This is a genomic window from Desulforhopalus sp. (assembly GCA_030247675.1).
Lineage (GTDB): Bacteria > Desulfobacterota > Desulfobulbia > Desulfobulbales > Desulfocapsaceae > Desulforhopalus_A.
Window position 1 is genome coordinate 1 of the sequence record JAOTRX010000006.1, and the last position, 57671, is coordinate 57671.

The window sequence follows — 57671 nt, forward strand, 5'->3', positions numbered from 1 at the left end:
GTTGTAAGCATAATTTCTCTTCATATATATATTTCAAGAAAAGGTGTTGCTGTCATTGTAACTGTGCACTAGGATAGTATTTTTTTGCAATGGTTGAGCCTTGCTAACATTGAGAAGGTCTATAATATTCAAATTAAGGATTATGCTCTTAGAGAGTGAAAAAACATGCCGAGTAATTTCTTTACTTTCAACAGAAAATTAGAATATTCAAGTGACAAATTAATCTCACAAAAAAAATGGAACATCCCAAAAATAAAGGTAAAGTTTATGCATCGTGGGCTGCGTCGCGGCCACTCTTTTGATGGATTTTTGCGTCAATTTCCAAATTGTTATCCTCAATGGGGCGATTGTCTTTTTGACTTTGATGTTGATGGCCAGGATTACGATTGGCTGGTGGTTTATCAAGATTTGCCACGTAGTGACAAGGTATTTACGGAAGAAAAACTTCTTTGTCCTAGGGAAAGAACAATGCTCATAACGGGTGAACCATCAACAATTACCGTTTTTGGGATCGATTATTTGCGTCAATTCGGCTGTATATTAAGCTTTCAAGAAAAGTGGGCAATGAGGCATCCAAATGTCATTTTTACTCATCCTGGTTTAATGTGGCACTATGGATTGCCTTTTAAAAGTGGGGAGTTTGTAAATTGGGATACATTAGCATCAACCCCACCAATAGAGAAAACAAAAATGATTTCTACCGTATGTTCACAAAGGACAGGTAATATAACTCTTCACTCAACACGAGTGGATTTCACCTGGCGTCTTAAAACGAATTTGCCTGAACTGGATATCTATGGACATGGGGTAAATCCGATGAATGATAAGGCGGAAGCGCTAGATCCATATCGTTTTCATATTGCCGTTGAAAACCATGTCCATGAACATCACCTTACCGAGAAATTACCTGATGCTTTTCTTGGTTATTCATTGCCTTTTTATCATGGCGCTCCAAACGCAGCAGAATATTTTCCGAAAGATAGTTTTATTCCTATTGATATAAATGATTACCAGAGATCTCTGGAAATTATTAAAAGCCATCTCACTATCAATGAGTATAGAGATCGGCTACCTTATATTATTGAAGCAAGGCGGAGAGTACTTGAAGAACAGAACCTTTTTGCCATAATTAGTAGCAATATTGTCGATCAGGAGAAGAAAATTTCAAATTTGACTATGGGCAAGGTAATTCGCAACCGGTCAACAATGCGCTTAAAAAATCCAATTGCCGGTGTTCGCAGTCTTGGAGAAAAAGTGCTAACAAAGGTATATCACCGTCTCACTTTTAAGAGCAGGAACAAGAAGAAAAATATCTGATTAAAAAGTATTTGAGTCAAACATCTATAATGTTTGTTTGCGGACTACGGTAGCATATATATTGGCGTATCTTTTCCGAAAGAAAGAATAAGTGGTGCCTGCTGGAAGCCAAGCTTTTGGGAGAGGGATGTTGTTTTTTGGTTAGCATAATGTCCAAGTTCATGCATGCTTACCATTTTATCGCCGTTCCGGTCTACTTCCTGCTTATTATTAAGGCCGTCAAGCAGGGTCAGGGTGAAAAGGCCATTTCCCTGGAAACCATCGAGTGCCTCTTGCACCGAAGAGGTGGACGTAAAGATATTTACACCCATTTTTTTCGCTAAAACCGACATTCTCGCTTCATAAAGGCTACCGACAATGTCATCGACCCCTCCGGCATGGCAGGTATCAAAAATGAACAACTGGCTGAGCGATTTTATTTTCTTAGAAATATCGACAAGTTCATTAGAGCTTATAGTATTCGCATCACTCAATACTCCGTCAAAATTACTGGTTAAGAGATAATACTGATTCTGGATAAGAATGCCATTCCCACCGACAAAAAGAATAAAACTGTCTTCTGGTTTAATAATTGTAGCTAAATCATTAATCTTTTTCAGAATATTTGTTTTGTTTGCCGTATCGTTAAGGAGGAGCTCATGGTGAATATTATCTGGGGAAAAGAGACTACTCGCTTGACGACGAATCCTTTGCTGAACATCGGTAGCATTTTTAGTGGCGTATTTCAGGTTAATTGCCTTTTCTTTATGTTTATTGATACCAATAGATAAAATGTAGAGGTGAGGTAAGAGGCGAGGCTTAGCTGATTGAAACTTTAAGGTTTCCCAGGTACCTTGAAAGGTGTTGGCTCTATTGAATGCGGTTATGGCTATTTCATTTTCTCCAGTAATGCTTTCTACTTCCATGCAATCGGTAAAATTCGTCCCCTTTTCCTGGCTTGAAGCCGGCACAAGATTGCTTGGGTCTATAAGAGAAAGAGCTCGCATCTGCTCCTGAATGGCCGGACCGTTCATGGCCATGATGTGTATTCTTTCCGATGGCGATTTGACCATTTCCCTATAATACCCATCGGACATTATAAGTTTACCATTTTGTTTCAGTCTGATTTCACCTATGCCATCTTTACCCGTTGCTTGGTAACAGACCTTGTTTCTACTGGAAATATCAGGTGTGTTTGTAAATTGAACAAGAGGAGGTGGGGTGTTCGCCGCTTCTGCCAGGGTTGGCGTCACAACATTTCGACCATTTTCTCCTTGTAAAATAGTCATTATGATATCTGGGCGATAGAAACTATCGTAAAACTGCCCTAAAGGAATGTTTTTCCCCTCAAGGTTTGTTTTCAGGCTATCTGCCCCTTTTCCCGAAGCGTTAAAGTATCCCTCGGAGCTCACGGTGATCCACTCATCGCTGTCAAAACCGACCAGTAAGGCCAGTTGTTTTCCTGACTTTACATCGAGAAAACGGATTGCAGCGTCCCCTGTAAGTAGTAAGAGAGATTTACCATTGGGAAGAAAAACAGCCTTCACCGGTTTTACCGAAGAAGATGGTTGGGCAGGAGCACTGTATAAACTGAGAGGTAAAAAAGCCCTTCCGTTTTCAAGATCCCAGAGGGACAGCGGGTGCGAGGAGACAAATCCTAATTTGTTGTTTGGAGAAATAGCTGTTCCCCAGGCACCGCTACCCAGACCTGAGGAAAACTTTTGTATAACCTGGCCGTTGGCAATGTCCCACTTTCTAACAGCGTTGTCTGATGCCGAGCTGGTGAAGACGAATTGACCGTCAGAAGAAAAAGCCATGCCGGTTATGCCGCCAGCATGACCTCGTTCATGACCAATGAGGACTTGGACCTTTTTGCCCGAATCAATATCCCATAATTTTAAGGTGGCGTCGGTTCCTCCTGTGAGAATGTACTGTCCGTCAGGAGAAAAAGTTGCCAGAAGACGTATCGGCAATGGAAGAAAATAGGATTGGTAGCCCGCATCAAACTGGGTAATGAAGGCGCCGGTATCGGTGTTGAAAAGGGAGGCAAAGGTATTGTGGGTTGCAACCAAGGTCTTCCCGTCGGGAGAGAAGGCCACAGAGGAAACCTCCCATTTCAATTCCGGAAAAGTCCGTAGCTGCACGCCACGGTCGAGGTCCCAGAGACCTAGGCCTGACTGACTACCCACAGGGCGACCAGCGATCAGAGCGTATTTACCATCAGGAGATAGGGCTATGGAGGAAATATCCTGGAGATCATGGATGGCAATTTTTTTTATACGCCGTCCTTGAACTAAATCCCAGATGTGCAAGCTTTTTTGCCCCTGAGACAATCTACCGGAGCCGCTTTCTATCGTCATACCGTTATCAATGGCTATCAGCCGGGAACCGTCTTTGGATATAGCCATGTCCGTAACAGCCTTGACAGGGGAATCAAAACTCATTTTGATTCCGGAAAGCTGTAAAGATGCGGGTGGAGTGGTAGCAGTGCAGGATACAAGCAGAGCAACCCATAAAATAACTACAAGTTTTTGCAAAAAAATCATTCCAGATCCTTAATCAGACAAATGTACCTCGGAGCCTTCCCCGGAAAATGGCCACATCATATTGCCCTCTGCCAGAAGTGTCTATATTCAACCTAGAGGTGGTGGCAAATATACCACCAAGAGACAGGTAAGCAACTGGTTAGTCCACTGAACTTCTGTTGCCGCAAGGTAAGTGTGGCGGTTTACAGGATGATTTGTGAATAGTGGATGTTTTTATGTCTCCGGCGTTTTTAGAATAAAACGACAATCGGCCACGGTAACACCATCACCTTCTGGATGGACGAGCAGTGGATTTATATCTAGCTCACTGATCTCCGGGTGGTTACAGACCATCTCCGACAGGCCCACCAGCATCCGTTCGATGCTGGCGATATCGGTACGAGGCGCCCCACGATACCCGGCAAGGAGCTTGTGGCCTTTGATGCTCCGTACCATATTTCTTGCACCATTACGGGTGAGCGGAGCGAGGCGGAAGGCGACGTCCTGAAAGACCTCGACAAAGACCCCGCCGATGCCGAACATTATCAATGGGCCAAAAATTGGGTAACGGCTCATTCCGAGAATGACCTCAAGACCCCGAGGGGCAAGACGTTGGATCAGCACCCCTTCGATGGTTGCCGCCGGATCGAATTTTTTGGCATTGTCAATAATGGTCGAGAAGGCGTTTTCCACCGCTTCCCGGCTGTCCGGTCCGACCTTTACTCCTCCGGCGTCGGTTTTGTGGATGATCTGCGGCGAGACGATCTTCATGACCACCGGATAACCCATCCGGTCGGCGGCGTCCCCGGCCTCAGCTGCAGTTGTTGCCAGCATTGTCGGCAGGACATTAAAGCCGTAGCATTGAAGCAGTTCGGTGCCACCTATCTCGCCGATATACGACTTGCCGGCGGCAAGCGCATGGGTGATGATTGCGTTCGCCCTTTCTTTGTCATGGGTAACCTGAAACGGTGCCAATTTTTGCCGGTTCAGCCATCTGGAGTAGCGGTACAGGGCACCAAAGCTCTTGGCGGCGCTTTCCGGGAAACGGTACACCGGGACACCGCTTTCCTGCAGGTGTTTTACCCCGGCAGATACATCGATAATCCCCATAAAGCAGCAAAGGATAGGCTTGTACGACCGGCTGGCGATGCGCACGATTGCCTCGGCGGTGCCAATGGCGTTGGTCATGCTCTGCGGGGTGAGGATGACCAGGGCACCATCTACCCCTTCATCTTTGATTACCGTGGACAGGGCGTTTTCGTAGCGATCCTGAGCGGCATCGCCGATGACGTCCACTGGGTTGTTAACGTTAGCCGTCGTCGGCAGGTGGCTTTTCAACACTTCGATGGTGTCGTCGGCAAAGGTTGCCAGCTCGAGGCCTGATGAGACGGTCATGTCGGTTGCGACAATTCCAGGCCCTCCGGCGTTGGTGACGATCGCCACCCGGTTGCCGTGCGGTACCTTGCGGCGTACCTTGCCGGTGGCGCTTTCGTTTTTATAGGCAAAGGCGATACCGAAGTCGAATAACTCATCAATAGAGGCGACCCTGATGATACCGCTTTGGTCAAAGATAGCATCGTACACTGCTTCGCTGCCGGCAAGTGATCCGGTGTGTGAGGCCGCCGCCTTTGCGCCGGCACCGGTTCTTCCCGATTTGATGGCAAGTACCGGAGTTGGACGATCGCCACCGGTAATCTCCTTTACCTCGCGGATAAACTCCGGGCCGCGCTGCAGCTCTTCTATGTACAGCATGATGACCTCGGTCTCCGGGTCGGCATGGAAATAGCGGAGCAGATCCAACTCGTCAACATCGGCCTTGTTGCCTATGGAGACGAACTTTGAGAAACCAAAATCCTTGTCAGCGGCAAAATCAAGGACCGCTGTACAGAGTGCACCGCTTTGCGAGATAAAAGAGATATTGCCTGCCGCCGGCATCCGCGCCGAGAAACTGGCATTAAGCCGCACCTGGGGCTTCGGATTAATGACTCCCAGACAGTTTGGCCCAACCACCCGCACACCGGCTGCCCGGCACATTGCGACGATTCGCTGTTCTATGGCCAGACCTTCGCCACCGACCTCCCGGAAACCGGCCGAGACGATGACTACCGCCTTTACCCCGTGACCAATGGCATTGGCGATGGCGGTTTCCACCTGTCGAGGCGGTAAAATAAGAATGGCGAGATCAACAGGGTCGGGGATGTCGCGAATGTCAGGATAGGCGCGTACACAGGCGATCGATTTGGCCTTGGGGTTGACCGGGTAAAGGGTGCCGGTGAACCCCCCTTTAAGAATATTGACGAAGATATCATGACCGACCTTACCAGGTGTGCTGGAGGCTCCGACCACCGCCACCGAGGACGGATTAAAGAGTGCGTCAAGATCTTGCATATGGAGTTCCTGTCGTGTGGATATTGGTTGTTTTCTAATGGTGCTTTGGTCATTGTCTATCAAAATGACGGATTACTGTATCATGGTTTGCAGGCAAATCCCGGAGATTTTTTCTACTGACCACTACATTCCTTAAGATGGCTGAAAAAATAATAGTATTTCTGAGTTCGCCTGGTATCCTAATGGGTAGTCATCAGGTACCGCAAAAGCACATTCGCTGCTTGCGGAGAAAGTAAGAAGCCTGTCGAGTAGCAATACACTTACTGAATTTCCGGGGAGGTAAGAGATATGGAGAAAACCATGGACTTGCCACATCGCTGGCGATTTTGCCGGCTAGGCGGTTTTGATCAAGTCCGTTTGGAGAGCGCTGAAGACATTAGACACCTGGGGGAATTAGATCAGAAACTTTGGGCGGCACTCAGTTGCCCAGTGGATGGACTGGAGTTTGATTCCCGGACCCTGGCAATGCTTGACAGTGACACTGACGGCCGTGTGCGGGTGCCGGAAATTCTTGCCGCAACCCAATGGGTCAGCACTGTTCTGGCTTCGCTGGATGGTTTTCTTGCCGGCGCCGACCATTTGCCCCTCCAGGCCATAGATGGAAGCCATGCCGAAGGCAGGCAGTTGATCGCCTCGGCCAAACGGCTCCTCTCCTTTTTAGGCAAGGCCGATGCTGACAGCGTCTCCATGGAGGATGTTGCCAACACCGAAGCCCTGCTCCACGATTCCAAATTCAACGGCGATGGGGTTATCACCCCGAATGTCAGTGATGATGAGGCAATCACGACGCTGATTAGCGAGATTATCTCCTGTGTCGGCAGCGACCAGGATCGCAGCGGACAGCAGGGTATTTCCGGGGAGCGGCTAGAGGCTTTTTTTACCGCTGCCACGCAGTATTCCCAGTGGTGGCAAGAGGCCAGGAGTTCATCCGATATTCTGCCCTTCGGTGAGCAAACCGAAGCCGCCGCTGCGGTTTTTGCCCGTCTTCGTACCAAGCTCGATGACTACTTCATGCGCTGCGGTTTGGCAGCCTACGATTCCAGAGCCGAGGCACCCCTCAACCCCTCCCTGGTCACCTATGAGGCCATTGCTATTCACGATCTGACCGTGGCCAGTGCCGAGGTAGAAAGCTTTCCCCTTGCCCATATCATTGCCGGTCAGCCCCTGCCTCTTGCCGGGGGGATTAATCCGGCATGGGTTGCAACGGTCGAAGAATTCACCAAACTGGTGGTTGTGCCCCTTTTCGGCGAAAGCACGCATCTCCAGGCCGCCCAGTGGGAGGAAATTAAAAAAATCTTTCTGCCGTATGCGGCATGGATGGGCAAAAAAGCCGGGGGAGACGTGGAGCAACTGGGTATTGCACGGGTGGAAGCGATCCTTCAGAGCCAGGGGAAAGATCTCCTTCTTGATCTCATCAATGAAGATCTGCAGCTCGCCGAGGAAGTCGAAGCCATCGATAAGGTGGCCCAGCTCGTCCATTTCAACCGCGATCTTTACCGGTTGTTAAACAATTTTGTTTCCTTCCGTGATTTTTATTCCAATGATTGTACAGCGGTTTTTCAATCCGGGACCCTATACATAGACGGTCGGTCCTGTGAGTTGTGCATCAGAGTGCCCAGTGTTGAAACCCACAGTCCTCTCGCCAGCCTCAGCCGTACCTATCTTGCCTATTGCGAATGCCGGCGCCGGGGCAGCGACCAGCGGATATTCATCGCCGCGGCCTTTACTGGCGGCGACTCCGACAATCTGATGCTGGGCCGCAATGGTGTTTTTTATGACCGGGACGGGAAGGACTGGGATGCGACAATCGTTAAAATTATTGACCATCCGATCAGCGTTTCCCAGGCCTTCTGGGCCCCCTATAAACGAATAGGCAGGATGATCAATGAACAGATCGAAAAATTTGCCGCAGCCAAGGATAAGGCAGTAGACAGCAAGGCCGCAACAGGCATAGCCGGGGCGGTAGCAAAACCACTGGCACCTCCCCCACCGCCCAAACCACCGGCATCACCACCCCTGCCCTTTGACGTCGGAAAATTTGCCGGCATCTTTGCCGCCTTTGGTTTAGCCTTAGGGGCCATGGGAACCGCCGTTGCCTCGATTGTTGGGGTTTTTCTCGCCCTGCCGGTCTGGCAAATGCCCCTCGCCCTGGCGGGACTCCTCCTTGTGGTGTCCGGACCTTCCATGCTCATAGCCTTTCTCAAGCTCCGGCAACGCAATCTCGGACCGATCCTTGACGCCAATGGCTGGGCGGTCAACACCAAGGCCTGTATCAACATTCCCTTCGGCGCTACTTTGACCAAGATGGCTGTTTTACCGAAGGGCGCCGAGCGAAGCCTTGCCGACCCCTTTGCCGAGAAAAAGACCCCATGGAAATTCTGGGTGTTTCTCGTTGTTCTTGTAATGGCCCTGGGGTTCGCCTGGAATAAAGGCTATATCAAGGACTTGGCAAAGATATTTAAAGCGCCTGCTGGTACTGAAAAGAGCGCAACCGTGCAACCGGCGGCTTCGGCAAAATAGGGTGGAGAACCCCGGCAGACAATTCCAGTCTTCAACCAAGGTGTACGCGATGAGCGAATCAGCAATTCAGGATCTGTATCACGAAGAGTATAGCCATTGTTACGGCTGCGGGCGCAACAATCCTGACGGCCTGCATCTGAAAAGCTTTATGGTGGGGGAGGAATGTGTCTGCCGCCATACCCCTAAACCGCAATACAGCGGTGGCGTTCCGGGGTTTTTGTACGGCGGGATGGTTGCCTCGCTGATCGACTGTCACGGCGCCGCGACCGCTGCCGCAGCCAAGGCCAGGGAAAGCGGCGAACCCATCGGGCGATTCGTCACCGCCTCCCTGAGTGTCAATTTTGCCAAACCGACACCGCAGGGGATGGAGCTTGAGATTCGCGGCAGGGCAACCGAGATTCAGGGGCGCAAGGTGTGGGTCGATCTCAGCCTCTTCGCCGGAGAAACCCTCTGTGCCACCGGCCGGGTGCTGATGATCCAACTGAAGGTGTAAACCTCTAGGAAGTATGTAAGCGAGGGGCCGATATCACAGCAGGCAGCGGTCCTTGTCCTTGACCCTCGACATGCCGGGGATGAGGGTCTGGGTCGAAAGAACCCCCTTCCATTGCCGGATGGTCGACATAATGAACTGCGACAGCAGTTCGGCGTCGGAGGACAACAGGTCGCGCATCAGGGTGACCTTGACGATCATGTCGATCGACCCATACACCGTGTGCACCTCGGTCACCTCGTTTAAGGCGAGGAGTTTGTCGAAGATCTGCTGTTCATTCTTGCCGTCGACATTGAGGAGGATAAACACGGTTATTTCCCGCTTCATCTCCGGATATTCCTGCTCGGTGTGTTCCGCCATCTTTTTTCGGAAGGCCTCCATGTCTTTAGGGATGAGTTTATCGACGCCGATTCCGTATTTACGCTTCTTGCCCTGTTCCCATTGATGAACGGAGATATACAGGTAGAGGTCATCAACCGTTCGTCCCGGGAAGGATTTCACCAGGCCACTGTTGGCGACGATGGTTGCCAGTGGCCGGTAGATGGTGCGATACCAGTCGACCGCCGACTGCTTAAAGGTGATCTCCTGCTCCTTCTCCTTGGTGAGATAGCGTCGATGCTCCTCTATTTGCCATTCCAGATGCTCTGTCTGGCCGAGCTCGGTGAGATCGATGCAGTCGGTCAGGCCGGCCTTGTCGCGAAAGCCGACTTTTTCGATATAGAGTTTATTTTCCAGGGTATTTTTTGACGGCAGGAGCTCGATGATGCGGGAGCGGATATGCGAGTGTTCCAGTTCGCGGGCTGCCCGGAAGCGGTGGTGGCCGTCGACGATGAAATAGTCGTCCTTGATCTGGTATAAGGAGATCGGCGGCAGGGTCTTACCCTCCTTCATGGCATCGATGATGCTTTTCAGCCGTTCGTCAACGGTATGGGAATGGGTTCTGAACTGGTTGTCGAAGTCGTGGTAGCGGCCGACGCTACCGACAATTTTGTCCAGCGGCACCATCAGGGTGCCCCGTTCGATCGCCTCGTAGGCCTCTTCCTGTTCCTGGCGGGCGTTAAAGTTAGTGGGATTGTTTTCCGGCTCGCAGGAGTTTTCGCCTCCGGTCACAACCCGTTTTAATGCCGAAAAGGGATTAAATTTCGAGAATATGGTAGCCATAGCAGTTGGTGACAAAGGTTGAGTTTACCCGAGTGGTCCGTTCCGCCTCATCGGTGAAGTGGGCATGGATGTGGCCATGAACCAGGTGGCGCGGCTGGTATTTATCAATAAACAGGCGAAAAGACCGAAAGCCTCGATGGCACAGGTCTTCAGCGTCGTGAACAAAGCGCGGCGGGGCATGGGTGACGACCAGGTCGACGCCCCGGTTGCGCCACAGGGCAAAGCGCAGCCGTTTGATAAAATTGGCCATCTGCTCTTCCGTGTACTGGTTGATATTGCCATTGTACCAGCGGGATCCTGAAAAACCGACGATCTTCAGCTTGCCGGCGTGGACAATCCGCCGGTCGATGTGCGAGCAGCCAACCGGCGGAGACGTACCGTAGCGGATATCGTGGTTGCCGAGGACATAGAGCAGCGGCACCTCGTAGCGGTTGCGCAGGGCGGTCAGATACTCCGGCGGCAGATCGCCACAGGACAGGATCAAGTCAATGCCGCTTATGGCCGGGCCGCCGCCCACCGGTTCCAGCAGGTTTTTGACCACTGTATCGGCGACAGTGAGGATTTTCATATTACCGGGCGTCCGCCAGACCGATCATGGCCGCACCGATGGCGTTGCCGACCTCGCAGTTTTCAGGGAAACTGACCGTGGTGTGGAGGCGTTCGGCAACCCGGGGCAGGAGAAAGCGGGCGGCGGCGCCGATACCGATGAGGGGGATCTTGATGGAAAAATCGACCCCCAGCACCGGATGGTTCTTCCGGCTGGCAATAAAACCGGCCAGCGAGTTTTGCCAGGAGCGCTCGATGACATAGTCGATGATCATGTTCTCGATGAGCTCTTCGGTACGCGCCAGTACCATCTCGGAGAACTCGCCAGGACTGAGGCCAAGTGCTCTGCCGAGAATCGTCGCCCCGGCAAGGGCGGCATCCCGGTCGCCGAGGCTGATTGTGCCGAGGACATGCAGGGCGTCGGTTGGGGTGAAGCCGCACTCGAAGATCAGATTTTTGCGGGTGAGGTGTTCCAGTTGCACGTCGAGTGGGATACCGCCGAGGCCGGTGCGCTCACGGATGGCGGCCGGGGTCATCCGGCCGGTTTCGCGGAGGAGGGTGGTTAGTTCGCCCTCCGGGGCAAGATTCATCGCCTCGGGGCGAAGGACGATGAGCCGCGACCGCGTGTCGACCCCCAGCCAGTCGGTCGGCGGATACTGCCCATCACAATTCATGGCCAGCGGCGTCACTCGGTTTGGGCCGATACTGAGCTCGCCCCTTTCGGAGACATGGACATGGCTGTCGCCGCCGATGCCGGCAGTACGCATATCGACCGCCTCGACATGGGTCTTCCACAGACCGATCTGGCAACCGTCGGCGGCGAGAAGGGGGTGGCCGTTTTCGACCATGGCGATATCGGTAGTGGTGCCGCCGACATCGATGACCAGGGCGTTCTGGTTGGTGTGCGAGGCGCCGAAGTGGGCGGTGCAGGCCGGGCCGCTGGCCACGGTCATCCCCGCTTCCGCCACCGCCCGCTGGGCCTCAAGGGCCTGGCCGTTGCCACCGATGACCAGTGTTGGACAGCGCAGCTGCAGCCCCGCCATGGCTGATTCTACCCCGCCGATGAAGGCGCTCATCACCGGCATCAGTTTGGCGTGGAGCCCGGCGGTGGCGGCGCGTTCGTTCATGCCGGTCAGCTGGCTGATGCGGTGCGAGCAGAACACCGGCTTTGGATCAAGCATGGCGATGGCCTTTTCGGCAACCAGCTCGTGGGTGGGGTTCTTCATTGACATGGCCGCGCAGATCCCATAGGCGTCGACTTCGTTTTTCAGGCCCTGGACCAGGTTCACCAGATAGTCGATATCGAGGGGTTGTTCCTCCTCGCCAAGGATGGTGTGGCCGCCGTTGACGAAGACCACCGCCGTCACCGGCAGCTTGAAATGGCGAACATAGCCGATGACGATGACTGCCACCCTGGCCCCTTTGTTTTCAACGACGCTGTTGGTGGCGAGGGTCGAGGAGATACACACCCTGCCGATCTCTTCCGGGGCCGTGGCGCTTTTTGCGAGGAGTTCCGCCAGGACCTGGCCGGTTCCCAGGGCCAGGTTAAAGTGAGTGGTCTGGACCTTGGCCGTGGCGACGATTTTTGCCGATTGAACTTCCATCAGGACCGCATCGGTATAGGTCCCGCCGGTGTCGATACCGATTATATATTTTTGCATGATTACGAAAGCTGATATGTGCAGTTTGTTTTTGAATGTACGGTGGTTATCGATTATAGCTGAGTTGAGCAGCTTGCCTGCTCATACGAAACGAGCATATAGAGTCCATATACCGTAAAGAGTCGGGAAATACTACCCGGAAGTGTCCGGGAATCCAGGGTGGGTGCAGGCCGGAACCTTCTCGTCAATCCCCTCCCCGGCTCACTGTTTTTCTCAATCATCGATAGAGTGTTATGAGCTTTCTGGACATCAAAAAGAAGAGATTTGTGGTTTTTGGCCTGGCCAACAAAAAATCGGTGGCCTGTGCCATCGGCAAGATTCTGGTGGATGAGGGGGCGGAGGTCATCCATGTCGTGCGTTCGCAGGAGAGGATGGCCAATGCCCGCAAGCTTTTTCCGGATTCCCAGGTTTTTATCTGCGATGTCGAAGATGAGGCGAATATTATCCGGGTCCGTGATGAAATTGCCGAGTATATCGGGGCGGCGGAGGGCGGACGGATAGACGGCATTGTCCATTCCATTGCCTTTGCCAATTATTCCGATGGTATGAAACCCTTCCACATGACCCGTAAGGATGACTTCCTCCAGGCGGTGAATGTATCCTGCTTCTCCTTTATCAGCATTGCCAACCATTTCAAGGACCTGCTGGCGGCTGATGCCTCGGTGGTGACCATCACCATCTCGACGACACGGATGGCCGCGGAAAACTACGGCTATATGGCACCGATCAAAGCCGCCCTCGATTCGTCGCTGTGCTTTCTCGCCAAGAGTTTTTCCGAATTTTCCCAGGTGCGTTTTAACGCAGTTGCCCCTGGACTTTTGAAGACCTCGGCATCGGCGGGAATTCCTTGTTATGTCGATAGTTATCTGTATGCCGAAAAGGCGATTCTCCGCAAAAAAGCCCTGACCACCAAGGAGGCGGCCGACACCGCAGTCTTTCTCCTGTCGCCCAGGGCCTCGGGGATCAACTGCCAGACCATCGTCGTTGATGCCGGGATGGCGGTCAACTACTTCGATAAAGAAATCGTCAGCAAAGCGGTGGGGTGATTCCCGCCCTGCCGCAAGCCATCCCGGGGCCTGCTACCCCTCTTCCACGGTAACGTCATAGGAGTGGTTGTTGACGGTAACGATATAGGAGCGCAGACCGTTTGCGGCTGGTGCTGCAGGCGGTGGCGGCGCTTTCTGCTCCACCGGTTTGGCGGCTTCCGCCTGGTCGGTGATTTTGCGGATATTGGTCACCGCCTTGCCGAGGAGGAAATCCAGGCCTTTTTGCTCGCAACTGGCGACGATAAAGATATTTTCGTCGTTTACCGGCAGGTTGTTGTCCTGGAGGATCTTGGTGGCCTTGGGGATGCCCGGTTCAAGGATGTCGAGAGGGTTGCCGGTGAACGCCGGTTTGCCGAGCTGTTCTGAGGCGATTCGGATGATCTCCGAATCGGCCGGCACCGGGGTACGGCCAAAATAGCCGAGAACCATATTGCCGTATTGCGGATTGATTTTCTTCCATTTGCCTTGGATGACGTTGAGGTAGGCCTGCTGGAAGTAGAATTGCGAAACCGGGGTCACCGAGGTGCCGAAGCCGCCCCGCGCCACGACCTCGGCCATCTCCTTGATGACCGCCGGAAAGAGGTGCAAGGTGCCGGTATCGCGCATCATCATGGTGTTGGCGGTCAGTGCCCCGCCGGGCATGGGCGAGAGGGTGACCGCTGGTGAGATCATCCTCGCCTCGGGTGGAAAGAAATAGTCCTTCATTGCCACCTCGAAGGCATCCATCGCCCGGAGGACTTTCTCGTAATCGAGATCGAGGCTGTATTCGGTCCCCTTCAGGGCATGCATCATTGACAGGATATCCGGCTGGCAGGTCCCGCCGCTGACCGGCGATTTGGCCAGATCAATGCCGTCGGCCCCCCCTCTGATCGCCGCCATGTTCTGGGTGATGCCGAGCCCTGCGGTGTCGTGGGTGTGGAACCATAAGACCGTGTCGGCAGAGACCATCTTCCGTGCGGCCTTCAAGGTGTCGTAGATCTTTCTCGGGTTGGAGGTGCCGGAGGCGTCCTTAAAGCAGATGGACTGAAAGGGGATGCCCGCATCAAGGATCTGCTGCAGTTTATCGGTGTAGAACTCGGGGGTGTGGGCGCCGCTACAGCCGGGAGGCAGCTCCATCATGGTGATACAGATCTGGTGGTGCAGACCATGGTGGGCGATCCGCTCGCCGGAGTATTCGAGGTTGCGGATATCGTTGAGGGCGTCGAAGTTACGGATGGTGGTCGTTCCGTGCTTCTTGAACATCTTGGCGTGCAGGTCGATGATATCCCGAGGACATTGACTGAGGGCAACGACATTGATACCGCGGGCAAGGGTCTGCAGGTCGACATCCGGACCGACCTCCCGGCGGAACCGGTCCATCATGTCAAAGGCCGATTCGCCGCAGTAGAAGAACAGGCTTTGGAAGCGTGCTCCGCCACCGAATTCAATATTGGTGATTCCTGCATCGACCGTCGCCTTGACGGCGGGCAGAAAGTCATCGGTCAATACCCTGGCGCCGAAAACGGACTGAAAGCCGTCGCGAAACGAGGTGTCCATGAATTGAATAACCTTTTGGCTCACCGCTGTTCTCCTTATCAGACCTCGTATACCGAATATTCGGTCTTCTCTCCGAGGAGGCGATCGACCTCCTCCTGTATGGCAATGCGTTCGCTGTTGTTGATCCAGGCATTCCAGTCATCGAGGGACCGCCACGTACTGATAACCATATTTTCATCGGGCTGGTCGACCCGGCGCAGGGTCTCGCCGTAGATATATCCCGCCTGACTGAGGGTAAGACTGCGAAGTCTTTTCAGGAGAGTCGTGAGTTCGAGGACATTTTCCGGGGAAACTTTTCTTTTAATGAAAATTTTTACGGTCATCGGTGCCTCCTTTATGAAAGAACCTGCATAAAGCTGAGTAAGCAGCGTGCCTGCTTAAACGAAACGTATGTGCGGTATAAGCCTTGTCTCAAAGTCCTTCAAGGATCATGGACAAAAGGGGGAACGACGGAAAATCAAAGTCGTAAAAAATTATAGTATGGAAAAAATCGAAAGTAAAGGCGACCGGGCGAAGAGTCTTCATCCGATCGCCAGGGAAGAAAATACCACCCGTCAACCATTGGCCGGACGTTTTTGCGGGTACTTGCTGAGCATCTCGGCGGTCTCAAGGAGCCGGAGCATTTCCGCCCGATAGCCTTCAGGGTCTTTGCCGCGGCTGTTTTTAGCGAGTTCAAGGAGCAGTGGATAGGTCAGCGCCGGCGGCGGTTCGGGATGACGAAGGAGCATGCCAAAACCTGCGACCGAGGCAGCAAAGCGGAAATCGTCGCTGCTGGCCGCAAGGGTCTGGCTGCCGGCAGTCACTGCCTGGCTGATCAGCAGCGAGTCCTTGGCTTCAAGTGGCTTATAGCGAAGTTTTACCGTCAAGAGTTCGGCCGAGGCGCTGGTTGCCGGGGTCACCGATTGATATTTCAGGCTATCGACCTTGGGGATGGCCGGGGAGCCCACCGGATACAGCTCGTAGAGGGCGGTAATCGTATGGCCGACGCCGATTTCTCCGGCGTCTTTCTTGTCGTCATGAAAATCCTCGTCGGCCAGGGTCCGGTTTTCATAGCCGATCAGCCGGTAGGCCCCGACCTGAGCCGGGTTGAATTCGACCTGCAGTTTGACGTCTTTTGCCAGGGTAAAGAGGGTGCTGGTCCGCTCCTTGACCAGGACCTTGCGGGCCTCCAGGAGGGAATCAATATAGCTGTAGTTGCCATTGCCCTTATCGGCGAGGATCTCCATGGTGTCGTCGTGGTAGTTGCCCATGCCAAAACCAAGGACGGTGAGGTAGACGCCCGATTCCCGCTCCTTGGTGATCAGGCGTTCAAGCTCGTCGCGGCTGGTGACCCCGACATTGAAGTCGCCGTCCGAGGCGAGGATGATTCGGTTATTGGCGCCCGGCATGAACGATTGCCGGGCCAGGTTGTAAGCGGTCTTGATGCCGCTTGAGGCGTGGGTTGATCCGCCTGACGACAAGGAGGCAATTGCCGCCTTGATCTCGGCTGTTTTGTCGCCTGCTGTCGGCTGCAGCACGACCCGGTCGGAACCGGCATAGACGACAATGGCGATCCGGTCGCGGGCGGTCATCTGGTCAACAAGCATATTCATCGACTGCTGCAGCAGGGGCAGCTTATTGGCCTGGTTCATCGAGCCCGAGACATCGACGAGAAATACCAGGTTCGATGGCGGGATCTTCTGCGGGTCAAGATCCTTGGCTTTGAGACCGATGCGCACCAGCTTGTTCTCCGGCCGCCACGGACAGGGCCCAACTTCGGTGGCGATGGCGATCGGCCCGTTGCTTGGTTCCGGGTAGGAATACGAGAAATAATTGATCATCTCCTCAATGCGCACCGCCCCCGGCGGGGGCAGGACGCCGCCGGTCAACAAGCGCCGGACATTGCTGTAGGAGGCGGTATCAACATCGATGGAAAAGGTCGAAAGCGGGTCGTTGACCGTTGCCACCAGCGGATTTTCAGCCAGAGCATTATAGGATTCCCGGTCGAACTGGGGAGGAACGCCGATCCGGGCCTCGCCGTCGCTTACCACCATGTCATGGAGCGGCGGCTGAGCCCTGAGTCCCCCCTCCATTGCCATCTTTGCCGGCGCAGCCTGGTGCATGGCCTTGCCGGCTTGCATCGCCTGCTGCTGGGCGGGCATCGAGGCAGGCAGGGGTGGCAGTCGCATTTGTGGTTCGGCCTTGCCTTTATGTTCGGCATTCACCGGCTGCTCGGCAAGTTGTGTTGTCGCAATGAGATGAGGGGGAGGTGGCCCCTTATCCCTTTCTTTGTCCGACAGGTTTGCGCCGTTGCAGCCGAAAAGAAGGATGAGGGTGGAGAGAAAGAGAATACGGGGAATAGTGTTGGTGTCGATGTTCATGGGGTCTCCTTTATCCAGTTCAGATGGTTGTACTAGCAGTGATTGACATTCACCCCTTGTGACGGACGCCTCGGAAAATTGTGTCGGGGGAAAATGACTTTTTTCTGGAGTATGACCTATAATCACTCTATTGTACGGCCAATGTTTTTGGCAATGGGGAATACCGTGGTCGATTGGAAAGAAAAAACCCTGTCCCACTGGGACAAGATAAACGCCCTGGCGGTGCGTCGCTTTGGTCCCGGCCCTCTTGCCGAGGAGGCGGCCCTGGCGGCAATGGACGGCATGGCCGCGGGTGATTGGCAGCGGGTCCGGGCCATCCAGGGGCAGGCCTCCTTTTCCTCCTTTGTCCTGACCGTCAGTGCCAGGCTCTTTGAGGATTTTGCCCGAAAACGTTTTGGCCGGGTCCGTCCGCCGCTCTGGGTACAGACCTTCGGCGGCATCTGGCAAAGGCTCTTCCGGGCCCTCTGTCTTGAACGGTTGCCGGTTGGTGACGCGGTGGAGCTCGTTCATCAGCGCCAGGACGAGGCGGAAAAGATGGCCATCGAACAGGCCGCCTATGAACTCTTGGCGAGGATCCCCGATTGCGGCATGCATCAAGGACTGGAGGTTTCCTTCGAGGAAGAGGAGCCAGCGACGGCTGGCGGCGATGGTCCGGCTGGAAAGGCCGAGAGTCGTGAGCAGATGGATCTGTTGAGCGCTGTTTTTCAGTTGGTTTTGGGACAAGAACAACGGTCGGGCGGCGAGGATCTGCTGCGAAAATACCGCCAGGTTCAGGTGGCATTGGCCCCAGAGGACAAGCTTCTCCTTAAACTCTGTTACCAGGATGGCTTTGGGGTGACCGAAGCCGGCGATATGCTGGGCATGAACCGCTTCCAGGCACATGGGCGGATGCGCCGCCTGCTGCAGCGTCTACGCTTGGAATTTGAGCGTTGCGGACTGGCTGAAGACCTGAAACAGATGCTCGGGAAGTAAGAAAAGGACGGTTGCGGGGGACAAAAACCCTGATGTTGTCCGTCAAATAGGTTGAAAGAATCCTCAGTACCTTTAGAGAGCGGATGAGGCCCATGGCTACAACTCCCGACAATGACCACGAGAAAAAAGCTGCAAAGGCCCGGGTACTTTTAACCCTTGCAGCCACAGGGGAAAAGGTGCACGGACCCTGCCTCAGTGATGGGGAGATGGCGGCCTTGGTTGATGGCCGGTCGGCGGGGCAAGGGAGGGAACTGCCGGAGCTGCGGGCCCACCTTGCCGATTGCCGGAAATGCTATGCGGAATGGCTGTTCTTAAAGGGTGCGCATAAGCAGGCAGTGCCCCGGGGCCGACTGTACCATCTCAGCAGGTTCAGAAAATTGTCATATATCGGTACCGCCCTGGCGGCAGCGGCTAGTATTGCGATATACTTGAATGTCGTTGACATGGAGATGGCAGTCGTTGAAAAGGTGCCGATGCCGCCGGTCATCCTCCACGATAAAAATATTGCGCCGGTACCGTCAATACCGGCACCGCCATTGGCTCCAGCGGCCAAGGAGGAAAGGGCCGAGCCGAAAAAAGTGGCGGAGCAGGTCCAGCCCCAAAGGCTGCCCTCCCCCGTTCCCCCTGCCGCATCGGTTGCCGAGGGCGGAGATGCTGTAAAGGGAAGGACGGTGAACCAAGCCCCGCCGCCGCAAAGGGCCGCTGGGTCGCTGCCGGAGGAGCGGCAAAAAGAAAAAGCGGCCGCCCCGGTAAAGATGGCGAGGGAGGCGGCACCGTTGGTTGAACAGGACGCCGCGGTTTTTTCCGGCGAAGCGAAGGTGGCCCGGGCTCCCGCTTTCCCAGCCGCAGCGGTCCCGGCGGCCTCGGATGCCGGGGCCTGGTTCAATGAATTGCGCCTGGCCTGTCAAGCCGGCCGCAGCGAATCGGACTTCTGGTCGGAGATGGTGGCCCGGGGGGTGAAGCTGCAATCCTCACAAACCGATCAAGGATTCGAAAAGGCAAAAATTGCCGCCCTTCTCCCCTTGGTGCAGGGAATAAACGGGCCGGATACGCTGCATCAGCAGTGCCGCTTGATCCTCGCCGAGCTTGCCAAAGAGGGCGAGAGCAGGTAATACATGGCGACCGTTAGTATTGACGATTTTTTTTATAATATGGGAAGGCAATCAAAGAGTGGAAGGCACTATGAGCAATACGATAATACCGCTGCGCGAGAGGATCATCGTCGCCCTTGATGTGGACACACCGGAGCATGCGAAGGCCCTGGTGAAAAGGTGTGAATCGCACGTTTCCTTTTATAAGGTCGGCCTGCAGCTCTTCATGGGCAGCTGGTTTGAGACCGTTGACTGGCTGGTTGATCGCGGTCATAAGGTCATGCTCGACTTGAAATTTTTCGATATCCCCGAGACCGTCAAGCTGGCGGTTGAACAGGTGAACAGCCGGGGCGTAACCTTTGCCACCATCCATGGCAACGACCCGATCATCCGCGCCGCGGTTTCCGCCCGTGGCGATATGCAGCTCCTGGCGGTAACCGTCCTCACCAGTTTTGGTGAAGAGGACATGCGGGCCATGGGCATGACCGGCTCGGTGGCCGACCTTGTCTATTTCCGGGCGAAAAGGGCGCTGGAACTCGGCTGCGACGGGGTTGTGTCGTCGGGTCTTGAGGCGGAGAAGTTGCGCCGTGATCTCGGCGACAAACTGCTCATCGTCACCCCGGGCATTCGGCCGGGGGCCAATGTCTGTGACGTAGCGGACGACCAGCAACGGATCGTCACCGCCGGCCGGGCCATCGCCGGAGGCGCCAATCACGTCGTGGTCGGCCGGCCGATCACCAAGGCCGCCGACCCGATTCAGGTCATTGAAGGAATGCAGCAGGATATCAGCGAGTCGACCGCCGGTCGGAAATAGCAATTGACACCCTCTGTGGTATTGAGTTTTATAGCTGGCAAACAATCCTCAACCGGACAGGCTCTCAATACCCGCAGGCAGGATCATCACCTATGAAAGTCGACGAAGTACCCCAGGATAAAGGCATGATCGGCGATGGCTACGGCCACGAGGTCTGTTACGCCATCGGTGAAAACGGCCGCTACACCTTGTCGCCCAGCCTTGGCTGGGAGGCGAAAAACGTGGTCAATGACCAGGCATGGGCAACCATCGCCGAAGAAACCCAGCGGATGCACGAACAGGTTCAGCGCGGCGAACTCAGCCCCATCGCCTATTACCAGGCGAGGCACCAGATGGATATCGGCCTGCTGTCCCGTTATGTCGATATGGCCAAGTGGCGGGTGAAGCGGCATCGCCGTCCGGAGATCTTCCGGAAACTGCCCGAGCGGATCCTTCGCCGGTATGCGGAGGTCTTCGGCGTGTCGATCGCCGAACTGCAGACCGTCCCCGAGACCTTTTCCCCTGAATGCATCCGCCAGCGATAATGGATATCCATATACCCTTTCCCCACGGCCAGTCGGCGCACTGCGAAACCGGCGTGACCGCCAACCTCCTGCGTTTTCACGGGGTTGCATGTTCCGAGGCCATGGCCTTTGGTATCGGCGAGGGCCTTTTCTTTGGCTACCTGCCCTTTGTCAAGATCAACGGCCTGCCGCTGACGACATTTCGTGGCAGTGTCGGTAGTATCTTCGCCAAGGTCAACAAACGCCTGGGGGTGAAAGTGCATCGGCAGAAGTTCCGCTCGATGTCCAGGGCCATGGACGTCCTCGATGAAAAACTGGCGCAGGGGATTCCGGTCGGCTGTCAGACCGGAGCCTACTGGCTGCCCTATTTCCCACCGGCCTTTCGCTTTCATTTCAATATGCACAACCTGGTGGTCATTGGCCGAGAAGGTGACGAATACCTGATCTCCGATCCGGTCTTTGAACAGGTAGTCCGCTGCAGGCGTGACGATCTGCAACGCGCCCGCTTTGCCCGGGGGGCGCTGGCACCAAAGGGAGCGATGTATTACCTCGAAACCGTGCCGCAGGCTCCCGACATGGCGGCGGCGGCCCGGCAGGGGATGATCGCCGCCTGTAAGCGCATGGCCGGCAACCCGGTGCCCATCCTTGGCGTAAAGGGCATTGCCTTTCTCGCCGACCGCCTGGAAAAATGGCCGCAGAAACTGGGCGACGAGCAGGCCATGCTGTACCTTGGCCAGCTCATCCGCATGCAGGAGGAGATCGGTACTGGCGGGGGCGGCTTCCGCTTCATGTTTGCGGCCTTTCTCCAGGAAGCGGCCGAATTATTGCAGATGCCGCAGCTTTTCCAGCTGTCCGAGGAGATGACCCTGGTCGGTGACACCTGGCGCCGCTTCGCCGTCTCCGGGGCGAGGATCTGTAAAGGACGGGCGATGCCTGACGACACCTACGCCGGGCTCGCTGAGATCCTCCGCGAGTGCGGGCGGGGCGAACGGAAAATCTACGCGGAACTCCTTCATATACTTAAATAATTTACTGGCATCTCCCCTCCTCCACCATGGCGAGCTGTTTCTTACAAAGACCGGCATGTCGTTGCAGGAGGAATGGCGATGATTGGCGACAAGCTGTATATCCATTGCCAAGGAACTGCTGCAATGGCGGCGGTGCCCTGGGTTTGATTCACTCCGAGGCCTCTGCCGGTTCCCCTTCGAAAAATACTCTTGAAAAACACCGTCGGGAGTGTTTTGCTGATGCCCTCGGGCCCACCTGCGGCCGGTTTCGATCTCCCCGTCTCAAGAAGGTAGAGAGACGGGATTATTCAGAGGAATTTTTTTGGTCATGCAGATTGTTCTTATCAACCCGCCCAATTGCGGGCGTTCCATCCCCGAGGAAGAGTTCGGCATCACCTCGCTGAAGATGATCTTCCGCGGCGAGCCGCTGGCCCTTGAGGTCCTCGCCGGCAATCTGCCTGGTCACACGGTGCGGATCGTTGATCTGAAGGCCGATCCGGATGGGCTGGAGGCCTTGCTGGCCGAGGTCCCCGGCCCTGATATCATCGGCCTTACCGCGGTTACCTGCGAGGCCAATACGGTTATCAAACTTGCCGAACGGATTCAAGGGGCCTACGCCAAGGCGCCGGTCATCGTCGTTGGCGGCCATCACGCCTCAAACGATCCGGGGTATTTTCACCGCCCGGCTATCGACTATGTGGTGGTTGGCCTCGGCAAACTGAGCTTTCGGCTGCTGGTTGACGCCCTTGCTGAAGGCGGTGAAATCCCTGATATTCCAGGCATCCTCCCGGTACGGCCGGGCGGCCCGCTGTCGCCGACACGGCGCAGATACACCGTCGACGATCTGGTGGACGGCATGCCGCCCCGCTATGATCTGGTTGAGGTCCACCGCGACAAATATGTGATGAGCGGGGTCGGGGGCAAGGTCGGCTTTGTCGCCACTGCCTTTGGCTGTACCCATAGCTGTTCTTTCTGCTCCATCCCGGCGATGACCGGTGGCCGTTACCTTAGCCACAGTGTCGAAGCGATCATTCGCGACATCGGACTCTTGGGCGATATCCCGCTGATCCGCTTTGTCGATGCCAACACCTTCGGCGATCCGGTCACGGCAGAGGTCCTGGCCAGAAAAATTCTTGAGTTGGGGCTAGGCAAGAAGATCGTTGCCGATGTCCGGGCCGATACCGTCGTTGGCAATCCCGGACTTATGAAATTATGGCACCAGGCGGGTCTTGTTGCCGTGGTCATCGGTTTCGAGGAAATCGACGATGCCCGTCTTGCGAAGATGAATAAGCGCAGCAGTCTCGACAAAAACCTCGCCGCCCTGCAGATCCTTGCCGAGATCGGCATCAGGGTGGTTGGCGACTTCATCATCTCACCCGATTACGACCACGCCGACTTCGAGCGATTGGCCCGCTTTATCGAGGCCTCGCCGATCGCCCTGCCGATCCCGTCGATCCTCACCCCCCTGCCGGGGACCGTTTTGTACCGGCAATTGGCGGCACAGCTTGAAATCACCGATCTAGATTATTATACCTTCTCCAACGCGGTGCTGCCGACCAGGCTTGCCAAGAAGGAGTTTTACACCCTCTATTCAGATCTCATGAAGCATCTGCATCAACACCTTACCAAGAGTTGAACATGGATATCTATATCAACGACCTCGCCACCTTTCTCCCCAATGCACCGGTGGACAACGATCACATTGAGGACGTCCTGGGGCGGGTGGGTGATCTGCCGTCGCGGACCAAACGGCGGATTCTTGCCAACAACAAGATCAACACCCGGCATTATGCCCTTGATCCGGCAACCGGCGAGGCGACCCACACCAACGCCCAATTGACCGCCGAGGCGGTGCGGCGCCTGCGGCCGACCGACGATTTTTCGCCGGCGGCCATTCAATGCCTGTGTTGCGGTACCTCAAGCCCCGACCTCCTTATGCCTGGGCACGGGGTCATGGTGGCAGGCGAACTGCAGTTGCCGCCCTGCGATGTAGTTACCACGGCGGGAATCTGTGTGGCGGGGATGACAGCCCTGAAATATGCCTGTATGAATGTCGCGACCGGCACGGTCACCAACGCGGTCGCGACCGGCTCGGAACTGGCCTCATCCTTTATGCGGGCCGGCTTTTTTACTGCCGCGGCCGACCCGGAGAGCGATCTGAAAAAAAAGCCGGTACTGGGCTTTGATGCCGATTTCCTCCGCTGGATGCTCTCCGATGGCGCCGGTGCCGCTTATGTCTCGGGGCAGAAAAACCGCAGGGGTATGTGCTACAAGGTGGAGTGGATCGAAAACCGCTCCTATGCCGGCGAGCTGGCAACCTGCATGTACGCCGGTGGCAAGAAGCAGGATGACGGCCGGGTGCAGGCCTGGCGGCAGATGCCCAGCAGCCTCACAGCGGCGGAAAACAACTATTTTGCCGTCCGCCAGGACGTCAAGCTCCTCGACGAATATATCGTCTCTACCGCCATGGCCCGGGCCCTGCCGGATATCGCCGCCAAACAGGGCATTACCCCGGCAGATATCGATTGGTACCTGCCCCATTATTCCTCCGATTATTTCCGCGATCGATTTTATCAGGGAATGAAGGGCTCCGGCTTCGAAATCCCCTATGAGAAGTGGTTTACCAATCTAGCCGAGGTCGGCAATGTCGGTAGTGCCTCGATTTATCTGTTGATGGAGGCTCTGCTCAAGTCGGGAAGGCTGCGCGATGGTGAGAAGGTGCTGTGCTTTATCCCGGAGTCCGGGCGCTTTTCCCACTGCTTTATGCTGCTGACGGCGGTTGCCGGGGTGGAGTAGCGTAGCGCTGATTCCAGATCAGAATAGCGAAAAGACCCAAGGCACCGATCATGCCCCCTGACATGATCGGTGCCTTGTTTATTTTTATCAGTTTTACAGCGGGTAACAACGGCTATTATTCCATTTTGCAATCGACATGAGAACGAAGCTGCAAGCGAGCAGCGACGAGACAGTACAGTTTGGTACGGCGAGGAGCCGCACAGCGCCGCAGCTGAAGGTATCGCTTGATTGCAAATTGGAATTAGAAGGCCATGGAAACCGTCACCCCACCGTAGATGAAATCCGATTCATCACTCAGGCTCACCGACTCGATATAATCCTCCGCCTTGCTGGACAGCGGGAAGGAATAGGCGATGATCGGTTTTACTGAGAAATAATCACCAAAAGGTATGGTCAGGCCGGTGGAGACCAAACCATTATGCAATGCCCGATATTCCTCGCCCGGGTTATTGGCTTCGGCAAAGCCGGTGTCATCGGAGTAGTAGTAGCCAGCGGACGCCGCCACATCGAGGGTGATCTTATTGACCAGTTCCTGGGAATGGGACACCCCGACACTCACATACCAGGCCGGAGTGTGGGCGATCTCCCGGTATACCGAGATTGTTGGGTTGAGAATGGTGGTGAGGCCGAATGAAGCAAAGACCTCCTGGGAGTCGGTCAGACCGTCCAGGGCATAATAGGCGTATCCACCGGTGACTTTTGCTATGCCAAAGGTCTTGGCATAGGAGAGGGTCAGGTCGGTCTCGTTGTACTTGCTGCCACCATAGGCATCGTTATCGGTGTCGAGATTGCCCCACATATTGAAGCTGAATCCCTGGTAGCCGATCGTCATCGAAGGCTGAATCACCACGCTGTCCTTGCTAAGTTCCAAGCCCCTCCAGATATACTGACTGAACATTCCAAGATCAACACCTGCTGTCGGCTTGGCCTCCTCCTCGGCATAGGCGAATACCGGACCGGTGAGCGCGACAACGGCGGCGATGGCAATATACTTTCTCATTTTCCCTTTCATTTCTTTCTCTGCTCCTGGTTGAATTTCTCTTTGATTTTTGGCGCAGCTCCTGACCGCTGGACCTTTACTGGTGTCAGACTGACTGTGCCGATATCTTGACCGTTGGCTACGGTGAGCAATCCGGTCTCAACGAGTACGGGCTTGCAGGTGGTAAAGCAAAGATCGGGCCAGGGATTGTTGTGTTTGATCAACATACCGAATATTAATAGAAAAATAATATTCCAGCGGCAGCAGTTGGTGTTTTCCTGTACGGGGGTACTCACACAATTGTAAAGCATTTGTTGGGAGAGTGACAGATTTGTTAGTTTTCTTCTTAAGAAGAATTGAGGACAGGACCAGGGCTGACTTGACGGGAGTGTTCTCACTGCGATTTCTGGGGATGACGGCTTTTCGGCTCCTTGCTCCGAGGGAGTTGAACATCTCTGTCGCTGGCAATAGCGACCAAATCCTCTGCATCACTTTCTCCGGCGCTTTTCTCCATGACCTTTCACTACTGTTGAGGAATTATCCATCCCATGTCCTGTTTGAAGACTGGTGCTGTTTCCATGATGATTTTTGAGAATGGTGCTAATTGTTGCGAATCGAAAATTTCTTTAGTGAGCCGAAAAATTCGAGGAGAGTAATGTATCGGTTAAAATCCATATTTGAGTGATTTTGTACAGAGCAGCCGATGTTTTACCTTGGCCATTAAGACTGGATGATTACCAACGCATTAAATGTAAGCAATTATAAAAATTATTTGGAGGCATTGATAATACAGGTGCTTTCTGTATCTTGCTGAGAATGTAAGGAAATAATCCAAAATAAGGATGGGGAAATACCTTTGAAAAAATATATAAACCGGGTTTATTTGTGAATCTGGTGCTTTTTAGTGAGGAAAGAAGCTGGGGGATCAATGCCCATTTATCAAGCCTTACCTATTCCTATTCATTTTGAATGTTTATGGCGAATAAACAGCTGGTTAGCTTGGTCCGACCCCAATTGGAGCTGTGGGCCCAGTGGCAATGCCGCTTAAAAAATAACCTCAATAACCAAGGATTAATCTTATGATGGCAATCGCCGTATTAGGCACCCTCTTTCTTTATGGTTTGATTTCTATTGGTGTCGTCAAGCTGGTGGTGCGATGGGCGAAGAAGAGAGGCCGCAGTCCGATTCGTTGGGGAATAGTGGCAGGGTTGGTTATGTATCATTTCACTGCTGTCTCATAATTAGTTGAGGAAAACCGAATAAATAAAGGCCCGGAGAGCTTCTTGTGTTATAATGAGTTTGCGAAAAACAATATAATACCAAGGAGATCCGAGCCATGGCGCATTGTAACACAATACTCAATCAACTTGCCTCATTTTTCCCGAGACATGATTTTGAAAATCTGGCCAACAAACATCATCGAGGGCAGAAATTCCGCTCCTTCAGTCGCTGGAGCCAATTCCTCGCCATGATGATCGCCCAGCTGAGTGGTAGAAAGAGCCTGCGTGACCTGGTCGGCAATATTGCCGTTCAAGGAAAGCGGATCTACCACCTGGGCATGAGGACAACCAGCAGGGCCACTCTTGCCCGCGTAAATGACCAGCAGCCCTATGACATCTACAAGGAACTGTTCTTCCAGCTGTTACAGCGATGCCAGGCACGTGCACCCAAGCATCAGTTCAAGTTCAAGGGGAAGATCTATCTGCTTGATGCCACCACCATCAAGTTGTGCCTTGCGATTTTTCCTTGGGCTACATTCCGACGGGCCAAGGGTGCGGTCAAACTCCATTTTGGCCTCGATGCCGACGGCCATCTCTCGGTCTTTATGGACATGACTACCGGTAAAAAACACGAAATGGACTGGGCGCGAACTCTCCGCCTTCCTGCAGGAGCATGTGTTGTCTTTGATCGTGGCTTTACCGACTACAGCTGGTATGGGGAATTCCGGGGACAGTATACTTATCATTGGCAATAATTGGCTCATTTTGGTAAACCCTACCACATGGCAAGAATAGCGCGTGCAGTAGTTCCTGGCTATCCACATCATATCACCCAACGTGGTAACCGTCGTCAGCAGACATTCTTCTGCGACGACGACTACCTGACGTATATCGAACTGATGACACAATGGTGCAGTGTGTATCATGTCGAGATCTGGGCCTGGTGCCTGATGCCGAACCATATTCACCTAATCGCCGTACCGCAAAATGAGGATGGCCTGGCCCGTGCTATCGGGGAAGCTCATCGCCGTTACACCCGGCTGATCAATTTTCGTGAGAAATGGCGGGGTCATCTGTGGCAGGAACGATTTGCCTCTTATCCCATGGATGAGTCGTATTTATTGGCGACAGCCCGATATATTGAAATGAACCCTGTTGCTGCAAAGCTTGTGCAAAACCCTGAGGATTACCGATGGAGCAGTGCTCACGCACATCTCGCTGGAGAGAATGATGGTTTGGTCAAGGTCATGCCTCTGCTCGAGTTGGTTCCCGATTGGCGCAATTTTTTAAAGCTTACACCGCCAAATGAAGTCGATGTGATTCACCGTCATGAGCGCACAGGCCGACCTTTGGGGAGGGATGATTTTGTTGTACAAATGGAAGTTGCCCTTAAGAGAAATTTAAGACCTCAAAAACCCGGGCCCAAAAAGAACAACAAGATTTCGTGAAGGTTCTTTTCTCCTTGCTGGAGATAAATAAATTGTCCCCAGAATACCAGAATACACACTGAAAGGAAGTTCCGGATGGCGAAAATCCCAGGAACTTCCTTCCAGTTTTGTCTGTGAGAGGGTTCTACGCCACCACAAAGAAATCAGCGGCGGAAACAGTGCTTGGCTTTGTGGTGAGGGTGGCGAACTGCACGCTTACTCCGGCGCCTGTACCGTCGAAATCATATAAGAGAGCCCCTGAGGTGGTGTTGTAAACGACGAAGTCATTACTGTCGCCCGCAAGACCACTGGCTGAGGCCCTGAAGAAGGCGGAGTTGAGGGTGCCGAGGGTTGAGAGGCGGGTGAATATGGTCCGGTCAAGCCATATTTTATCGAGCAAATGACCGAAATCAGTGATGGCATCTCTATTGCCGGTGGAACTGAGGGCAGTGTCAAAGACAAAGATGTCGGAGCCAGCTCCACCTGTCAAGCTGTCATTTCCCGCACCTCCATATAATCTGTCGTTGCCAAGGCCGCCATTCAGGATGTCGGCACCGGCCCCGCCGATCAGGATATTGGCGGCACTGTTGCCGATTATGGTATTGGCCAAGGTGTTGCCGACGGCATTGATAGCGGCGGTACCAAGAAGGGTCACCTTCTCAAGATTGGCCCCAAGGGTGTAACTGATGCTTGCAAAGACTGAGTCAATTTCCGAGGCCAAGGTGCTGGTTTCGGTGATGATGTCACCAGCGTTATCGACGTAGTAGGTGTCGTTGCCGATCCCCCCGATCATCCTGTCGGCGCCTGCCCCGCCATTTAGGATGTCGGCACCGGTGCCGCCACTCAGGACGTTGGCGGCGCTGTTGCCGATGAGGGTGTTGGCAAGGGCGTTGCCGGCACCATTGATGGCAGCGACTCCGGTAAGGGTCAAATTTTCAAGATTGGCCCCAAGGGTATAGCTGATGCTCGCAAAGACCGAGTCGATTTCCGATACGAGCGTGCTGGTCTCGGTGATGATGTCACCGGCGTTATCGACGAAATAGCTGTCATTGCCGAGCCCCCCGATCATCCGGTCGGCACCTTTTCCACCGTTGAGGATGTTGGCGACATCGTTGCCGATAAGGGTATCGTTAAAGACCGAGCCGGTGGCATTTTCTATGGTTGCGCCGTAGGCGATGGTCAAACAATCCCGGACATAGGATTGGCCATTCCAGAAACTGACGCCGATGCTCGACCAGTAGCCGGAGCGCAGGTCAAGGATGACGTACTGTGACTGGTTCGAGCCGTCAAGGGTATCGGTGCCGCCCGCATCCCAGATCGTCTCAAAGATTTTCTTGTTTGCATCCCAGCGATAGATATCATTGCCGGTTTTGTAGGTCATGTTTGCACCATACAAAAACTGGATTGCCCGGATGTCGTTGAGCATCGGAGAGGTTGGGTAAAATGCATTGCTGTAGCCGTTGAGGTCATCGCCATTATAGGAGCGGTAGCTCATGACGCTGTATTTCAACTGATCCTGGCCGGCAACAGGGGCTACCGGGCCGGTGTGCGGGTGACCCAGGCCAAGGGCATGGCCGAGTTCGTGGACAAAGGTCTGATAGCCGTAGGTTCCGACCACCGGATTATTGTAATACGACGGGTAGTTCGGGCCGAACCAGATATCGCCGCCATTGGCAGTAGTCGATGGATACCAGGCGTAGGCAGTAGGGTTGGAGTAATCGTTCGATTGTCCCCAGCGGATATCACCGGCATTGGTTGATGAATCGGTGGTTTCGGTAAAGGTGATTTTAGCGACGGCAGCCCAGCCGGCCATGGCACTGCGCGCCGCGGTAATCTGCGCGAGCGAAAAAGCTGTGACCCTGGCCGTATCGCCGGTGTTATAGCCGTATCGAGAGTTGAGGGTGGAAAAGCTGGTGGTCAGAGACACGCCGCTGCCAATGCCACCACCCCATTTTGACCCACCCAGCAAATTGGTGATGCTAGCAGAAGTCGAGCCTACAGCCGTCGGGTTGTAATAGCTCACCGAGGCCCTGTTGCCATATATCCCGTTACCATTGCCTGTGTATGTTGTTGTCATGGGATTATCGTTTCCTCGGTTGAGATGTCTCTTTTGCCGCCGGTCATCGAGATGTACGGGGCAGGGTGATGGCCGGGGTGTGGCGCGTTTTCCGGCAATCCTTCTGTCCGTATCCTGTGGGGATCGGTTGCAATATGGTAATTGAAATGCTGTGTGGTAATTGAATTACTATTTGTGGCTGCTGTTGACTGCCATGTCTTGCCGGGGTATTGAACGGCATTGACAATACCGGCCTGTGGCACAGCGAATTTCATTAATATCTTGGTAGCGATTTTCATCTTGTTCTCCGAGGCAAAATAGGTGACTCAGCCTTTCTGGAGCAATAATCGATCCAATCTGTATGGTAATCGCTCGAATAAACAATATTCCAACACATCCGGCTATGTTTTGCGGGCAGCCGGTGATTAATAGTTTCATTGTTAGGTGAAACTGGCTAGAATCTTCGCTGTGGAAGATTATCCGTTCCTTTCAATTTGTTATGGATGTATTGGCTTTTCCGGAAGGGGTGTTTGGCAAACGGCTCAGCAGTAATACATCACACAACCGCAAGATGAATCAATGACGAACGAAACCGCAACCGCCGCACCGGCAGCTGAAGCGCCCTCGGGCCTCTTGGCCTGTTGCCGCCATCTGGCGGTGAGTTCCGGGCAGGCTGTTTTTGCCGCGCAGCTCGATACTCTCCGGGAGGGCTTCGGCCCGCAGGGACGGCAGGAGACTCTCGAAGGAGTGGTCCGGGTTGGGCGGGCTGCCGGTTTGCAGACGGTTATCCAGCGGCTGCAGCCTGACCAGTTGGCCACCCTCGCCGGGCAACTGCCGGCGGTTGGCGAGTTGCGTGACGGCCGTTATCTGGTCTTTGCCGGAATTGCCGCTGGCAAAGACCCGGGGGCGGAGGTACTCACCGTGCTTATTCCCCGCCCGGATGGACAAATGCAGGCCGAGCAGGTAACGCGGCAGGCCCTCCAGCCGCTTTGGACCGGTGGCCTGTTGCGTTTTGACAAGATCAATACCGCCCTGGTCTGTTTTACCCTCATTGCCCGCGAGCATAAGATCGAGTTGACAAGGGAGCGTCTGCTCCACGAATATAACCTTGTCGCCGACGAAATCCCCAAGGATACCCTATTGCGGATGGCCAAGGAAATGGGCCTGAAGGCCAAGCTCCTCAAACTATCATGGAACAGCCTGGTTAATCTGCAGAAGGCCTATCCGGCAATCGCCGTCCTGCAGAATGGCCGGCATATGGTCATCGCCGGCGTGACGGCGCGGGGCGAGCAGGATAAGCCGGGTGAAATTGTCGTTGCCTGCTTCGACCCCCTGGCCGGCAGCGGTGGTGCCCATGTCCGTTTAACCCGCCAGGAGTTTGAGGCGATCTGGGCCGGCAGGGTTTATGTCCTGAAACGGCCGTACAAGCTCACCGACGAAGGACAGCCGTTTAGCCTGCGCTGGTTTATCCCGGAGATTCTCAAACAAAAAATCACCTTTATCGATATTGCCCTGGCGGTGCTTTTTATCAACGCCATCTCCCTGGTGACGCCGATTTTTTTCCAGATCGTCATTGATAAGGTTCTGGTCAACCAGGCTTATACGACCTTGCACGTCCTCGGCATCGGCATGGCCGGGGCGTTGGCGGTCAATGCCGGACTCGATTTTCTCCGCGACTACCTGCTGCTTCATGCCACCAATAAGATCGATCTGCGGGTAACCGGACGCACCTTTAAACATCTCCTCAACCTGCCCCTCGATTTCTTTGAGCACGTCGCCGCCGGTGTCTTGACCCAGCATATGCAGCAGACCGCCAAGATTCGCAATTTCCTCACCGGCAACGTCTTTCTCACCATGCTTGAGGCCACTTCGCTGTTTGTCTTCCTGCCCTTTCTGTTCTTCTACAGCTTCCAGCTCACCGGCATTGTCCTTGTCTTCACCGTGACCATTGCCCTGGTCATCGGGGTCCTGATCGTCCCCTTTAAGCGGCGCTTGAACGCCCTCTACGAGGCCGAGGGCAGCAGGCAGGCGATGCTTGTCGAGACCATCAACGGTATGGCCACGGTCAAGGCCATGGCCATTGAGCCGCTGCTGCGCAAACAATGGGAAAACAAGGTGGCCAAGGCGGTCAGTATGCAGTTTCTCGTCGGCAAGATCTCCATCACCGCCAAATCCATCACCCAGTTTTTAGAGAGAATGATGACGGTCATCCTGGTCTGGATGGGCGCCAGCCAGGTCTTTGACGGGACGCTTACTGTCGGCGCCCTCATCGCCTTCCAGATGCTCGCCGGCCGGGTGACCTCGCCCTTGGTGCGTTTGGTCGGCCTTATCAATCAATATCAGGAAGCGGCGTTGTCTGTTGAAAAACTCGGCCTGGTCATGAATGCCCGGCAGGAATGGGGTGCCGACCGGCACGGCGTCCGGCCATCGCTCGCCGGCGATATTGTCTTCGACCGGGTGAGTTTTCGTTACGCCCCCGACCTGCCCAATGCCCTGAAAGAGATTTCGCTCGTCATCCCGGCCGGCAAAACCCTGGGCATCGTCGGACCGAGCGGTTCCGGCAAGACCACCCTTACCCGCATGCTGCAGAAGGTATATTTCCCGACGACCGGCACCATCAGGATCAACAACTGCTACCTCAACGAGCTGGACACTGCCCATCTCCGGCAAAACATGGGGGTGGTGCTGCAGGAGAATTTCCTTTTTCATGCGACGGTTGCCGAAAATATCAGGGCCGGTCAGGCCTCGGCGACGCGGCAGCAGATCATCCACGCCGCCCTCATGGCCGGTGCCGATGAGTTTATCGTCCAGTTGCCGCAGGGCTATGACACTATGCTCGAAGAGGGTGCCAAAAACCTGTCGGGCGGCCAGCGGCAGCGCCTGGCCATCGCCCGGGCCCTCCTCACTCAGCCGGAAATCCTCATCTTCGACGAAGCGACCAGTGCCCTCGATCCGGAAAGTGAGCGGATTGTCCGCGAGAATCTGGTGCAAATCGCCAAGAACCGCACGGTGATCATTGTCTCGCACCGCCTGTCGATGCTCAAAGACGCCGACAGCATTCTGGTTTTGGCGGGTGGCGAACGGGTAGGCCACGGGTCGCATGGGCAATTGCTGGAGAACTGCCAGCTGTACCGCCACCTCTGGCAGCAGCAGATGGAGCTGAAATGAACAAGGGCAAGACAAAACTCTCCGAAGATGTTCTCGAATATCAGCCGGATGCGGTGGAGATTGAGGAGCGCCCAGTTCCCGGCAGGATTCGCTGGGTGCTGTACCTGATCCTTGGCTCGCTGATTGCGGTGGTGGTTGGGGCGATCATCTTTCAGGTGGATCGCATTGTCGTCGCCGAAGGGGAGTTGATAACCACCTCGCCGACCATTGTCGTCCAGCCGCTGAGCACGGCGGTGGTCCGCTCGATCCATGTGCAGATTGGCGATACCGTCGAAAAGGGCCAGGTGCTGGTAACCCTTGATCCAACCTTCGCCAGCGCCGATCTCAGCCAGCTGACCAAACAAAACCTCACCCTCGGTGTGCAGATCCGGCGCATCCAGGCAGAACTGGCCCATAAGCCCTTTGCCGCCCGCCCGGAGGAAGGAGAGGATGGTCTGCTGCAGGAACAACTGCTTCGCCAGCGTAAGATAATCTACAATAAAAATAAACAGATGACCGAGGACAAAAGCGCCGCCCTTGAGGCCAAGCTCGCCCTCAACGCCGTCCAGCGTCAGGGCCAGGAGCAGCAGGTAAAGCTGCTGCGCGACCTCGAAGGGACGACCGCCAAGTTGCCACAAAACGGCCCGGAATACCGGCTGAGGCTCCTTGAAACCCAAAAGTCCCGGGCACAGGCGGCCAATGCCGTTGAAAGCCTGCAGGCGGAAGAGCAGGTGACCCGCAATGAACTGAAACAGGTCCAGTCGGAGTGGCAGCGCTTTATCGAGGAACAGAACGGCGAACTGATGGAGCAGGAGGTGAAGCTGCGCACCGAGCTGGAAAAGGTCCTCGAAGAGCTGAACAAGGCCAAGCGGATGCACGAGCTGGTGTCGCTGCGGGCGCCGGAAAAAGGCATAGTCCTGAAGATGGCCAAGCGCTCGGTGGGCTCGATCATCCAGGCGGCCGAGCCCTTGATTACCCTGGTGCCGAGCGACAGCGCCATTGAGGTCGAGGTGGATGTTGAGACCCGCGATATCGGGCGGATTCGGCCCGGCGATGCGGTGCGGGTCAAGCTCGATGCCTTTCCCTTTCAGCGCCATGACACCCTGCCGGGGATTGTCAGGGTCATAAGCGAAGACGCCTACCAGCGCAATAATCCGCCGGAGGCGGTGGTCGAGACATCGTCCGACGAACAACCGGCGACTGCCTTTTACAAGACCCGGGTCAGCCTGCTTTCAACCAGCCTGCGCAATGTCCCTGCCGGTTTCCGCCTCATGCCGGGAATGAAGGTGCGGGCCGAGATAAAGGTCGGTACGCGCAGTGTTATTTCGTACTTCCTCTACCCAATTATCAGGGCCTTTGATGAGAGTATGCGCGAGCCATAAGACCTGATCATGACGGATGATGCCAATCAACTTTAAAAGACGTACTCACAGAACATCATGACTATGAACACGTTACGCTGGATTCATGGACTTTTCGCCCTGCCTTTGCTTGTTGTCCTCGGCGGTTGTGGCGCCCTCACCGGTTTACCGGGACATGGCGGCGGCAAGCGCTTTGCCGTCGAACAGGAGCTGGTTGCCGCGGCGACCCGCGGGGCGATCAAGCAGATCGACCTGAGCGCGATCCGTGGTAAAAAGATCAATCTCTTTGTCAATGCCATCGGCGACACCGGGGCAGGTAACCTGGTGGGCGGAAGATTCTCGGTGGCCTCGCAACTGCGCGGCGATTATATCCAGGCCCCGCCAACGAAAGAAAGCTCCACCTTCCCCCGTTATACCTCGTCCACCTCGTCGACATCCTCGACCTCCGGCGCGTCCGATACGTCGACGGGAAGCACCAGCACCTCCACGTCCAACCACAGCACGACGGTCAGCGAGAGTACGACCGACAGTGTCTTGCCGATGGCCGACTCGAAAAAGACCCAGCAAAAAGGCCATGGCGGGGTTGGCCAGTTTGGCGCTGAGTATAAGGGTATCGGTGCCTACCAAAACTCCGAGGAAATTACCTCTAATGATCTGCAATATCTTACCGGTCTCCTCCAAACCTATCTGTTCCTTCGCGGTGTCAATGTCGTGCCGCCGTCCGAGGCGGACATCGATGTCTATGTGACCATCGATGTTTTCGGCACGGTGCGCAGCCGGGTGGAGTGGTTTATCGCCAATAACGAGATCCTGCGCGCCAAAACCGCCCTGGAGGTCCTGGCGGTCGACCATCTGACCGGTCAGCTGGTCATGCCGCCGCAGTCGGCGGGCGCCGAGGCCGAATACAACGAACAGTACATCTTTTGGGCCGGTCCGGTGATGATCAAGCAGACACTGCAGAAAACCAAGCCGCTGCTCAGCGATTTCACCGATTTTACCGAAATTGAAGGAGCGACAAAAGCGGCCGAGCAGGATGTAACCATCCCCTATCCCTTTAAACTCCAGATGGAGAAGATGAGGGCGAAGAAGGATGAGGGGGAGGTGGCGCAATGATTTCGGAGATGCCTCCAAGAACCTGATGGAATTTAAAAGAGTGGGATTTTCTTGCCAGGTCCCTCTCATAACACATCAAAAAATCCCGGGGACCGATTATCGCGGCTTTGCCTCGCAAGGTTAGAGGCATCAAAACGAAAATCTTCGTTTCGATGCCCTTTTTAATTATTCTGCATAAAAATAGATGGACTTCTTTTGAATGAAGCAATTAAACATTTTTCGTTATAGACAATGAGCGGCACTTGATTGTTCCTTCTTCCTCCGCCATTTTTGCCCCATTCGCAACCGAAAATTGTTGAGTGTGGAGTAAATTCCGGATAGGGTGAGGCACGTCGTTGCCGGGGTGGGCAAATGGTTTGCTCAGAAATAGGACTAACACCCCGGATGCAAAAGATTATATAGAGAATAACGGTGAATTTTACCAGGTTACCTGAGGAGAAGATATGAAGAAGATTATTATCGGCGTCGTGGTGATCCTTGGGATTGCCGCGGTTAGCGCCCCATTCGGCAGCGGCATATTGATGGAGCGGGTGGTCCGCGACACCTTTGGCAATGCCAATACCATGTATGCGAGCAGCGGCCACGACACGAGCATTGAGATCGTTCGCTATGACCGGGGATTCAGTTCTTCGGAGATTGAGTGGAAGGTCAAGTTCGGAAAAATGAAGGCCCTGTACGGCTTTGATGAGATTGTCTTTGTTGACAGGGCGGAGCATGGCATGGGCGGCATTGTGTCGAAAACCAGTCTTGAGAAAAACCCCTGGTATACCGATTTTATCAGCAAAAAGCTGGGCGGCAAGGACCCTCTGCATATCACCACCGCCTACAAGCTTGCCGGGGGGATTGAGTCTACCCTTGCCAATGACAGCTTTTCCATGCCGGCGGCGGACGGCAAGGCGGTGACCATCAAACCGGGGAAGGTGGTTGTCGCCTGCGATAAGGGCCTCAAGCACTTCACCTCCGAGGCCTCCTGGGAGGGATTGGGGCTGGAGGGTCAGCTGGCGGTTGGCGGGGTGTCGATGAAGTCGGCCCTGACCATGATCTCGCCGTTTATCTGGGATGGCAATGTCTCCATGGGCCTGAAGAATACCCAGATTGATGACAACAAGGGGCATCTTGATCTGACCAATCTGAAGATCGATTACGTTCTGAACTACGATAAGGACAAGAATACCTTATCAGCCAAGGCGGAATACGGTGTCGACACCGTCACCCTCGGGCAGGAGAAGATCAGCAATATCTTTGCCCGGATTGGTATCAGCGGGTTGGATGCCAAGAATTACGAAGAATTTATGAAGACCTACACCTCAACGGTCAGTGCCATGATGGGTGATATCGCCGCGGCCAAGGACGACCCGGAGAAGATGCAACAGCTCCTCGACAAGAAGATGGCGGTGGTCGGTTTTCAGATGGTTGCCCTAGGTGAAAAGCTTCTCACCAAAGGGCTGGAGCTGCAAATTTCCGACCTGCGGTTCCAGGCCCCTGAGGGCGAAATTAAAGGGGATGTGACGGTCAGCCTGAAAAAAGACATGACCTTTGCCCAGTTTGTTCCGGTGGTCAGTCAGCCGTCTCTGGCCCTCGATATTATTACGCTGCGCTCAAATCTCAGTCTGCCGGATAAACTGGTGGGCGATGACCCCATGCTGTTTGCCCCGATTTATCCGGGGATGCAGACCGGTATCTTTGTCAAAAATGGCAACATGGCCGTGCACAAGGCCGAGACCAAGGATGGCAAGTTGTTTGTCAATGATAAGGAATTGGTACTGAAGTAGCTGCTTTCCTCGGCCGGCAAAGGGTTCATACGACCCTTTGCCGGCCAAGTTTTCCATCCCCCTCTCCAAGAACCACGGGGCTCCATCCGAGGGCCTTCAGCCACAGCGGCGGGCCTCTTTACTTTACGGGCAGCACCACAGTGCAGCCTTTTCAACTTTACTGATCAATTTCGTGGTGATGCCTCCCGCTAGGGTAAGTTTTTTCGCCACCTCCTGTTTCTCACCGAACATACCCACGGCGATCACCGCATAGCGGCCCTTCTCCGCTTCACCGTTGATTGTGCCGGGGACGCTCAGACCGCGTACCGTCTTGCGGTTGATGCGGCTGGCAGGAATCGCATGTTCCCGGAGAATTGTCTCAGCCCGGTCGAAAATAGCCTGTGCCTGGCGGCCGGATCCGGTCTCGACATGGAGCAGGGTGATGTTCTGCTGTTCCTGTTCGGTGAGGATATAACCGACATGGTCGACCGCCCGGTAGGCGTTTTCCGAGCCGTCAAGGCAAACCAGAACATTCTTCCGGTCGTCAAGCGGCTCGGGACAGATCCACAGCGGAGTGGTGCAGCCGCTGTCGCTGACTATCGCCCGGGCAGTCTCGTCGGCCGGTCTTTCAAACATAAATTGCAGGGCATAGGAGGCTCGCCTGCCGAGAATGATAGCATCATAGAGGCCATTTGCCCCTTCAAGGAGGATATCTTTCACCTTGCCATAGCGTTCGACACTGGCCTTGGTCATGACCTGGTCAATGGCCACCCGTTTCCCGGCGAGGAGTTCCTTTGCCTTGTTGATCGATTTTCGCGCCTGGGGAGAGAGCTGGGCCTGGGGGTCGCCACTTGGGCCCTTCCACATCTGGTTGAGGGTCCGGTTCATGTCGTTTTTGTCCTGCTGACAGATATGCAGAAGGGTCAGCTGGTATTCCGAGATGGTATTGAAAAAGGAGCAGAGAAAGCGGACGCCGTAGAGGTGTTCAACATCGTTGCTGATGGTTACCAGAAAATGTTTTTTCATACTATCCATGCTCCTTCAAATTCAGGATGCGAGGAAATCTGCCCCCTTTTCGACATAAAAGGTCGACCTCCTCCAAGGTTTTCCGGGCAAAAATCGTGGGGTGGCCCGGTTAGTCCTCCAATTCCGCCTCTTTGAGATCGATGGTCAGATCAAAGGCCCCCTCTTCATTATTGTACTTGATGGTAAAACCGCATTTCTTGCCGAGTCGCTGCATGTGGGTGTTTTCCGGCAGGACCGTCCCCCAGATTCGTTCCATCCCCTGCTGCTTGGCAGCTTTCAGCAGATTGAGCAGAAGCTGCGCACCCACCCCCTGTCCCTGCCAGGGGTCACCGACCATGATCGAGAATTCGGCATGTTCGCCTGTTGGGTCAGTGATGATCCGCGCCACCCCGAGCATCTTTTCCGGTGTCGACGACACATCGAGGGCAACAAGGGCCATATGCCGGTCATAGTCAATCTGCGTCAGCATCGCCAGCATCTCCGCCGAGAGCTCCTTCATGTGGCGGAAGAACCGGTAGTAAACGCTGGTGGGCGACAGGGTCTTGAACAGCTCGACAAAGAGGCCGGCATCCTCGGGCTGGATTGGCCGAATGAGAAGGTGCCGGCCATCTCTGGCGGTGGTGCAGAGTTCGTACTGGGCCGGATAGGGGCTGATTATCAGGTGCAGGGGTGAGGGCTTCGGTGCCGGCCGCAGGAGGATGCGCGCGTCTACCGCGATCGGCCGGCTGTCTTTGACGATGACCGGATTGATATCCAGTTCGGCGATCTCGGGAAAATCGATTGCCAGTTGGGAGAGCTGCAGGAGCATATCCTCGAGGGCGGCCATATCGGCGGCAGGGCGATTACGATAGCCCTGGAGCAGCCTGAAGACCCGGGTTTCTTCCATAAGGCGGCGAATCAGCAGGCGGTTGAGGGGCGGCAGGCCGAGGGCACGCTCGCGCAGTACCTCAGTAAAGATCCCACCGAGGCCAAAGACGATGACCGGGCCAAAGGCCTGGTCACGTTTGATGCCCATCAGCAGCTCGTAGTCCGGATGGGCGAGATAGGGTTGGACCGACACCCCCTCAATCATCGCCTTGTCGTTGTAACGTTTGGCTCCGGCCATGATCCGCTCGTAGGCGGTGAGGACCTCGGCGGTACTGCGTAGATCAAGCTGCACGCCGTCGGCATCGGTTTTATGGCTGATGTCCGGGGACAGGATTTTTAGCGCCACCGGCCAGCCGATCTTTGCAGCCGCCGCTGCCGCAGCCTGGGCGGTGTCAGCGCGTTCAGTTGCGGTGACCGGGATGCGGTAGGCCTGGAGGATTTCCTTGGTGAGGGTCTCGGTGAGAAAGCGGCCGTCGCTGAGGTCGGTCCGATCAATGATATCTTGAACCCGTTGCCGGTCAAAGTCGAGCCGGCGCTGGAGACGCGGCGGAATCTCCATGGCCATCGCCAGGTTGCGGGTATGCTGGGCCATATAGGTTAAGGCCTGTACTGCCCGCTCAGGGGTGGTGTAGGTGGCAATACCGGCGTCGTTGAGAAACTGCACGGCAGGGGCGATATCCCGGCCGCCCATCCATACCGCGACCACCGGGTAGGAAAGGCCTTTCAGCAATGGTGCCAGGGCCTGTGCCACATGGAGGGGATCGATGAGGGCTTGCGGCGCCAGAATGAGCATCAAGCCATGCAGGCCCCCCTCCTTACTCAGGATGGTCACCGCCTTGGCGTAGCGCTCTGCGTCGGCGTCGCCGAGGATATCCACTGGGTTCTGGTGGCTCCAGTACGGCGGGAGAACGCCGTTTAGGGCCTCTATGGTTGCGGTGCTCAAGGTCGCCGGTTCCAGGCCGTAGCGGGCCATGGCATCGATGGCCATGACGCCGGGGCCACCGCCGTTGGTGATGACCGCCATGCGGCGTCCGGCAGGCCGGGGCTGTTTGGCCATCAGTTCGGCGCAATCGAAGAGTTCTTCAATGCTGCGCACCCGGATCACACCGGCCCGCTTAAAGGCCGTGTCATAGACCGCGTCCTCGCCGGCCAGGGCGCCGGTGTGCGAGGCGGCGGCCTGGGCGCCGGCGGGGCTGCTGCCGGCCTTAAGGACGATGATCGGCTTGATACGTGACACGGCACGGGCGGCGCTCATGAACCTGCGGATATTCGACAGCTGTTCGATATAGAGCAAGATGCTTTTCGCCGCCGGATCGCGGCCAAGATAATCGAGGACATCGCCGAAATCGACGTCGAGCATCGAGCCGACACTGATAAAGTGGCTGAAGCCGAGACCTTCCTTGAAGGATACATCGAGGATGGCGGCACACACCCCGCCGCTTTGCGAGGCAAAGGCCAGGTTGCCGACGTTTGGCATGCCGGCGGCAAAGCTGGCATTGAGCCGGAAACCGGGGACCATTATCCCTAAACAGTTTGGCCCGAGAATGCGAATTTTGCCGGCCGCGGCCTGGGCGATCCGTGCCTCGATGGCCTGGCCTGCTGCCCCGGTCTCTTTGCCGCCGGCGGAGATGATGATCGCCGCCGGCACCTTGGATGCCACACACTGGCCAATGATCTCGGGGACTTGATTGATCGGCACGGCAATAAGGGCGAGGTCGATGGGGGCACCGATGTCTCTGACGGCGGCAGTGGCCGGCAGGCCCATAATCTGCCGGTATCCGGGGTTGACGGGGTACAGGCGCCCTTTGAACTCTCCTCGTACGAGATTGTCCATGAGGGCCGTGCCGATGCGCCCGGGACGTTCGCTGGCGCCGATCACCGCTATGGCAGAGGGGCGAAACAGTTTATCGAGGTTATGGATTGACATATTGGCTCCTGCATTGAGGGAATAAGCGAGAATTTCCGGTCACCGGGCAAGTGCATATGACAATGAAAACTTTAGCAAAAAATCAGGGGACTTTCAATAAGCCATGAAAAGATCGTGGTTTTGAATGGTTTTGGTAACCAGCTCTTTATCGCTTTTAAGTGAAAAGATTGTAATTGACCGGCCAGCCGCCGTCGAATAAGGTCTGAAATCCGGCAAGACTGGTGCAAGGCAGGGGCTACCCTCCCGCGACATGGCACTTCAACACATCGATTTGTTTTCTTTTTTTATGGCTGAAATACTACCCGTACAAACACCGGTCGCCCCAGCGCCGAAAAAGCGGCGCAGCACATCGCAGCGGTCAAAAGGCCCCCGTCCAGGACGGAAAAAGGGGCGTCGCGGCAAGAAAAAACCGCCGCTCAAGCTTTGGCAAAATTTCTTGTTCATCGCCCTGGAGGCCCTTGGCTTAGCGACCGTCGGGGTGGTGGCCATCGTCGTTTTGCTTGGTACTTTTGCCAACAGATTCTCAGGGACCAGTTTACTGCACAACCTCCTGCCCTTTGCCGGCGGCATACTGCTGTGCATCTTTGTGGCGGCGGTGCTCCTTAGCCTCTGGAAGGAGGCGCGGCGCTGGTTGCGCAGCCGTTTCATCTGGCTCCCTCCGGCCCTGGTTGTTCTGGTGGCAGTGTTGATCGGTGTGTTCGTGCCGCGGGAATACTTTACCAGCACCTTCGGCTATTACCGGACGCTGGTTGGCGGTAAGGAGGAAGCGGGGCGGGTGACCCTTGCCCATCAGGTATACGCTGCCTATCGCCGGCTGGAAACGGCGCAATTGATCCGAATGGTAGGCCGGTCCGGTCCCTATGCCGAGGCCATCGACGAAGCGGCGGCGGTGTATAAACTTGATGCCGATCTTCTCAAGGGCCTTGCCGCCACCGAATCATCCTTCCTGTCAAGAACCAGCTCGGATGGCGGCCATGGGCTTTTTCAGATCACCCAGGCCCCGGCAGCGGTGGTAGCTGCGGTCAACCGGATCTTTCCGGAGGACAGCCGGCAGATCGCCGAGCCGCGCTACAATGCCTTCCTCGGGGCGGCCACCCTGCGCCACTATCTGTCGGAGATGAAGGACGACCTCTTCCTTGGCCTGCTCGCCTATAATATAGGCCCGGCCAACGGCGGCCTGCGTTTTATCATGAAGCAGTACGGGGCGACCGACTTCATCACCGCCCAGCCCTACCTGCAGCAGCTGCCCCGCGATTATCCTATCCGTGTCCTGGCCTACTCCCTGGCCTTTCGCGTCGAGCGCCTGGAAGGGAAACTTCTGGCCTACGAGGAGGGGCGAAATGCTTTGCGTATCCAGGCGCTTGGCATTCCAGGGATAGATTCTTTGTAAACACTAAGTCATTCCTTAGTCGCAGCAATTCTCTGTCTGAGCTTCTTTAATTGTTCACCCAGGAATTGGAGCAGGTCCCCTATCTCCGGAAAGAGTTGCCCAGCGTAATCATAACACTTAGAAAACAGGCAAAAGGTCGGAATTGCGGCAACGACGGCAATGATCTCCCAGCTGGAGAACGCGTATTCCGTGTAGTACAGATAATAGCTGACCAGTGCGGTCAATCCCGGCCCCCAAAACAGCAGCCGTTCCAGGACATTCCGGGAATAGAAAAGACAGCGGTTGACATGCAAAACCTGACCTACAGCAGCGAGTGCCATGCACAGGACAAAGGCCGACAGGGTTACCTTGGCGGCGAGGTGGGATGCCTGATAGCTGAAAATTTCATTTATGGTAGCAACGCGCTCGGGAAAGGAGAGGGCAAATTCTGTGCCCATAGGGGTTTGGTTATATAATTTCCACAGGGCGAAAGCGGCATATAAAAGGAAGGTGGAGAGCAGCCAGGTTGCCGTCAAGAGCAGCGCCGCTTCGAGAACAATACTGAGAAGATTGCGGAGATACATAAGGACATTACGCCGCATGGAGTACAAATTGTGCGGATCCTGGAAAGGATAGTAATGATCCTCATCCCTCCGCCCCAGAATGAAAGCGACGATCTTTGCAAAGATATTGGATTTCAATGAATTACCGGGATATTTTCAGCCGTTGAAGGCGTATTTTGAGTACCTGTTCAGCCAGGGGTGGAAGGCTTGCCGCACTGGTCTATCTGCCGCTGTCGCTCTTCGTCTCCAACCATAACAGTGGATGGATATCGCCATTAAAGATGCGCCAGAAAGTGGTTCATCTGCTTAAACCACCACGGCCAGTCATGGTTGACATCGTGGCCCCAGATATCGATCCAGGCGGGAATACCCTTGGCCTGGCAGATGGCCTGGAGGGCGCGGGTGTCCTCCAGGGCCTCTTCGTCCCAGGCGCCTTGGCCGACACTGATCATGATCCTGCCCTGGCGGTAGTTTTCCAGCAGCCAGGGTTCGGTCAGGCCGGCCAGGTAGGAGAGGGGGGAATTATAGTAGACCGCCGGGATGTCAGCGGCGGAGAGGTTAAATTCCCGGCGGTCGAGGCGGTACAGGCCGCTGCAGGCAATCGTCCCGGCAAAGAGTCCGGGGTGTTTGAAGAAGAAGTTGACGGCGTGGTAGGCGCCCATGCTGCAGCCGTTGGTGATCGGGCGGATTTCCGGCGTGCGGCAATGGTCGCGGATAAAGGGCACGACCTCGCTTACAATATAGCGGTCATAGGCCTCGTGGCGGCCGTTTCGGTCGGCCGGCGACAGGTCGAAATTATACCACGACTGGCTGTCGACGCTGTCGACACAGAACAGTTTGATCTGTCCGCCATCGATGAAGTGGTCAATGGCGCCGATCATCCCCATCCCCTCATAATCGAAATAGCGACCGCGGGAGCAGGGGAAGACAAGGAGCGGCGGGCCATAATGACCGTAGATCTTCAAGGCCATCTCCTGGCCGAGACTTGGACTGTACCAGCGATGCTCTTCAATGTGCATGGTGATGCTCCTCCGCGGGTGCCTGGATAAAAGCGGTTATCGTCCGGATGTCGTCCATTGCCGGTGAGCGGAAAATATAGCCGATATCGCCCAGGGCGCTGCTAAAGACGCCGGGGACGCTTGCCACCTGGACGATGAACGAGCCGTATGTGGCGAGGATCTGCTCATGGCTATGGCGATAGCGGCAGGAATTTTTGCGGCTGGCGTAGCAGCAGTGGTATTGCCGCGTGAAGGGAGTGTGGCGGCCGGCAACCAGCAGTTCCGCCCAGATCCGGTAGATATCGATATCGCAGGCGTAGTTGAACATATCGGTGGTGTAGCCGCCGGGCGGGCGGATGTTGACCTCCAGGGCGACGTATTCGTCAGGCGAGGTCTCAAAGAATTCGATATGGAAGAACCGCTCGCGGACATCGAAGGCCTTGACGCAGGTGCGGCCAAGAGCCTCAAACCTTGGCGGCAGATCGCGGAGGGAATGGTAGCTGATATGCTGGCCCTCGTTGACGGTCTCCATGATCCCTTGGCTAAAGGTGTGGCTGGTATGGAAGACAATCTCGCCGTGGCCATCGGTAAGGCCGTCGAAAGACACGATGGTGCCGGCGACAAAGGCCTCGATGATATAGTCACCCACCGGTTTGTTGGCAAAAAAGGCCGACAGGTCGGCATCGTTATTTAAACGAAAGGTGTTCAGGGCGCCGACCCCGCCATCCGGCTTGGCGACCGCCGGGTAGCCGATCTCGGCGATGAGTGCCCTGGCCTCGTCTTCGTTTGCCACCACCCTGCCGGCGGCAACCGGGACCCCGGCCGCCCGGAAGATTTCTTTCATCGCCGACTTACGGCGGATGGTGTTTATGGAATCGCCGCGTACCCCGAAGATATTGAAGTCGTCTCGTAAACGCGCCTCGGTCTCCAGCCAGTATTCGTTGAGGGAATCGAGTCGATCAATCTTGCCGTAGTGGTGGGTGAAATACCCGAGGGCGCGAACCAGTTCATCGTAGTTATGCATATCGCTCACCCGGTAGTATTCGGTCAGCGATGCGCGTACCGTCTCCGGCAGCTGGTCAAAGGGAGCGTCGGCGATTCCCAGTACCGCCGCGCCGCAGTTTTTCAGCTGTCGGCAGAAAAGGTGATAGTGGGCCGGGAAATGCGGCGAGAGAAAGACGACATTCATGATCTGGTCCTCTTACGGCGTAGCGTGGATGGTGGTGCCGGCCGCCTGGACGGGGTGGTAGTGGACAAAGACCCGGCGTATGAAGTCGATGTCCCTGACCAGGAGATCCTCGACCAAAGTGGCGATGCGGTCACCCTCGGCGACGGTGAGCGCTGGAGACACGCCGATGGTGATATTGAGCACCATATACAGGCCAAATCGGTGGCCGTGGATTTCCTCGACATCAAGGACTTCGTCGAGTTCCTGCATCTTATTGCGAATTTCCTCGGTAAGCTTCTGGCCGGGCAGGGTGTTCATCAGGTCGGCCGCCGATTCGCGGATGATTTCTATTCCGGTCATCAGGATGATAATCGACACGACGCCACCCGCCAGGGGATCAACAAAGAGATAGCCCATTTGCCCGAAGAGGATGCCGATGGTCGCGGCCAGGGCCGAGAAGATGTCGTTGCGGTGGTCGGCGGCCAGGGCCAAGAGGACATTGTTGTTGGTTTCCTTGCCGATCTTGTTGGTCCAGGCCGACAGCCAGATCTTCATGACAATGGTAAAGAGGGCAATCCACAGGGCCAGCCGCGAGGCCCCGGCCGAATCGCTGCCGTGGCTGAGGAGGTCGTAGACGCTGCTGATTGATGACCAGAAGATCGAGATGGCGGTGGTGATGACAAAGGCCCCGACCACCACCGCAGCTATCGATTCCAGGCGGTCGTGGCCATAGGGATGCTCCTGGTCGGCAGGCTTACTGGAGATTCCCATGAAGATCTTGACGACGATGCCGTAGGCTACGTCGGAGGTCGAGTTGATGCCGTCGGCGAGCAGCGCCGGACTGTGGCCGATGATGCCGACGCAGGTCTTGAGGACTGCCAGGAGGGCATTGGCGGTCAGGCCGACGTTGACTGCCAGGATGCCTCTTTTATGTCGATGATTGGTGGTCATGCCGTTCTCATGGTGTTTCAGGATCCTCCAGCAGCCACTTTTCTTTCAAAAAGGTTATCCCTGCATGGTTAGTGAGGTCGAGTTGAATGGGGGTAATGGACACATCACCTCCGGCAAAGGCGTGCACGTCGGTGTCTTCACCTGGGTCGGTGACCGGGGTACCGCCGCCGATCCAGTAATGCTTGCTGCCGCGCGGATCGAGGGTTTCGTGGATGGAGTTTTCCCAGAGCCTGCGTCCTTGGCGGGTCACGCGGATTTTCTTATAGGAGCTGCCGCTCGGCACATTGATGTTCAGCAGGGTGTCGCCGGGCAGGGAATTGCGGAGGATGATTCCGGCCAGATACACGGCGATCTGGGTCGCTGCCCGGTAGTCGTAGGGCGGTTCGCCGCCTACCGAGATGGCCATGGACGGTATGCCGTACATGGTGCCTTCAATGGCTGCCGACACGGTTCCCGAATAGGAGATATCGTCGCCGAGATTGGCACCGGCGTTGATTCCCGAGACCAGAAGGTCGGGGCGAACGGTGAGAATCTTTTTAAGACCGACGGCAACGCAGTCGGTGGGGGTGCCGTCAATGGTATAGACACCCTTTCTGACCTGTACCACCTTGAGGGGCCGGTTCATGGTCAGGGAGTGCGACACCGCCGAATTGTCGCGGTCCGGGGCGATGACGACGGTACGGCCGAGTGGCGCGAGCGCCTGCTGCAGGGCCTCGATGCCGGGGCTGTGGATGCCGTCGTCGTTGGTGATGAGGATTGTTTTCATGGGTTGTGTGGGGAGGCCTCCACCATCTCTTGTTCGACAATTGCCCAGAAGGATTGCACCACCGGGTTGCGTTTATTTTTTATCAGGGTGCAGATGCCGACGGTAAACGGTGTCAGTTGTGGCGACAGCTCAATGCACTCCACCTCGGATTTCAGGTAGCTGTTTTCCAGAACCAGCAAGGGAACTATGCCGATGCCGCAACCCATGCTGACCATAGCGATGATCGCCTCGTTGCCGGAGACCTGGGCATAAATCTTTGGGCGAATCTCTTTCTCGGCAAACCATCTTTCTCCGCGGATACGGCTCAGTCCCTCCGCCGGCAGGATCACCGGAGTTTTTTGCCAGTCTATCATATCTTGGTCATATTTGATAAGCTCAGGATAGGATTTTGCTGAGATAAATACCAGGGGTGTCTGTAAAAGTTCTATACATTCAATGCCATCGGGTCGCCGGTCTGGGAGGGCGGCGACGGCGATATCGACCTCACTGGTCTGCAGTTTCGGCAGGGCCTTGGCGGCATCGCCGGTCTGCACATGGATGGTGACCTGTGGATGGGTCTTGCGGAACCGCCCGAAAATTCGCGGCAGGATGGAAAATATGGCGGTAACCGAACAGTATAAGGTGAGCTCGCCGCGCAGGGCGGTGTCACTCTTCAGATGGTTCTGGAGAATGTTCCACCGGCCAAGGGTCTCCTCGCAATATTCCTTGAAGTGCAGGCCTGCCGGGGTAAGTCCTACCGAGCGGTTGTTGCGGCTGAAAAGGGCTTTTCCCACCTCGCTCTCCAGGCGCTGGATGGTCCGGGTGAGGCCCGACGGGGTGATGTTACACTCAACGCTGGTGCGGCCGAAATGTAGGCTGGTCGCCAGATGTTTAAAGAGTTCCAGTTCGCGGATATTCATCGGAGGGAAGCAGTTCAACTCACTGTGGAAAGGTAATTGTTGCAATATTTGCAATACAATATCACGAATAAATCACTTGACGCAACAGGTGTTTCCCAATATATCAGATGGAGCGTTACCGATGAGCGGTTGAGCCACGAAAAATAATACAGATACAAGGAGATAAAAATGGGTGAAAATTACTTTAATACCTTGCCGCTGCGTCGGCAGATAGAGGAATTGTCGAAGTGTCGTTTTATGGACGTGGAGGAGTTCGACGGCGTTGAATACCTGCGCGGCAAGAAGATTGTCATCGTTGGTTGCGGTGCCCAGGGGCTGAACCAGGGACTCAATCTCCGCGACAGCGGCCTTGATGTCGCCTATGCCCTCAGGCAGGCGGCAATCACCGAAAAGCGTCAATCCTGGAAGAATGCCACCAGCAATGATTTTAAGGTCGGCACCTATGAAGAGCTCATTCCCTCCGCCGACTTGGTGATTAATCTGACCCCCGACAAGCAGCATACCAAGGTTGTCTCTGCTGTCATGCCGCTGATGAAAAAAGGCGCCTGCCTTTCCTATTCCCACGGCTTCAATATTGTTGAAGAGGGTATGAAGATCCGCGAGGATTTAACGGTTATCATGGTTGCCCCGAAGGCCCCCGGCACTGAGGTCCGTCAGGAATATAAGCGCGGTTTCGGCGTGCCAACCCTCATCGCCGTGCACGGTGAAAACGATCCGAACGGCGAGGGCTGGGATATCGCCAAGGCCTACTGCTGCGCCACCGGCGGCGATAAGGCCGGCGTTTTGGAGTCCTCCTTTGTCGCTGAGGTGAAATCCGATCTCATGGGCGAGCAGACCATTCTCTGCGGCATGCTGCAGACCGGTTCGCTGCTTTGTTATGACAAGATGATCGAGCAGGGCATCGACGCCGGCTACGCCGCCAAGCTGGTGCAGAACGGCTGGGAGGTGATCACCGAATCCCTGAAACTGGGCGGCATCACGGCGATGATGGATCGGCTTGCCAACCCGGCCAAGATCAAGACCTATATCCTCGCCGAAGAACTGAAGAATATCCTCCGGCCCTTGTTTGAAAAGCATATGGACGACATCGCCTCCGGCCATTTCTCGAAGACGATGATGGCCGATTGGGCCAACGATGACGCTAACCTCCTCAAATGGCGCAAGGAAACCGGGGAGACCGCTTTCGAGCGGGCGCCATCCACTAGCGTTGAAATTAAGGAACAGGAATACTATGACAAAGGCCTGCTGATGATCGCCATGGTCAAGGCCGGGGTGGAACTGGCCTTTGATACTATGGTCAGTTGCGGCATTAAAGAGGAATCCGCCTACTATGAGTCCCTGCACGAGGTACCGCTCATTGCCAATACCATCGCCAGAAAGAAACTCTACGAGATGAACGTGGTCATCTCCGACACCGCCGAGTATGGCAACTATCTCTTTGCCAACGCCGCTGTGCCCCTCCTCAAAGATTTTATGAATACCGTTGATACCGATGTTATTGGTAAAGGCCTTGATCTGGTTGATAACGGGGTTGATAATCTCGATCTTATCCAGGTCAACGAGGGAATCCGCTATACCGTCATTGAGGAGGTGGGGGAAGAGCTTCGTTCGCATATGAGTGCGATGAAGCCGATTATGTAAGGCTCAAAATAGATATTGCCTGTGGATAGTGCGGGAGGTCGGAAGCTACGGTTTCGGACCTCCCGTTTTTTTTCGCCACTTTTAAAAAAAATTCACAGGCAGGGCGTACGGTGAGAAAATTGTAAGAACGGGCTGATATGGTGGGGCAACAATGATGATGAAGTTGTCGATTGTTGGTCAAGGTAACGACTTCCGGAGGGTAACACCAGGAGGTCAAGGGACGTCCGTCCCACTCAAAATTCTTTCAATTTCAGGAGGTTTTATGAAAGCTTTGCATCTGTTCGTGGCTGTACTTTTCACCTTCACCCTGTGTTTCACCGCGGTATCCGGCAATGTTTTGGCGGCAACCGACAAAAAAGAGGTCGTTGCCCCTGTTGACAAGGCCGAGGCACCTGTGAAGGTTGCGCCAAGCGATAAAGGCGGTGCGGTCAAAGCTGCTAAGGGAATTCCCAAGGACGTCAACATCAATACAGCCGATAAGGATACCCTGGTTCTCTTACCGGGCGTCGGTCCTGCGACTGCCGAGGCAATCCTCGCCTATCGCAAGGAAAACGGCAATTTCAAGAGCGTTGATGAACTGGTTAAGGTGAAGGGAATTGGCGATAAAAGCCTGGCAAAAATAAAGCCCTTCCTACAAACCCTGTAATCGTTTCTAAATCCTCATAGGTCTTCTTCATCAGGTCAATAGAGTTGTATTGCCTGAAGGCCAGAAAAGGCCGTGGGGAAAAGGCCCTCTCCGTGCAAGAGAGGGCCTTTTATGATTACTCGATATCTTCCATGTCGCGGCCGCAGCATAACGGCACGGCTCCACCGCTTTTTACCTTCATGTATTTATTGCAGGTACTGCAGTAATATGTGGCGTCTCTCGGCGCTTTTTTATCGGCTGAATACACTGTGGCACCGCCCTTTACCCCTTCAATATTAAAGCGGGCAAGGGTATCTACTCCGGGTACGTATTGGCCCATTGGGACCAATTTTTTATTATTGCCGTAGCAGTCGATAACGATCTTCCAGAGAGTGTCGAGGCTCGACATTTCTTGTTGCGATTCCGGCGTAATTTCAACGACGTTTCTATCTACCGATATCTTCATCCGTGCACCCCTCGTTGTAGGCGGTTACAAGCTGAGTTGAGCAGTTGGTCTGCTCATACGAAACATATGCCCGTGCCGTATACCCAGCTGTTTTTTAAGTGAGCTTTCAATCGCGCATTGGCTACGCATACTTCCAGAAATCCTCCTTGGCGGCGCCACATTTTGGACAAACCCAATCGTCGGGGACATTTTCCCAGGGTGTGCCTGGTTCAACTCCATGCTCAAAATCACCTTCCGCCGGATCGTAAATGTAACCACAAGGACATTCCCATTTCTGCATCACACCCTCCTCATTAAATACGTGAAAGTTACCTCATACAAAAGCATTCGCCTATTGCCCTTCTCCTGGAGGCAGTCACTTTGCTAGCCCTTCTTTACACAAATGAAATGATAATCCAAGAGGCAGGTTAAGAACTTTGATGCTTATGATAATAGGAATGATTGTTAATGTCAAGTGAGGTCTAAATGAATGTAATGGGCAGAAAAAAAGGCGCAGACTAAGAAAAAGTGAGGGGATGCGAAAGGCAGGTGGTTGCTGTGCACTTTGCAACAAGCGTCGAATTAATTGAGTTTAAGCCAGAAGCTCCCGATTTCCTTGTTGTTGTAGGTGGCATTGATGGGATAGCGAAGGCCCTTTTTATCCTCGGAAAAGCGAGATAACAAATCATGCTGAGGGTAAAGAGGATAATTGATGTCGTTGCCGTCATTTTTGGCTTTGGACGGGGAGAAGCCTTTTAAATTGGCCATGATCTGATTGTCGAGCTTGCTGATATTTGTTCGTACTCCTCGGATAATTAAAAGTTTATCTCTGGAAACAACGATTTCTTCTCCCTCGGAAACGGCGACCAATTCGCCGTTGACATTCAGCAACAATTTTTCGGCGCGAAGTTCGACCGGAAGATTGTCTTGCTGCTTGGAAGAAGGCGCACTCTTGCCGGGGCTCATCTTATTTTTGGGGCCCTGGCTGACATCGGTGGTTTGTGTCTTTCCGGATTTGATGACAATGTTGATGAAGCCACAGGTCTCGGCATCCTTACGGATAAGCACCTTTGTCGGCGATGCGATGTGGAAGGGTAATTTGGTATCATTATGATTCCCCATATTAACAAAATCAGCAGTCAGTCCCCTGTTAAAATTGGCAATTATATCGGTCACAATAACCTCATCCCCGCTATCGATTGGCAGGTCTGCGCCGTTTGATACGGCATAGGGCAAGCCACCATTGACTCGCACCAGGACATAGTCCAGTTTAGTATTTTCAGAGTGGAGACCAGGGGTTTCCGGGATGATGCCAAATTCTTCCATAAAGGCATTGATCACCAATTTCTGAAAACCGACCTTGGCCGAATTGGACTTTATTGATTTCGATGTTTCCACACCAAAAGCCGGAATTCCCTCCTGGGTAAGGGCGTAATAGGTCGCCGATTTGCGTTGTTCGAGGTGGCGTGTGGTTTCGGAGATAGTGTCGTGATTATTGGGCTGGAAGTGGTAACGGTTGTTATCAATCTGCTGGTTGACCTTTTCGACAACCTGTTTGGCGAGGGACTCTAGGTTGATCGTGGTTTGTTTTTTGTCACTGAAATAGGTTTTTGCATCAAAGATGATCGATTGTCCGAATCGATCAGGATTCTCTATGTCACTCTTCCATTCTTGATTGTAAAAACCCGATCCCTCGTGGAGGTTGAGTAGGCAGTCCGCTTCGCCGATTAATTTCTTTAAAATGGTGACAATTTCCTGTTCCATGTTTTTGTCGGCATCAGATTTCTCTGAGAATTTGCGGTTCATATCACCGGTCAGGCCGTCACGCTGGTTCAGCAAAATGGAGTAGAAGTTAGCTCGGGGGACGACGATGAGGTTGCCTTTTTTTAAACTGATATCGGCGTACAGGTCGGCGGTCAAATATCCCCCCGGTTCATCTCCCTGAATCCCGCCGACAAGCATGATGGTCTTGCCAGGCTCCTTGCCATAAATCCGGTAAATATGCAATTCGTGTTCGGTGTTGGCGAGGTGGACGTCATGAAGGCTTTGGTGTTGGTAGGTGTCGGCAGAGCTCGTCGCGCAATGGAGTGTTGTACCAAGGGTAACGATTCCGCAGGTGACCAGCCAAAGAGCCGTGGATGGGAAGGTTGCACCTTGAAAATATTCCCGAATACTCGTTCTTATCCCCAGTGGATGGCGGAAAAATGACAAGGAAATATTTAAAATACATAATAAATTTAACATAATGAGTGTTTTGGCTGTTAGATGATCTCGTTTTCGATCATCCAACGATTTTTCTTGTTAACCAGTTGCAGCGTTTTGGTGCCGCTGCTCTGGATTTGATCGGATTTGTATATTTGCTGAAAGGTGACATTGGCTCCTACAGGTGTCCATTCGATGGATACGTCGCGTATATTTACGGTGATATACTTATATTTCTGATTTAAATACTGCTTCTTGGCCCGCCATTCCTGCCTGTTCAGATTGCCGCTTTTAAAGGAGGGGCTGTAGCAATTGATATAGGAATCGATGTCTTTGGCAACCCACGCGGCTCGCCATTTTTCCACAAAAACCAGCAGATCTTGATTTTTATCTTGGCCTTTTTCGGCAGCTGGTTTTGCCCCTGATGGTCGAGTTGACTTACTGCCTGGATCGTTACTTTTAGCCAGGACGGGGGCGGGCTTGGTCGCTGGAACGACCGGTTTCACTGCCGGAACGGTTGGTTTAGGACTGCTATTTTCAGCGACAACCATAGTATCTGCATTGGCTTTTTCGACAAGGTCGGTTTTTGTCGGACGCACAGCGAGAATCTTCGGTGTGGTATCCTGCTGTTGGACGGCATACAGTGTACGCAAGTTACCAGAGGGCAGCTGCGCAAGGTAAGCGCGTTTCCGCTCACTGTATTGGGTGAGTTTGTCGTCAAACAGGGTGTAGTGGACCGAGACGACGATTTGTTCACCGCGTTTGATGTACGAAAGGGACTTAATGTTGTCGATGGGGACTTTTCCAGGATTAACAGACAGTTTTTCAAGTGCGTCTTTGAATTGGGGACTGTTTTTCTGTAGAAGTAGATTGTCGCCGAGGACGAGTTCCGACTCGGTGTCGAGGATAATGATGGGGATTGAATTGACGGTAAGGTAGGGAGCCAGTTCATCCAGATCAGTATTGTTAAGAGTTATGCAACCGTTTGTACTGTTGGCAATAAGTTTTTTGTTCGTGCCGTGGATGAAGATGCCGTCTCCAAGACGTCCAGCGTGGGTATCAAAGGCGTTTGGATAATCAAGGTGAAAGGCGCGGCTACCGAATACGGTGATTCGTTTATCTTCGTAGATTTCAGTAATATGGTAGATGCCTTCAGGTGTTCGAGCGTCACCGCTGGTCTTTTTTGTGCCGGCATTTTCACCGGTTGCACAGGGGAATTCCTTGAGCATCCGCAATCCGTCTTTTTGTTCAAAAAGTTTAAGGCGTTGATGTTTTTTCTCGACGACCAGAAAGTGGGAGGGGCCATCGGGGAGGTAAAAGAACAATTGCAGCTGTTCCGCAGGTTCGGCGGTTTGTGCCTGCGGATGCAACACGCTTGCAAAAAGGAGAAAAACGGCAAGCATAGTTGACAACAAAAAAGGATGGCTATCTAATCTCATAATATATTGCAATAATTTTAAATCGTTACTGTTTTCAGAAATTAATACAGTTCGGGAAGGATTCGCAATATGTTGCCTTCTGATTGGCAAAAGATCGAAAAAGATCCCGGTGTTATGCTCAGAGCCCTCTGTGAATACAGGTATATGCCTTGTGGAAACCGAAAAAGATGGTTTGGAAAGCAATGGTCCTGCCCTTCGACTGCCCAACTTAGCTTATTCGCATGATTTTGACAAATTCTCTCGGATCGAAATACAGAAATTTTCTTGGATTGGCAAGGGTGCTATACCAGGGCTTGGGAAAGTGCCGGGAGCCCAGTTTGCCCATGTTAAGGGCGGATGATAAGACTTGTGCCATCCAGGAAATGACGCGCATGTGTTGTGCAAAAGAAGCGTTGGCAGGAACCTAAAGCAGTTAGGAGATACGTTCCCAGTGGGCCTTTGCCATCCGAGGTGTGCAAGTTGTTCAAAATGGTCAACTGCCGGCCATTGACTGTGTTGGGATAGGTTGTCTGGATAATTGATGATTATCAAATTATCTCCAGAGGTTGAGTCGTCTTGAAATGCCTTGCGCGGTGGTCAATTATCGGCTAGGTTTAAAGGAAGAGAGGGAGATACTCGAAGCTTCCCATTCACCCAACAAATACCTGTGAGTTGCCGTCGTATATCTTATATGCGCTTCCCATCACCATGAACAGTGGTTGTAACTCCTTTATGCGGGATGGTATGCGGGCGTTTACAAGTCGCAATTGGAATGAACCGCCAACATATTTCAGCGCTTGAACGGAAACGCTGAGAGTTTTGAAGCAGCATTGATGATTGGACAATTATGAATTAATTGTAGCGGTTAGTACAGTGCCTAACAGCGCTGTTCTTGACATGGAGAGCAAAGCGCAAACTCCGTTGCTGAAGTCGATTACCGCTGCAAACGCTTTGGATTCATCTTGTCTTTACCATTCGATGGCCAGAACCTGGGAAGAAATGACGGAGACCTGCCTCTTTATTATAGTCACCGGGAATATTTCCCGGTGATACTGGGTGGCTAGTCCGTACGCGCTGGACCTCCTTCAGGTTATGGGAGGAGGTATCTCCATGCTGGCCGACTATCTCTCTGTTGCGCTTCGATCGCTTAATGGGATTACGGGATGCAGCCAGCCAAGATGCTTCAACCGGGCAGAAGACGGAGTCTGAACGCAGTGATAAGATTAGTGTTCTCGCTTGCGGTTCTTGCATAAATAATCGATGAGGAGTAGCATACTTGTGAGATGCATTAATTGCATATTGCGATTGTGGCATGTATTGCTGTACCTTTTTTTGATAAGGTTTTGAGTAGGTCAGACAGAAGAATGAGATTGTCATCTGGCCAAAATCGGTTGCAAACTGGCAAAAGTGAGAAATGAGGGGTTAAAGACACTGGGTGTCTAGAGAGGGCGGTGTCAGTCTCCATACGGCGGGTGAAAAACTACGGAAAAGGTAAATGACTATGAACCAGGATTATATTCCTTTCTCTGAAATTATTCTCGAAATTGGCAAGATATGTAAGCAGAAAGCAACCGGTACATTGTTTGTGTCGACGAGTGACAACCGCAGTGCCCAAATCATGCTCGATAGAGGTGAGATTGTCTTCGTCTTCTTTTCAGGCAAACGTGGCCAGGAGGCCCTCATGCTGATGTCAAAGATTGAAGAGGGCCGCTTTCGATTTCAAGAGGGAGGAGTTGTGGCGCGCCGTATGGCGTTGCCGTCCAACCAGGAGATTCTTCAAGCATTGAGTGGCGCCCCCAGTCAGAGTGTCACCTCTTCCTGGGCAGCGCCGGCAGTGCCAGAAAAAAAGGCCCCTACCGGAGGCGGTCTGAGTGCCGAGCAGAAAAGCGTTCTCGAGGCCTGCATGGCCGATTGTATTGGCCCCATGGCTGCAATAATCTGCGAGGACCATTTCAGTTCGATAGGGGATCTGAAATCTGCCATCGAGGCCCTGGCCGAGGAGATACCTTCTGCCGCACAGGCCAAGAAATTTAGGGAGATGGTTGCCGAACGTCTGGGGTAACACCGCTACGTTTTGAAGCCCCGCTGCGGTACTTCAAGGCTTTTTTTAAGTACAATACAGGCCAGTCACCATTAAGGTGATTGGCCTTTTTTCATGTGCGGCAAAGGTATCTCTGGTTTGTATCTAGAAAGATACAGCCAGGTTACGATGAGTAAAATGCGAGCGCGCTTGGTTTGCGGGGTCAGTTTTTCTCAAAGATCGTCCTGAGCTTACTTGCCAGATCATGTTTTGAGAATGGCTTCTGAATAAACTGAATGCCCTCATCAAGAATACCCTGCAGAGTGATAACATCTGAAGTGTATCCCGACATGAACAGGCATCTGAGATGCGGATTGTTTTGCAACAGCTTTTTGGCCAGGTCTCGGCCGTTCATTCCCGGCATCACGACATCGGTGAGGAGCAGGTGTATGTCTCTTGCGTGATTGCCAACGAGGTTGATCGCGTCATGTGGTGTGGCTGCTGTCAGCACGGTGTAGCCAAGATGCTGGAGCATGGTCGTGGTCATCTTCAGAAGCACCGGCTCGTCCTCAACCACAAGGATAGTCTCGTTACCTCTTTCGGGGAGGGTGGGTAAGTCTGCAGTCTGTTTTGGTTCTGCCTGACTACTGTGCCGGGGCAAGTAAATTGTAAAAGTGGTTCCCTGACCTGGCTCGCTGTAAACATTAACGAATCCGTTGTTTTGCCGCACGGCACCGTACACGGTGGCGAGCCCGAGGCCTGTTCCCTCTCCTACTCCCTTGGTGGTAAAAAATGGCTCGAAAATATGAGCCAATGTCTCTTTATCCATGCCACAGCCATTGTCACTCACAGTTATTCGGGCATAGTCTCCGGATACAAAGCCTGCGTGTTCGCCGCAGTATTCTTTTGTAAAGGTGCTGTTGCTCGTTTCAACCGTGAGCTTACCGACTCCGGCAATGGCGGCCCGGGCATTAACGCAGAGGTTAGCAAGAATCTGGTCAATTTGCGATGGGTCCATCT

General features: G+C 54.2%; 46 protein-coding genes and 1 pseudogene (1 of these 47 running past the window's edge). 22 read left to right on the forward strand and 25 right to left on the reverse strand.

All coding sequences use genetic code 11. The features are described 5' to 3' along the window. Nucleotides 1-165 precede the first annotated feature (165 nt). Entirely contained in the window at nt 166-1317 is a 1152-nt protein-coding gene (locus OEL83_13340; GenBank protein MDK9708020.1) for a glycosyltransferase family 10, read from the forward strand. 44 nt (nt 1318-1361) lie between these two features. On the opposite strand, the gene OEL83_13345 is transcribed toward OEL83_13340, so the two are convergent. Further along, nucleotides 1362-3842 (reverse strand): caspase family protein, encoded by a 2481-nt coding sequence (locus OEL83_13345; protein ID MDK9708021.1) that lies wholly within the window; start codon nt 3840-3842, stop codon nt 1362-1364. Between the two features lie 213 nt (nt 3843-4055). Further along, a complete protein-coding gene (locus tag OEL83_13350; GenBank protein MDK9708022.1) occupies nt 4056-6209 on the reverse strand; it encodes an acetate--CoA ligase family protein in 2154 nt (717 codons plus the stop codon). 300 nt (nt 6210-6509) lie between these two features. On the opposite strand from OEL83_13350, the gene OEL83_13355 reads away from it, so the two are divergent. Both OEL83_13355 and OEL83_13360 read left to right on the forward strand, forming a co-directional pair. Further along, nucleotides 6510-8729, forward strand: a complete 2220-nt coding sequence (locus OEL83_13355) for a hypothetical protein (protein ID MDK9708023.1) — start codon at nt 6510-6512, stop codon at nt 8727-8729. A 49-nt stretch (nt 8730-8778) separates the two neighbouring features. Next, nucleotides 8779-9222, forward strand: coding sequence for a PaaI family thioesterase (locus OEL83_13360; protein MDK9708024.1), 444 nt, complete (start codon nt 8779-8781; stop codon nt 9220-9222). A 33-nt stretch (nt 9223-9255) separates the two neighbouring features. On the opposite strand, the gene OEL83_13365 is transcribed toward OEL83_13360, so the two are convergent. The 3 genes from OEL83_13365 to OEL83_13375 are packed head-to-tail and all read right to left on the reverse strand — an operon-like array spanning nt 9256 to nt 12587. Beyond that, entirely contained in the window at nt 9256-10380 is a 1125-nt protein-coding gene (locus OEL83_13365; protein ID MDK9708025.1) for a ParB N-terminal domain-containing protein, read from the reverse strand. Then, complete coding sequence (locus OEL83_13370; protein MDK9708026.1) at nt 10355-10948, reverse strand: metallophosphoesterase; 594 nt, start codon at nt 10946-10948, stop codon at nt 10355-10357. Before OEL83_13370 ends, OEL83_13365 begins: the two co-directional genes overlap by 26 nt. 1 nt (nt 10949) lies before the next feature. Further along, nucleotides 10950-12587 (reverse strand): hydantoinase/oxoprolinase family protein, encoded by a 1638-nt coding sequence (locus tag OEL83_13375; GenBank protein ID MDK9708027.1) that lies wholly within the window; start codon nt 12585-12587, stop codon nt 10950-10952. A 233-nt stretch (nt 12588-12820) separates the two neighbouring features. Between OEL83_13375 and OEL83_13380 the strand changes: the two genes are divergently transcribed. Next, the gene (locus OEL83_13380; protein MDK9708028.1) at nt 12821-13633 is read left to right on the forward strand and encodes an SDR family oxidoreductase; all 813 of its coding nucleotides are present in this window, start codon (nt 12821-12823) and stop codon (nt 13631-13633) included. 33 nt (nt 13634-13666) lie between these two features. Here OEL83_13380 and OEL83_13385 read toward each other — a convergent pair whose 3' ends face one another. The 3 genes from OEL83_13385 to OEL83_13395 all read right to left on the reverse strand — a co-directional run bounded on the left by OEL83_13385 (nt 13667) and on the right by OEL83_13395 (nt 17529). Continuing rightward, complete coding sequence (locus OEL83_13385; GenBank protein MDK9708029.1) at nt 13667-15193, reverse strand: biotin attachment protein; 1527 nt, start codon at nt 15191-15193, stop codon at nt 13667-13669. A 14-nt stretch (nt 15194-15207) separates the two neighbouring features. Further along, nucleotides 15208-15492, reverse strand: a complete 285-nt coding sequence (locus OEL83_13390) for an antibiotic biosynthesis monooxygenase (GenBank protein ID MDK9708030.1) — start codon at nt 15490-15492, stop codon at nt 15208-15210. A 231-nt stretch (nt 15493-15723) separates the two neighbouring features. Beyond that, on the reverse strand, nt 15724-17529 hold the full coding sequence (locus OEL83_13395; protein ID MDK9708031.1) for a VWA domain-containing protein: 1806 nt from the start codon (nt 17527-17529) through the stop codon (nt 15724-15726). A 111-nt stretch (nt 17530-17640) separates the two neighbouring features. Here OEL83_13395 and OEL83_13400 point away from each other — a divergent pair, with 111 nt between their 5' ends. The 7 genes from OEL83_13400 (at nt 17641) to OEL83_13430 (ending at nt 24712) form a co-directional block, all read left to right on the forward strand. After that, nucleotides 17641-18501, forward strand: a complete 861-nt coding sequence (locus tag OEL83_13400) for a hypothetical protein (GenBank protein ID MDK9708032.1) — start codon at nt 17641-17643, stop codon at nt 18499-18501. 92 nt (nt 18502-18593) lie between these two features. Beyond that, nucleotides 18594-19613: a hypothetical protein gene (locus tag OEL83_13405; GenBank protein ID MDK9708033.1), complete on the forward strand. Its 1020-nt coding sequence runs from the start codon at nt 18594-18596 to the stop codon at nt 19611-19613. A 70-nt stretch (nt 19614-19683) separates the two neighbouring features. Beyond that, nucleotides 19684-20406: an orotidine-5'-phosphate decarboxylase gene (gene pyrF / locus OEL83_13410; protein MDK9708034.1), complete on the forward strand. Its 723-nt coding sequence runs from the start codon at nt 19684-19686 to the stop codon at nt 20404-20406. A gap of 92 nt (nt 20407-20498) precedes the next feature. Continuing rightward, nucleotides 20499-20930: a hypothetical protein gene (locus tag OEL83_13415; GenBank protein ID MDK9708035.1), complete on the forward strand. Its 432-nt coding sequence runs from the start codon at nt 20499-20501 to the stop codon at nt 20928-20930. After that, nucleotides 20930-21937 carry a BtrH N-terminal domain-containing protein gene (locus tag OEL83_13420; protein ID MDK9708036.1) on the forward strand — a complete coding sequence of 336 codons (1008 nt, stop codon included), beginning with the start codon at nt 20930-20932 and terminating at the stop codon, nt 21935-21937. Before OEL83_13415 ends, OEL83_13420 begins: the two co-directional genes overlap by 1 nt. A gap of 307 nt (nt 21938-22244) precedes the next feature. Next, nucleotides 22245-23552 (forward strand): B12-binding domain-containing radical SAM protein, encoded by a 1308-nt coding sequence (locus OEL83_13425; protein MDK9708037.1) that lies wholly within the window; start codon nt 22245-22247, stop codon nt 23550-23552. Between the two features lie 2 nt (nt 23553-23554). Next, nucleotides 23555-24712 carry a beta-ketoacyl-ACP synthase III gene (locus OEL83_13430; GenBank protein MDK9708038.1) on the forward strand — a complete coding sequence of 386 codons (1158 nt, stop codon included), beginning with the start codon at nt 23555-23557 and terminating at the stop codon, nt 24710-24712. A 241-nt stretch (nt 24713-24953) separates the two neighbouring features. Here OEL83_13430 and OEL83_13435 read toward each other — a convergent pair whose 3' ends face one another. Together OEL83_13435 and OEL83_13440 are read right to left on the reverse strand one after the other, a co-directional pair. Next, nucleotides 24954-25712, reverse strand: coding sequence for a hypothetical protein (locus OEL83_13435; protein ID MDK9708039.1), 759 nt, complete (start codon nt 25710-25712; stop codon nt 24954-24956). An 8-nt stretch (nt 25713-25720) separates the two neighbouring features. Then, a complete protein-coding gene (locus OEL83_13440) occupies nt 25721-25918 on the reverse strand; it encodes a hypothetical protein (GenBank protein ID MDK9708040.1) in 198 nt (65 codons plus the stop codon). Between the two features lie 852 nt (nt 25919-26770). Between OEL83_13440 and OEL83_13445 the strand changes: the two genes are divergently transcribed. From OEL83_13445 to OEL83_13455, 3 genes and pseudogenes are all read left to right on the forward strand, one after another. Then, nucleotides 26771-26932, forward strand: a complete 162-nt coding sequence (locus tag OEL83_13445) for a hypothetical protein (protein MDK9708041.1) — start codon at nt 26771-26773, stop codon at nt 26930-26932. A gap of 95 nt (nt 26933-27027) precedes the next feature. Beyond that, nucleotides 27028-27627, forward strand: a pseudogene (locus OEL83_13450) (IS4 family transposase). A 66-nt stretch (nt 27628-27693) separates the two neighbouring features. Continuing rightward, nucleotides 27694-28359: a transposase gene (locus OEL83_13455; GenBank protein MDK9708042.1), complete on the forward strand. Its 666-nt coding sequence runs from the start codon at nt 27694-27696 to the stop codon at nt 28357-28359. A 124-nt stretch (nt 28360-28483) separates the two neighbouring features. On the opposite strand, the gene OEL83_13460 is transcribed toward OEL83_13455, so the two are convergent. Both OEL83_13460 and OEL83_13465 read right to left on the reverse strand, forming a co-directional pair. Beyond that, nucleotides 28484-30415, reverse strand: coding sequence for a M10 family metallopeptidase C-terminal domain-containing protein (locus OEL83_13460; protein MDK9708043.1), 1932 nt, complete (start codon nt 30413-30415; stop codon nt 28484-28486). After that, the gene (locus tag OEL83_13465) at nt 30412-30693 is read right to left on the reverse strand and encodes a hypothetical protein (GenBank protein ID MDK9708044.1); all 282 of its coding nucleotides are present in this window, start codon (nt 30691-30693) and stop codon (nt 30412-30414) included. Before OEL83_13465 ends, OEL83_13460 begins: the two co-directional genes overlap by 4 nt. Nucleotides 30694-30973: 280 nt before the next feature. On the opposite strand from OEL83_13465, the gene OEL83_13470 reads away from it, so the two are divergent. The 4 genes from OEL83_13470 to OEL83_13485 all read left to right on the forward strand — a co-directional run bounded on the left by OEL83_13470 (nt 30974) and on the right by OEL83_13485 (nt 37787). Continuing rightward, on the forward strand, nt 30974-33562 hold the full coding sequence (locus tag OEL83_13470) for an ABC transporter transmembrane domain-containing protein (protein ID MDK9708045.1): 2589 nt from the start codon (nt 30974-30976) through the stop codon (nt 33560-33562). Continuing rightward, nucleotides 33559-34923: an HlyD family type I secretion periplasmic adaptor subunit gene (locus OEL83_13475; protein ID MDK9708046.1), complete on the forward strand. Its 1365-nt coding sequence runs from the start codon at nt 33559-33561 to the stop codon at nt 34921-34923. The genes OEL83_13470 and OEL83_13475 overlap by 4 nt, the downstream gene beginning before the upstream one ends. Before the next feature lie 57 nt (nt 34924-34980). Then, the gene (locus tag OEL83_13480) at nt 34981-36015 is read left to right on the forward strand and encodes a hypothetical protein (GenBank protein MDK9708047.1); all 1035 of its coding nucleotides are present in this window, start codon (nt 34981-34983) and stop codon (nt 36013-36015) included. Nucleotides 36016-36458: 443 nt separating this feature from the next. Beyond that, complete coding sequence (locus OEL83_13485; GenBank protein MDK9708048.1) at nt 36459-37787, forward strand: YdgA family protein; 1329 nt, start codon at nt 36459-36461, stop codon at nt 37785-37787. A 123-nt stretch (nt 37788-37910) separates the two neighbouring features. Here OEL83_13485 and OEL83_13490 read toward each other — a convergent pair whose 3' ends face one another. Both OEL83_13490 and OEL83_13495 read right to left on the reverse strand, forming a co-directional pair. After that, nucleotides 37911-38792: a universal stress protein gene (locus OEL83_13490; GenBank protein MDK9708049.1), complete on the reverse strand. Its 882-nt coding sequence runs from the start codon at nt 38790-38792 to the stop codon at nt 37911-37913. Between the two features lie 109 nt (nt 38793-38901). Next, nucleotides 38902-41586, reverse strand: coding sequence for a GNAT family N-acetyltransferase (locus OEL83_13495; GenBank protein MDK9708050.1), 2685 nt, complete (start codon nt 41584-41586; stop codon nt 38902-38904). A gap of 250 nt (nt 41587-41836) precedes the next feature. Between OEL83_13495 and OEL83_13500 the strand changes: the two genes are divergently transcribed. Further along, nucleotides 41837-42976 carry a transglycosylase SLT domain-containing protein gene (locus OEL83_13500; protein ID MDK9708051.1) on the forward strand — a complete coding sequence of 380 codons (1140 nt, stop codon included), beginning with the start codon at nt 41837-41839 and terminating at the stop codon, nt 42974-42976. A gap of 8 nt (nt 42977-42984) precedes the next feature. Here the strand turns inward: OEL83_13500 and OEL83_13505 are convergent, their stop codons facing one another. The 6 genes from OEL83_13505 to ilvY all read right to left on the reverse strand — a co-directional run bounded on the left by OEL83_13505 (nt 42985) and on the right by ilvY (nt 48300). Further along, nucleotides 42985-43656 carry a hypothetical protein gene (locus tag OEL83_13505; protein MDK9708052.1) on the reverse strand — a complete coding sequence of 224 codons (672 nt, stop codon included), beginning with the start codon at nt 43654-43656 and terminating at the stop codon, nt 42985-42987. 137 nt (nt 43657-43793) lie between these two features. After that, nucleotides 43794-44537: an alpha/beta hydrolase-fold protein gene (locus tag OEL83_13510; protein ID MDK9708053.1), complete on the reverse strand. Its 744-nt coding sequence runs from the start codon at nt 44535-44537 to the stop codon at nt 43794-43796. After that, the gene (locus OEL83_13515) at nt 44527-45705 is read right to left on the reverse strand and encodes a carboxylate--amine ligase (GenBank protein MDK9708054.1); all 1179 of its coding nucleotides are present in this window, start codon (nt 45703-45705) and stop codon (nt 44527-44529) included. The genes OEL83_13510 and OEL83_13515 overlap by 11 nt, the downstream gene beginning before the upstream one ends. Nucleotides 45706-45717: 12 nt before the next feature. Beyond that, nucleotides 45718-46635 (reverse strand): cation diffusion facilitator family transporter, encoded by a 918-nt coding sequence (locus OEL83_13520; protein ID MDK9708055.1) that lies wholly within the window; start codon nt 46633-46635, stop codon nt 45718-45720. A 7-nt stretch (nt 46636-46642) separates the two neighbouring features. Continuing rightward, on the reverse strand, nt 46643-47401 hold the full coding sequence (gene surE, locus OEL83_13525) for a 5'/3'-nucleotidase SurE (protein MDK9708056.1): 759 nt from the start codon (nt 47399-47401) through the stop codon (nt 46643-46645). After that, nucleotides 47398-48300 carry an HTH-type transcriptional activator IlvY gene (gene ilvY / locus OEL83_13530; GenBank protein MDK9708057.1) on the reverse strand — a complete coding sequence of 301 codons (903 nt, stop codon included), beginning with the start codon at nt 48298-48300 and terminating at the stop codon, nt 47398-47400. Before ilvY ends, surE begins: the two co-directional genes overlap by 4 nt. Nucleotides 48301-48468: 168 nt before the next feature. Here ilvY and ilvC point away from each other — a divergent pair, with 168 nt between their 5' ends. Together ilvC and OEL83_13540 are read left to right on the forward strand one after the other, a co-directional pair. Beyond that, on the forward strand, nt 48469-49941 hold the full coding sequence (gene ilvC, locus OEL83_13535; protein ID MDK9708058.1) for a ketol-acid reductoisomerase: 1473 nt from the start codon (nt 48469-48471) through the stop codon (nt 49939-49941). A 262-nt stretch (nt 49942-50203) separates the two neighbouring features. After that, the gene (locus OEL83_13540) at nt 50204-50587 is read left to right on the forward strand and encodes a helix-hairpin-helix domain-containing protein (protein ID MDK9708059.1); all 384 of its coding nucleotides are present in this window, start codon (nt 50204-50206) and stop codon (nt 50585-50587) included. 115 nt (nt 50588-50702) lie between these two features. On the opposite strand, the gene OEL83_13545 is transcribed toward OEL83_13540, so the two are convergent. The 4 genes from OEL83_13545 to OEL83_13560 form a co-directional block, all read right to left on the reverse strand. Beyond that, nucleotides 50703-51032, reverse strand: coding sequence for a hypothetical protein (locus OEL83_13545; protein MDK9708060.1), 330 nt, complete (start codon nt 51030-51032; stop codon nt 50703-50705). 121 nt (nt 51033-51153) lie between these two features. Then, nucleotides 51154-51312, reverse strand: coding sequence for a rubredoxin (locus tag OEL83_13550; protein ID MDK9708061.1), 159 nt, complete (start codon nt 51310-51312; stop codon nt 51154-51156). Between the two features lie 281 nt (nt 51313-51593). Continuing rightward, nucleotides 51594-53255 carry a M14/M99 family metallopeptidase gene (locus OEL83_13555; GenBank protein MDK9708062.1) on the reverse strand — a complete coding sequence of 554 codons (1662 nt, stop codon included), beginning with the start codon at nt 53253-53255 and terminating at the stop codon, nt 51594-51596. A gap of 17 nt (nt 53256-53272) precedes the next feature. Then, a complete protein-coding gene (locus OEL83_13560) occupies nt 53273-54835 on the reverse strand; it encodes a L,D-transpeptidase (GenBank protein ID MDK9708063.1) in 1563 nt (520 codons plus the stop codon). Between the two features lie 1291 nt (nt 54836-56126). Between OEL83_13560 and OEL83_13565 the strand changes: the two genes are divergently transcribed. Then, nucleotides 56127-56693, forward strand: a complete 567-nt coding sequence (locus tag OEL83_13565) for a DUF4388 domain-containing protein (protein MDK9708064.1) — start codon at nt 56127-56129, stop codon at nt 56691-56693. Nucleotides 56694-56874: 181 nt separating this feature from the next. Here the strand turns inward: OEL83_13565 and OEL83_13570 are convergent, their stop codons facing one another. Next, on the reverse strand, nt 56875-57671 hold the end of the coding sequence (locus OEL83_13570) for a PAS domain S-box protein (protein ID MDK9708065.1). Its footprint extends 1558 nt past the window's final position; only the last 797 of its 2355 coding nucleotides appear in the window; its start codon lies off the right edge, out of view — the gene reads right to left on this strand; its stop codon occupies nt 56875-56877.

Excerpts from the sequence above, each read along its gene's own strand:
- OEL83_13340 (MDK9708020.1), top strand. The coding sequence starts at position 166 with ATGCCGAGTAATTTCTTTACTTTCAACAGAAAATTAGAATATTCAAGT.
- OEL83_13345 (MDK9708021.1), bottom strand. The coding sequence starts at position 3,842 with ATGATTTTTTTGCAAAAACTTGTAGTTATTTTATGGGTTGCTCTGCTT.
- OEL83_13350 (MDK9708022.1), bottom strand. The coding sequence starts at position 6,209 with ATGCAAGATCTTGACGCACTCTTTAATCCGTCCTCGGTGGCGGTGGTC.
- OEL83_13355 (MDK9708023.1), top strand. The coding sequence starts at position 6,510 with ATGGACTTGCCACATCGCTGGCGATTTTGCCGGCTAGGCGGTTTTGAT.
- OEL83_13360 (MDK9708024.1), top strand. The coding sequence starts at position 8,779 with ATGAGCGAATCAGCAATTCAGGATCTGTATCACGAAGAGTATAGCCAT.
- OEL83_13365 (MDK9708025.1), bottom strand. The coding sequence starts at position 10,380 with ATGGCTACCATATTCTCGAAATTTAATCCCTTTTCGGCATTAAAACGG.
- OEL83_13370 (MDK9708026.1), bottom strand. The coding sequence starts at position 10,948 with ATGAAAATCCTCACTGTCGCCGATACAGTGGTCAAAAACCTGCTGGAA.
- OEL83_13375 (MDK9708027.1), bottom strand. The coding sequence starts at position 12,587 with ATGCAAAAATATATAATCGGTATCGACACCGGCGGGACCTATACCGAT.
- OEL83_13380 (MDK9708028.1), top strand. The coding sequence starts at position 12,821 with ATGAGCTTTCTGGACATCAAAAAGAAGAGATTTGTGGTTTTTGGCCTG.
- OEL83_13390 (MDK9708030.1), bottom strand. The coding sequence starts at position 15,492 with ATGACCGTAAAAATTTTCATTAAAAGAAAAGTTTCCCCGGAAAATGTC.
- OEL83_13395 (MDK9708031.1), bottom strand. The coding sequence starts at position 17,529 with ATGAACATCGACACCAACACTATTCCCCGTATTCTCTTTCTCTCCACC.
- OEL83_13400 (MDK9708032.1), top strand. The coding sequence starts at position 17,641 with ATGACCTATAATCACTCTATTGTACGGCCAATGTTTTTGGCAATGGGG.
- OEL83_13405 (MDK9708033.1), top strand. The coding sequence starts at position 18,594 with ATGGCTACAACTCCCGACAATGACCACGAGAAAAAAGCTGCAAAGGCC.
- pyrF (MDK9708034.1), top strand. The coding sequence starts at position 19,684 with ATGAGCAATACGATAATACCGCTGCGCGAGAGGATCATCGTCGCCCTT.
- OEL83_13415 (MDK9708035.1), top strand. The coding sequence starts at position 20,499 with ATGAAAGTCGACGAAGTACCCCAGGATAAAGGCATGATCGGCGATGGC.
- OEL83_13420 (MDK9708036.1), top strand. The coding sequence starts at position 20,930 with ATGGATATCCATATACCCTTTCCCCACGGCCAGTCGGCGCACTGCGAA.
- OEL83_13425 (MDK9708037.1), top strand. The coding sequence starts at position 22,245 with ATGCAGATTGTTCTTATCAACCCGCCCAATTGCGGGCGTTCCATCCCC.
- OEL83_13430 (MDK9708038.1), top strand. The coding sequence starts at position 23,555 with ATGGATATCTATATCAACGACCTCGCCACCTTTCTCCCCAATGCACCG.
- OEL83_13435 (MDK9708039.1), bottom strand. The coding sequence starts at position 25,712 with ATGAGAAAGTATATTGCCATCGCCGCCGTTGTCGCGCTCACCGGTCCG.
- OEL83_13440 (MDK9708040.1), bottom strand. The coding sequence starts at position 25,918 with ATGTTGATCAAACACAACAATCCCTGGCCCGATCTTTGCTTTACCACC.
- OEL83_13445 (MDK9708041.1), top strand. The coding sequence starts at position 26,771 with ATGATGGCAATCGCCGTATTAGGCACCCTCTTTCTTTATGGTTTGATT.
- OEL83_13455 (MDK9708042.1), top strand. The coding sequence starts at position 27,694 with ATGGCAAGAATAGCGCGTGCAGTAGTTCCTGGCTATCCACATCATATC.
- OEL83_13460 (MDK9708043.1), bottom strand. The coding sequence starts at position 30,415 with ATGACAACAACATACACAGGCAATGGTAACGGGATATATGGCAACAGG.
- OEL83_13465 (MDK9708044.1), bottom strand. The coding sequence starts at position 30,693 with ATGAAAATCGCTACCAAGATATTAATGAAATTCGCTGTGCCACAGGCC.
- OEL83_13470 (MDK9708045.1), top strand. The coding sequence starts at position 30,974 with ATGACGAACGAAACCGCAACCGCCGCACCGGCAGCTGAAGCGCCCTCG.
- OEL83_13475 (MDK9708046.1), top strand. The coding sequence starts at position 33,559 with ATGAACAAGGGCAAGACAAAACTCTCCGAAGATGTTCTCGAATATCAG.
- OEL83_13480 (MDK9708047.1), top strand. The coding sequence starts at position 34,981 with ATGACTATGAACACGTTACGCTGGATTCATGGACTTTTCGCCCTGCCT.
- OEL83_13485 (MDK9708048.1), top strand. The coding sequence starts at position 36,459 with ATGAAGAAGATTATTATCGGCGTCGTGGTGATCCTTGGGATTGCCGCG.
- OEL83_13490 (MDK9708049.1), bottom strand. The coding sequence starts at position 38,792 with ATGAAAAAACATTTTCTGGTAACCATCAGCAACGATGTTGAACACCTC.
- OEL83_13495 (MDK9708050.1), bottom strand. The coding sequence starts at position 41,586 with ATGTCAATCCATAACCTCGATAAACTGTTTCGCCCCTCTGCCATAGCG.
- OEL83_13500 (MDK9708051.1), top strand. The coding sequence starts at position 41,837 with ATGGCACTTCAACACATCGATTTGTTTTCTTTTTTTATGGCTGAAATA.
- OEL83_13510 (MDK9708053.1), bottom strand. The coding sequence starts at position 44,537 with ATGCACATTGAAGAGCATCGCTGGTACAGTCCAAGTCTCGGCCAGGAG.
- OEL83_13515 (MDK9708054.1), bottom strand. The coding sequence starts at position 45,705 with ATGAATGTCGTCTTTCTCTCGCCGCATTTCCCGGCCCACTATCACCTT.
- OEL83_13520 (MDK9708055.1), bottom strand. The coding sequence starts at position 46,635 with ATGACCACCAATCATCGACATAAAAGAGGCATCCTGGCAGTCAACGTC.
- surE (MDK9708056.1), bottom strand. The coding sequence starts at position 47,401 with ATGAAAACAATCCTCATCACCAACGACGACGGCATCCACAGCCCCGGC.
- ilvY (MDK9708057.1), bottom strand. The coding sequence starts at position 48,300 with ATGAATATCCGCGAACTGGAACTCTTTAAACATCTGGCGACCAGCCTA.
- ilvC (MDK9708058.1), top strand. The coding sequence starts at position 48,469 with ATGGGTGAAAATTACTTTAATACCTTGCCGCTGCGTCGGCAGATAGAG.
- OEL83_13540 (MDK9708059.1), top strand. The coding sequence starts at position 50,204 with ATGAAAGCTTTGCATCTGTTCGTGGCTGTACTTTTCACCTTCACCCTG.
- OEL83_13545 (MDK9708060.1), bottom strand. The coding sequence starts at position 51,032 with ATGAAGATATCGGTAGATAGAAACGTCGTTGAAATTACGCCGGAATCG.
- OEL83_13550 (MDK9708061.1), bottom strand. The coding sequence starts at position 51,312 with ATGCAGAAATGGGAATGTCCTTGTGGTTACATTTACGATCCGGCGGAA.
- OEL83_13555 (MDK9708062.1), bottom strand. The coding sequence starts at position 53,255 with ATGTTAAATTTATTATGTATTTTAAATATTTCCTTGTCATTTTTCCGC.
- OEL83_13565 (MDK9708064.1), top strand. The coding sequence starts at position 56,127 with ATGACTATGAACCAGGATTATATTCCTTTCTCTGAAATTATTCTCGAA.